The sequence below is a fragment of the Eisenbergiella massiliensis genome (genome assembly GCF_003435485.1).
The window spans coordinates 173,014-230,684 of the sequence record NZ_QVLV01000003.1 but is presented as its reverse complement, the minus strand read 5'-3'; the positions used below and the strand labels follow the sequence as shown (position 1 = coordinate 230,684).

Sequence of the window (57,671 nt, the reverse complement as noted above, 5' to 3'; positions counted from 1 at the left end):
ATGATTTTCGGGTCATATCGGATTATGTCAACCTGAAAATCAGGGAAATCGGCAGCGGCATCCTGAACGGAAACATTGCCCTCAACCCCTATGTCCAGTCTGGCGGCCAGACGGCGAAGGATGCCTGTACCTACTGTCCTTACAGCAAGGTATGCGGCTTTGATAAGAAAATTCCCGGTTACCGGAAGCGGGAGCTGGAAAAGCTGGAAGAACAGGAAGCCCTGGAACGGATGAAAGAGGCTTTGGAGACGGAAGGAGAAGACGATGGCAGTGACATTTACACCGGATCAGCAGGCGACAATTGATGCCAGGGACAGCAGTATTCTGGTGTCTGCTGCGGCCGGCAGCGGAAAGACGGCGGTATTGGTGGAGCGGATCATCCAGATGGTGAGCGACGCAGAGCATCCCGTGGATATCGACAGGCTGCTGGTGGTGACCTTTACCAATGCGGCGGCCGCCCAGATGCGCGAGCGAATCACCCAGGCGCTTTCCGGCAGGGTGGATGCGAATCCGGGGAACGCCCACCTGCTTAAGCAGCTTACGCTGATACACAACGCACAGATTACCACCATTGACAGCTTCTGCCTTTATATTATAAGGAATCATTTTGATGAGATTGACCTGGATCCGGATTTCAGGGTGGCGGACGATGGGGAAATCAAGCTGCTCCAGCAGGACGTTCTGGCGGATATGCTGGAGGAATATTTTGCCGCGGGAGATGAGGAATTCCTCTCCTGTGTGGAATATTTTGCCCCGGCGGGGAAGGAAAAAAGGCTGGAGGAGCAGATTCTCGGCCTGTATGAGTTTGCAATGAGCTATCCCTGGCCGGGAGAGTGGCTCACCGGGCATCAGGATGACTATGCGGTTACGGAGGACAGCCTGGATGAATGCAGATGGATCCTTTTGCTCAAAAGCTATATCCGTTCCATGCTGGAGGAGGCGAAGGAGCTTCTTGCCATGACAAAGCGGCTGTGTGAGGAACCGGGCGGCCCCTATATGTACCTGGATACCCTGGAGGCGGACGGGCTGCTGATAGACAGGCTGCTGGCGGCGGATACGCTGGAGGACATGTATGAGGCGTTTTCAGATCTCACCTTTGGCAGAATCAGTTCCAAGAAGGACGAAAGCGTGTCCCCTGAAAAAAGGGATCAGGCAAAACAGATGCGCAATGGCATCAAGGATCTTTTAAACGGACTTGCAAAAAAATATTTTTCCGCCTCTCCCCGTGTACAGGCGGAACGCATGGCGGAATGCGCGCCCTATGTTTCCAGGCTGCTCGCCCTGACTGAGGACTTCCGTATCCGTCTGGACGGGAAAAAGCGGGAAAAGAACCTGATGGACTTCCACGATATGGAGCATATGGCCCTTCAGATACTGACTGAAAAGACGCCGGAGGGGGTGCAGCCTACCGCCACAGCGCTGGAAATGCGGGAATTTTATGCGGAAATCATGATCGACGAATACCAGGACAGCAACCTGGTGCAGGAATATCTTCTGCGCAGCATTTCCGGGGAAGAGGAAGGAAAATACAACCGTTTTATGGTGGGGGATGTGAAGCAGAGCATCTATAAATTCCGTTTGGCCCGGCCCGAGCTTTTTATGGAAAAATTCGATCGATACGGCAAAACAGAGGGAAAAGAGCGCAGAATCGACCTGAAACAGAATTTCCGCAGCCGCCGCCAGGTGACGGACAGCGTTAATGCCTGCTTTGCCTGCATGATGGGCCGGGATCTGGGCGGTGTGGAATATGACAGGGACGCGGCGCTGTATCCCGGAGCATCCTTCCCGGAGCCTGAAGGGCAGGGGGAAGGGGACGTTTATGAAACCGAGGTCCTGCTGACAGCAGCCGGGGAGGACGGCCTTGATGACCGGGAGAGGGAGGCACTGGCCATTGCAGGTAAAATCCGCCAGCTGACGGGAACGCTTCCTGTCACCGATAAAGAAACAGGGCAGCTGCGCCCCGCGCGCTACTCAGACATCGTAATCCTGCTTCGCACTACGGCGAACTGGGATGAAACCTTTAAGAAGGTGCTGGAGGAATGCGGAATTCCTGTTTATATCACCTCCAAAACCGGGTATTTTGCGGCAACGGAGGTGCAGACGATCCTGAATTTCCTGAAGGTGCTGAACAATCCCCTGCAGGATATCCCGCTGTTTGGCGTCCTGAAATCGGAGGCGGCCGGTTTTTCCGATGAGGACATCGCCCGCATGAAAGCGGAAACCGGGGCGGAGGGCAGGCGGCTTTACACCTGCCTGACGGTTTGTGCCACAGAGGGCACGCAGGAAGAGCTGAAGGAAAAATCGCAGCTTTTTTTACAGCTGCTGGACCGCTTCCGCCGGTATGTGGCCTACATGCCCATACACCAGCTGATTGAAGAATTCCTGAAGGAAACCGGCTATTTGTATACCGTATCCGCCCTTCCCGGCGGCGAACAGCGCCGGGCTAATGTGGAGATGCTTTTAACCCGTGCGGAAAATTTTGAAAAAACAAGCTATTTCGGCCTGTTTCATTTTATCCGCTACATGGAACAGGTGGAGAAATACGATATCGATTACGGCGAAGCCAATGTGCAGGATGAAAATGCGGATACCGTCCGCATCATGAGCATCCATAAGTCCAAGGGCCTGGAGTTCCCGATCTGTTTTGTGGCCGGCCTTTCCAAGAAATTCAACATGCAGGATACGATGAAGCCTGTCATCATGGATATGGATTACGGCATTGCCCTGGATTACGTGGACATTGACTCCCGCGTCAGGGGAAGCACCCTGAAAAAAGCCGTGCTTTCCGGCAAGTTGCGCAGGGACAGCCTGGGGGAAGAGCTGCGTGTCCTCTATGTGGCCATGACCAGGCCGCAGGAAAAACTGATTCTCACCGGCAGCTGCAAGGACGCCGAAAAGGTACAGCGCATTCTGGACGAGGGCGGCGCCGGTTTGGTGACGGCATCAGATGCCCCGTACGGCCCGGGGCGTCTTACCTTTACCCTGCGTTCCGAGGCATCGGGCTATCTGGACTGGCTGCTTCCCGCCTGGGCCGTGTGCGGACAGAAGGTACAGATTCTCACCGCATCGGAGCTTCTCCAGGAACAGATGGGAGAGGAGCAGGGCCGCGAGCAGCTGAAGGCCCGCCTGCTTTCCTTTGAAAAAGAGGCTGCAAGGCGTTCCGCCGGGAAGGAAAATGAGGAAATACGCCTGCTCAGAGAACGCATGGAAAGCGTCTATCCTCACGAAAACCTGAAAAACCTGTATACCAAGACCACAGTTTCCGAACTGAAAAAAGCAGGCATGGAGGAAGCGGCCGAGGAAGCCTATCACCTTTTTGAGGAAAAAGAGCTGGTGCCCTACCTTCCCCGCTTTATCCGGGAGGAAGAAAAGGTCAGCGGGACCGCCCGCGGAAGCGCTTACCATAAAGCGCTGGAGCTGTTTCCTTTTGCCGAATACGCAGGAAGGCTGGGGAGGAAGGCTGCCGGCGGAGCGCCTGACCCGGCAGAGGTAAAAGCAATCCTGGACCGCATGGCGGAGGAGGGAACTCTTCTGAAGGAATTCCGCGAAGCCGTAAATCCCGGGAAGATAGCGCAGTTCCTTGAAAGTTCCCTGGCGGCCAGAATGGCGCAGGCGGCGGCCCGCGGCAGACTGTACAAGGAACAGCCCTTTGTCCTGGGCCTGCCCGCCAAAACGCTGGATGACAGCTTCCCGGAGGAGGAAACCGTGCTCATCCAGGGAATCATCGACGTCTACCTGGAGGAAGAGGACGGCCTGGTGGTGGCCGACTACAAAACCGATTCCGTCACCCGTCCCCAGGAGCTGATAAACCGCTACCAGGTCCAGCTGGATTACTACGCCCGCGCCCTGGAACAGCTCACCGGAAAAAAGGTGAGGGAAAAGATCATATACTCCTTTGCACTGGCCGCAGAAGTGCCTCTTGCATAAAAAGAACCATTGCAAAAGAGGTGGAAATCCGATATAGTTAGGAGGTAAGCGGAAGCGGGTAAAATACTTCCGCAGGTTACAGAAGAACGGCATCTTTACACCGCCATTCATGCAAAAAAGAATACGGTCATACAGATGCCGAAAACACTTTACTCTATGAGGAGGAGATAAAATGAAACTCAAATTTGGTGTAAAAGAAGTTGTTGCTACTGGTATCGGAACCGCTCTTTTTATCGTGCTTACCAACGCACAGATTCCCTTCGGCATCATTCCCAACACCGCCCTGCAGTCCAGAGTCGCTGTCCTGACCTTTTTCTCGGCAGTGTTCGGACCCATCGTAGGCGGCGCAATCGGCTTAATCGGCCATGCGTTAGGTGATGCTATTTTCTACGGAAGCATTTACTGGAGCTGGGTGTTCCCGGATGCCCTGTTCGGTATTCTCATGGGCGTATTCGCTGCCAAGTTCGCCATCAAAGACGGCGGCTTCGACGGCAAAGCCATCGCCCTGTTCAATGTAGTCCAGGTCATTGCCAATGCACTTGCCTGGATCCTGCTTGCACCCGTCCTTGACATCCTGATCTATGCGGAACCTGCCAAAAAAGTATTTACCCAGGGCATTCTTGCATTCATCGGAAACATTATCGTGGCAGCTGTGCTCGGAACCCTGCTCGCCTTTGCCTATTCCAAGATCGGAGCAAAGTCCTCCAGCCTGTCCAAGGAAGACTAATACTTAGTAACAGTTCATGACGATGGCCGTCCTGAACCGTTACCATATTTGATAAAATACCGGATGATGCGGATACTGACATATATAATATGCTTTTATCTGCATCATCCAGCGTTCTCAGAAGGCCTCAGAGCGCTGATTTGACCCTCGCGGCAGCCGCCAAATATCCATGCAGGCATGGCTGTCTGGCCTGTTGCCCGCGGAAATAAAGAGAGGTAAAGGATGAAACCGATTATTGAATTCAAGGATTATACATTTAAGTACCGCTCACAGGTAGACCCCACCCTGTATAATATAAACCTTGCGGTTTATCCCGGGGAAAAGGTTCTGATTGTGGGACCGTCCGGCTCTGGAAAATCAACTCTGGCGCACTGTATCAACGGACTGGTTCCTTTTTCGTTTCCCGGGGAAAGCACGGGAGAACTGCAGGTAGGGGGAGAAGACCCTTCCAGGGCCGGTATTTTCGGAATGTCCAAGCTGGTGGGCACCGTACTGCAGGATACGGACGGACAGTTTATCGGTCTGACGGTGGCGGAGGATATCGCTTTTGCCCTGGAAAATGACTGCGTGCCCCAGGATGAAATTTTTTCAAAGGTTGATGAAGTAGCAGAAATCGTAGATGTGAAGAATCTTCTGAAACATGCGCCGACGGAGCTGTCCGGCGGTCAGAAGCAGAGGGTGTCCATGGCCGGTGTAATGATAGACGACGTGGACGTTCTGTTATTTGATGAACCTTTGGCCAACCTGGACCCGGCTACCGGGAAAAAGGCTATCGATCTGATAGACAAAATCAGCAGGACCACGGGAAAAACCGTACTCATCATCGAACACCGCCTGGAGGATGCCCTGTACCGGGATGTGGATCGGATTGTTGTGGTGGGAGAAGGGCGCATTGTCGCCGATATGACGCCGGATGAACTTCTCTGTACGGATATCCTGCAGAAGGAGGGCATCAGGGAGCCTCTTTATATCACAGCCCTGAAACATGCGGGCTGCCAGATAACCGCGGATACCCATCCCCAGCATATAGAAACCATGGATCTTGCGCCCTACCGGGAAAAAGTGCAGGCGTGGTACAAGGAAGCTCAGCTTCCCCCGCCCCGCCCTGGCAAGCAGTCGGCGCTGGAGGTGCTGGATCTGGATTTTTCCTATATTACGGGGAATCCGGTCCTCAGGAATATTGATTTTAAAATTGAAAAAGGCGAGATGCTCAGCATAGTCGGCAAAAACGGGGCCGGAAAGAGCACCCTGTCCAACCTGATTTGCGGCTTTATCAATCCCGACCGGGGAAACATCCTTTTGAACGGGGCCGATATTGCTGACAAATCCATTAAAGAGCGTGGAGAAGTCATCGGACTTGTGATGCAGAACCCCAACCAGATGATCAGCAAGCCCATGATATTTGACGAGGTTGCGCTGGGCCTTGCGGTGAGAGGCGTGCCGGAGGCCGAGATTAAGGAGAGAGTCCACGAAACGCTGAAAATCTGCGGCCTGTACCCATTCCGTAACTGGCCCATCTCGGCCCTGAGTTTCGGACAGAAGAAAAGAGTGACCATCGCGTCCATCCTTGTGATGAACCCTGAGGTCCTGATTCTGGATGAACCCACTGCTGGACAGGACTTCCGGCATTACACGGAAATTATGGAATTCCTCAAGGAACTGAATGACCGTCTGGGAATTACGATTATCATGATTACCCATGATATGCACCTGATGCTGGAATACACGGACCGCGCCATTGTCATAGCGGACGGTGAAATGATAGCGGATGATATTCCCGCCAGGGTCCTCACCAGCGAGGCCATTGCGGACAAGGCTTATCTGAAGAAAACCTCTTTATACGATTTGGCGGTAAAATGCGGTATTTCCGACCCGTCGGGCTTCGTGGAAAGATTCATATTTTTTGAAAGGGAGGAGCGGGCCAATGGCTAGAGTGCTTACCTATGCGCCGAAGGATACCTGGATTCACCGGCTGAGCGGCGTGACAAAAATGATTTTCTTCCTTCTGTGGTCAATTGCCGGCATGCTGACCTATGACACAAGGGTTCTGGCCGTTATGTTGGCCTTCAGCCTTGTCATTTTCAAAGTGTCCAAAACCGAGTGGAAGCAGGTGGGAACGGTTTTCAAGTTCATCCTGTTTTTCCTGTTCCTGAACCTGCTTACTATTTTCCTGTTTTCCCCCTTCCAGGGGACTGAAATTTACGGGACCAAAACGGTGCTTTTCCACATTGCAGGCCATTACAGCATGACCACGGAGCAGCTTTTTTATGAGTTTAATATCATGCTCAAATACTTTACGGTTGTGCCCGTGGTTCTGATGTTTATGGTGACCACCAATCCCAGCGAGCTTGCGGCCAGCATGAACCACCTTGGGATCAGCTACAATATCGGCTATTCCATTGCCATCGCGCTGCGCTATGTGCCTGACGTACAGGCGGATTTTTCCAAAATCAAGCATGCCCAGGAAGCCAGGGGAATCGAAATGTCCAGTAAGACATCCTTTTTTAAACGGCTGAAGAGAATGGCAAACATCATTTTCCCGTTGATTTTTTCCAGCATGGACAGAATTGACGTAGTGAGCAATGCCATGGAGCTGCGCGGATTTGGAAAGAACAAAAAGAGAACCTGGTATATGGGGAAAAAACTGCAGCGCAATGATTATCTTACGCTTGTTTTTGTTATCTGCTTTGTAATTGCAGCTATGGTTTTTACATTTTATGATGGGAGCAGATTTTACAATCCGTTTCAGTGATGGGCGGATAACTGTGCATCGGCATCGGCGGATGCCGGCGAAAAGAATAAAAACCAGGAAGGGGAAGGATTATGAATTATACGATTGCAAACGACAGACTTACAGTACAGATAAGCAGCAGGGGCGGAGAGCTCCAGTCAATTATCAGAGACGGAAGGGAGTATTTGTGGCAGGCGGATCCGGCATTCTGGGACGAGAAAGCGCCTAATCTTTTTCCATATATCGCCCGTATGACAGAAGGAAAGTATACGCTGGATGGCGTAACCTATCATATGCCAATCCATGGTTTTATCCATGTGACGGAGCTGGCGATGGAGGAACAGAGCGGGGAGCGCATTGTTTTCCGGCTGGATGCCAATGAAGAGACAAGAGCCTGCTATCCTTATGAGTTTACATACCGCGTGATTTATGAGTTGGACGGGGATATGCTCAACATCACCTACCAGGTAGAGAACCATGACGGAAAAACCATGTATTTCGGTATCGGCGGGCACCCCGGATTCCTGGTACCCATGGAGGATGGACTGAATTTTGAAGATTACTATCTGGAATTCGGCGGACAGAAGGAATACGATACCCCTGTTAAAATCGGAATTTCACCCACCTGCTTTGTAGACGGCAAGGATACGCCTTATCCCCTTACTGATGGGAATAAAATTCCTCTGAAGCACAGTCTTTTTGATGATGACGCGATTGTACTGACCCATATGCCCAAAACGGTTTCCATTAAATCCGATAAGGGAGAGCGACGCGTGACGGTGAGCTACCCGGATATGGATTATGTGGGCTTCTGGCATGCCACCCGTTCGGAGGCTCCTTATGTCTGCATTGAACCCTGGTCCTCCCTGCCTTCCAGACAGGATATTGTGGAAGACCTTTCCACACAGCCGGGATTGAAGAGTGTGCAGAGCGGCGGGGTGTACAGGAACAGTTGGAGTGTTGAGATTCTATAGATGGATTTTGATGGATGGAGCAGTGACTGTGCTTGTTTTGCAATAGAACGAAATATATAAGGTGTGAAGTGTGACGGTCCTGTTGGGTTTTGGCAGGGCCGTTTTTTTGTGGTATAAGTATCATGGATAAAGAAAAGCAGCAGGCGGATTTTGCCTGCTGTTTTTCTTTAGTACAGCTGTTCAGTATTCTCAAAGTTACTTTTTACAATACAAAACAAGGCTATATAACGATATAGTTCAGTTGCTGCTGGTAGCCATAACCTTCAGCCTGCCCATCACCTTCTCAACCGGCGGCAGTGCAATCAGAATTACCGTAAGGATTGCTTCCGGAAGGATATAGCTCAGGTTATACAGGGTAGAGGCCCAGATTGCAGCCATATTTCCTCCAAAATCTCCCACGTATGTAGTGTAGAAAATAAATCCGGAAATTTCATGGAACAGGAAACGTCCTGCCACGCCTACAAGATAACCCTTCAGAAGCCCATGCTTGGATTTGCTGAAGAAGCCGGAAAGGCCGAGCGCGCCGAAGGCAAGCGGGAAGTCCAGGAGCACCTGGGCGGGATGAACCACGTAAGGCCCGGTAATAAACTGCAGTACGCCGTAAGCCAGCGCAGCGATAATGCCTACCTTGGGGCCGTACCAATAGCCCACCAGGCATACGATTAACATGGAAAACAAAGTGATGGAACCGCCGTTGGGAAGGCTGGGCAGCTTGATAACGGTGGCGATGACGGTTGCCAGTGCAATGGCAACGCCAGAATAAACGACCTGCTTTACAGTGATAGAACTTTTACTCATAAAAAAACCTCCTTGGTATTAGTACGCAAAGAGGGGAAACAATGAAAGTAGGCGGCGATAATGACCATTACAGTTATATCGCGGACAATTACAATCATATGACGTTCCTTTGTAAAGGCAAATGTAGAAGGTATAAGCAGTTTTTTATTTGCTTTTACAAAGGTGCTTCCTTACGCCGGTATTACCCGGGTCAAGTGGTAAGGGTCAGAAACCATCGGTTTCAGTCTCAGCAATCGGCTCCCCTAGCGTGCATCTGTATTAAATTCTTTTTTACTATAAACTGGCAGTGCAGAAAAGTCAAGAGTGTATTTGGAAAAGTACAGAAACTTAAAAATGGATGAAAAGACATATAATTACAGAAAAAATGGTTGGCATAATAAAATATAAGAAATAAAGTAACCTAATGTTAAAAATTATCACTAGCCAGAACGATGTAAAGTAATTATACTATAGAAAAGTAGTAAATAATGAATGGCAGGGATATAAAAGATGATTGACAGGTTGTTTGCAGAACGATTAATTGATAAATTATCACAGTTTACCGAATATAATATCAATATTATGGACGAGGATGGGATTATCATAGCGAGCAGGTTGAAAGAAAGGGTTGGTACATTTCATGAGGTGGCATTTCAGCTTATGAAAGGGGACGAGGACAGCAGGGTCGTTACAAAAGAAGATTTGGACAAGGGTGTAAAATGCGGCGTTAATATGGTGGTTCATGTAAACAAAAGAAAAGAGGGAGTGGTTGGTCTCTCCGGAGATCCACGTGAGATTATGCCGGTTGCCAAGATTGTAAAAATGTCTGTTGAATTGATGCTTGAGTACGAGTCCTACAAGTTTGAAAGCCTGCGAAAATATAATTTAAAGGAACAGCTGGTACATCTTATCCTGTACAGTGATGATTTTGTTAGAGAGGATTTGACAAAATATATCATTGCATTGAATCTGGAAGAAGAGATGGTACGTGTTCCCATCTTGATAGAATGTAAGGATAGTGCGGTAAGTGGCGAAAAACTGAGGATGCTGTTGGAGGATAACAAATTCTTTTCAAGACAGGATTTTGTAGATATAACAAGAGAAGGTTTTCTGGTAATTTTTAAGTCTATTGACTGCCCAATCGGATATATTATGCAGGATTATAAGTATATGATTGCAGAGTATTTGGCGTCATTCCTGCAATATATAAGAAATGCAGATATTAGGTCCAGCATATATATAGGGCCGCTGCAAAATGATATTATGTATTACCGACAGGCTTATCTGTATTGTCTGTGGATGCAGAAGAATATAAGAAAATCAGGAAGTTTTTATTTTTATGATTATATTGTAAAATATTTGGAGTCAATGGCATCAATGACTGAATTTCATACGATTTTTCTTATGCTGAGACAGAAACTGGGACAGAAGTTTATTGATAACTATTTGGAGACAATAGGCGCTTTGATTGAGAATGAGTATAATTTAAATAAAGCCAGTGACTGGCTGCATGTGCATAAGAATACATTGGTGTACAGGCTGGATAAAATCAGGGAAATCCTGAATATGAATCCCCTTTCAAAAAATTCAGACAGAGAATTTATGGAATGTTTTTATTATTACTTATTAAGAAAATAGTGAAAGATGGAGTAAAGAACGAGTGATTTTCTTTACTCCATTTTTTTGTGTTGCTGACACAAAAAACAAATGAAATCTTTGGTGAAGGGGGACGAGAGAAAAGAAAATGACAAAGCTATAATTAAGACATACAAAAAAGCGGTGAGCAAATCTTTACCTTGCTTAAGTAGGGAAAGCAGAGGTGTTTAAACAGGGAATGGAAACAGCATATCGGGACGCTGAAATAATAATCCGGAAGGCAATTAAAGAGGTATTGCCTGATAAAGCGGTCCGTAGCGTATTAGGCAACAGAAAAAATATGGAGAATGTTTATGTTGTGGCGGTAGGAAAGGCAGCATGGAAAATGGCTCACACATGTCAGGAGATATTTGGGAGTCATATCCGAAAAGGAATTATACTGACGAAATATGGACATTCAAAACAGAATCTGGAGAACTTCGAAATTATTGAAGCAGGCCATCCGATACCGGACAATAATTCAATTTTGGGCACTCAGAAAATTATTGATATGGTAAAAGAATTAACAGAAAAAGATAATATTATTTTTCTTCTTTCCGGCGGCGGCTCTTCCCTGTTTGAAAAACCAGTACAGGGAATTACCTTGGAGGATGTTCAGAACGTTACACAGCAGTGCCTAAGATGCGGGGCCAGTATTACTGAAATTAATACAATAAGAAAAAGGCTGTCGGATGTAAAAGGTGGAAAATTTGCAGCATATTGTGCGCCGGCAAAAATATGTGCCATCGTATTATCTGATATCCTTGGAGATAAACTGGATATGATTGCTTCAGGACCTGCTTATGCGGATACCTCTACCTGTGAAGATGCATTCAGTATTATTGAAAAATATGGACTAAAGCTAGACAGTCATATTTTGTCAGCTTTAAAAAAGGAAACACCAAGATGTGTGGATAATGTGGAGACATATTTGACAGGCAGTGTCAGTGAGTTCTGCAAAGCAGCGGCTAAATATGCGAAGGAACTGGGATATAAGCCATATATTTTATCCAATACTCTGGATTGTGAGGCAAGAGAAGCGGGAAAATTCATTGCGTCTATAGCACACACAGTAATAGAAAAGAAAGATTACAGCCTGAAACCGCCATGTGCAATTATTGTGGGAGGAGAAACTATTGTAAAAGTTTTAGGTAAGGGTAAAGGCGGCAGAAATCAGGAAATTGCATTGAGTGCAGCTGTGGGAATCCGTGGACTGGATAATGTGGTAATTTTTGCAATCAGTTCCGATGGAACAGACGGGCCGACAGATGCTGCCGGAGGAATTGTGGATGGCAGGACAGCAGAAAAACTGGAGGCATTGGGGATAAGCTGTGAAGAAGTATTAAAAAATAATGATTCTTATCATGCACTTGATAAAATCGGAGGCTTAATCAAGACTGGAGCTACAGGAACTAATGTCAATGACATAGCAGTTATTTTGTGTAAATAAAGCGAGGTATTATATATGAAAGATTCAATTCATAAGTATTTTCAGATTGGAACTATCCAGTGGATGAGCCATCCTCCGGCAGAATATGAGCTGTTGGATTCTATTAAAACAATTTGCTGTGATGATTACTTTGATGCACTGGAAGTAACCCAGATAAAGGATGCTTTTGTTCGTGAAAAGGCTAAAGAGATGCTGGAACAGGCTCACATGAAGGTTTGCTATGGTGCACAGCCAAGGCTTTTGGGACCGGGGCTCAATCCTAATGATATTAATGAGGAAGGCAGGGAAAAAGCAGAACGGACTCTCCTGGAAGCAGTGGATGAAGCAGAATATCTGGGAGCGAAGGGAATAGCATTTTTGGCTGGAAAATGGGAAAAAGAAACCAGAGAAAAAGCGTATTTACAGTTAATTAAAACAACTGAAAATGTTTGTGAATATGCAGCTTCAAAAGGTATGTCTGTGGAACTGGAAGTATTTGATTATGATATGGATAAGGAAGCCTTAATAGGACCGGCTCCATATGCTGCAAGGTTTGCTGCGGATATGAGGAGCAGATGCAGCAATTTTGGATTAATTGTTGATTTGTCCCATTTTCCTACCACCTATGAAACCTCAAAGTTTGTAATTCGGACATTAAGACCTTATATTACGCACTTCCATATAGGCAATGCGGTAATAAAAAAGGGTTATGAGGCATATGGGGATCAGCATCCCCGGTTTGGATTCCCGGACAGTGCAAATGATACAGTTCAGCTGTTGGATTTTTTCAGGGTATTGAAGGAAGAAGGTTTTCTTGATGCAGCTAATCCATATGTCCTTTCTTTTGAAGTAAAGCCCTGGAAGGAAGAAGACGGAGATGTGGTACTTACCGGTACTAAAAGGGTAATTAATAGAGCCTGGGCTATTTTGGAAGATTAAATATTTTAGCTGCAAAAGCAATGGAGGGAATGAATATGAAAATAGTAATTTTGGATGGATATACAGAGAATCCCGGTGATTTAAGTTGGGAAGGGTTTGAAAAACTGGGAGAACTGACCGTATATGACAGGACAGCCAAAGAAGATGTTATTTCCCGTATAGGGGATGCAGAAGCTGTGATTGTCAATAAAACACCCTTAGATAGGAAAGTTTTTGAAGCTTGTCCACAGATTAGATATGTTGGAGTACTTGCTACAGGATATAACGTTGTGGATATAAAAGCGGCAAGAGAAAGGGGAATACCAGTATGTAACATTCCAACTTATGGTACGACGGCAGTAGCTCAAATGACTTTTGCATTGCTGCTGGAAATTTGTCATCATGTTACAGAACATTCGGACGCTGTAAAAAGAGGGGAATGGACAGAGAATGAGGATTGGTGTTTCTGGAAATATCCTTTAATCGAACTTGCAGATAAGACAATGGGAATTATAGGATTTGGACGGATCGGACAGGCTGTGGGTAAGTTGGCAAAAGCTTTTGGTATGCAGGTAATAGCATATGATGCCCATCAGAATGATTCAGGCAAGGCAATTGGCAAGTATGTATCACTTGATGAATTACTGAAAGAATCAGATGTAATTTCACTCAATTGTCCGTTGTTCCCGGAAACAGAGGGGATTATTAATGAGAAAAATATCAGCAAAATGAAAGACGGTGTTATTCTCATTAATACCAGCAGAGGAGCTTTAATCAAAGAAGAAGATCTGGCAAAGGCATTGAGAACAAAGAAAGTCTATGCCGCAGCGTGCGATGTTGTGTCCAGTGAACCGATTAGTCCGGATAATCCTCTGCTGGGCTGTTATAACAGTATATTAACGCCTCATATAGCATGGGCACCCAAGGAAAGCAGGCAAAGACTGATGGATGTTGCTGTTGCTGATTTAAAAGCCTTTGTTGAAGGAAAATGGATTAATGTAGTAAATTAACTGTTCTGATGCTGGGAGTCAATATGAAAATAAGGATACCTTATGGAAAAGGTTTTTTGGAAACAACAATCAGTGATAAGCGTATAGCGGGAATCATAACGAGTAATTTGGATCGTTATGAGACAGAGGAATCGGAAAATGAAATCATAAAAAAGGCAATGCAACATCCATATGGATGTTGCAGACTGGAAAAATTAGCAAAAGGTAAGAATAAAATTGTTATAATTGCCAGCGACCATACAAGGCCGGTTCCCAGCCGTTTGATTATTCCACTTATGCTTGAGGAAATAAAGAGAGGAAATCCGGATGCCGAGATTACCATACTTATTGCTACCGGATGCCATAGAGAAACAACTCGTAATGAATTGACAGAAAAATTTGGCAAGGAAATTGTAAACAAGATACCTATTGTGATTCATGATTGTGATGCCAGGGAACAGGTCTATTTGGGGAAGCTGCCGTCCGGCGGAGAATTGTTTATTAATAAAATGGCTGCAGAGGCAGATTTGCTGATTGCGGAAGGTTTTATTGAACCTCATTTTTTTGCAGGGTATTCAGGAGGACGAAAGAGTGTTCTTCCTGGGATTGCATCACGAAAAACTGTATATGCAAACCATTGTGCAGAATTTATTGCTGATCCCAAGGCTCAATATGGCATACTTGAAGGAAATCCCATTCATGAAGATATGATTTTTGCGGCTCGAAAAGCAGGGCTTGCCTATATTGTAAATGTGGTAATCAATTCAAGACACAAGGTAATAGGTGCGTTTGCAGGAGATGCGGAAGATGCACATTTGAAGGGAGTACAATTTCTGGAAGGGTTATGTAAAACCGATAAGATAATATCCCCAATTGTGATTACATCAAATAATGGTTTTCCTATGGATCAGAATATATATCAATCGGTAAAAGGAATGGCAACTGCCGAAAACTGCTGTGAAAAGGGCGGCGTCATAATTATGGCAGCAGAATGCAGGGAAGGATGCGGAGCAGAAGGATTTTACAAAACCTTCAGTCAAGAAAAGGATGCTGGAATAATACTGGAAAAAATTTTATCTACCGGAAGAAATAAGACAGAAGCAGATCAATGGCAATCACAGATATTTGCAAGAATTGTTCATAAATTTACAGTAATTCTGGTAAGCGCAGCGGAACCGGAGCTTGTCAGGCAAATGCATTTGATTCCTGCCGATAATTTAGAACATGCTTTGTCAATAGCAGATACCATACTTGGCAGAGAAAAGAAAATCACGATTATTCCGGAAGGACTTACCAGTATCATCAGAGTCTGAGAGTTCCTGTTACTAATAAACAGGATAGAGCTTTTAAGGGTATCAAAACGTTTCAAGAAAACGATAAGATAATAATTTAGAGAAGAAGGGAGGGCAGAAAAAGTAACTGGGTTTTTATTTATAATTAATTTGGGAGGATTACAAAAATGAACAGATGGAAGAAAAAAATAGCAATTTTGTTAACAGTAGCAATGACAGCAGGAGTGATGGCAGCTTGTGGAAGCAGCAATGAAACACCAGCACAGCCGGCAGCAGAAAGTACGCCGCAGGCAGCAGCAACAACGGCGGGAGAAGAAAATCAGGAAAATAAAGGTTCAGATGGTTTATATGAGCTGGATTTTTACGCGTGGTCCAATCCGGATAATATTAAGCCGCTGATAGAAAATTTCAATTCGGACTATGCCGGAAAATATAACCTGGTTTATCAGAAGCTTGCGGATGCCATGACTCTTACGATTAATACCGCTTTGGCTTCAGGAGAAAAAATTGATGTTATGACGCAGGCCAGCCATACCGATTTAAGACAGAGAGCGGATGATGGAGTTTACATGGGACTGAAACAGTTTTTTGATAAAGAAGGATGGGACTACGCAGATAAACTGGGAACCGCAATTGAAGAAACACAGAATATCAACGGTGATTATTATTCAATTCCTTACTGCAATAATATTAATATGGTGTTCTTTAACAAGAATATGTTTGATGAAGCCGGACTTGAATATCCTCAGTCAGGATGGACCTGGGAAGATTTCAGGGAAACTGCCATTAAATTAACAAGCGGCAGCGGTGCGGATAAGGTATATGGAGCAATGATTGATACAGCAGGCAGCAGCGGCTCCGATAATTACTGGGATTTGATAGCAAGGCAGAAATTAGGTAACAACGCATATTACAACGATGATTTTACAGCTTCAACTTTCGGAAGTGACGAGATGAGGGAAAGTCTGCAGTTCTTTGTGGACATGACGTTTAAGGATCAGTGTATTGTCCCTGTGGAAGAGATTACTGCGTTACAGTATAATAGCGACCCTGTGGGTATGGCAGGACTTTATAATGGAAAATATGCGATGTGGATTGCGCCGGTTTATGGATGTCTTTACCTGAAATCAAGCTATGGTGAGATTCCGGAGGGGACGGATATCGGTATGGTGGATATGCCTACTCCGGACGGTGGACAAACAATCACCACCTGTTATTCTTCAACAGCAAGTATACCGGCTAACGTAGAAAATCCGGAAGCAGCCTGGGAACTTTTAAAGTATATCTGTATTGACAGACCTGACCTGTTTGCCGGTCCCAAAGCGATGCATCCGGCTGTTGAATTTGATAATGAAGAAGATGAACGTGCATTCAATGAAATTATTTTTAAAGAAAAGCCTGGCCTTGATTATGATATGGCAATGGACACAATGATGAAGGATCGTACTCTTGTAAGTAAGGACTGTACTATTAAACAGGGTTATGTGGCAATACAGGAGGGTATGGAAAATATTATGTCTCTTGTGTTCAGTGGTGAAATGGGAGTTGAAGAAGCTCTGAATGAACTTCAGAAGAGCGTGGATGCCGCAATTACAGCTGATTTAGCAAAATAATAACTGATTAATACATAATAATTATGACGATGGCGGGTTATTCCGCATGCTGGTATACTCCTTCTGAAATATTTGATGAACGGAGGAGTATACCGCTTAAAAAAGCCATCTGTCTGATAGGAAGTGATTATGATTTCTGGTTCAAGATTGAAAGGAAAAACAAAATCAGGAACAATGAAACTCCAGACAAAAGAAAATCTGGCAGGCTATTCGTTTCTGGCGCTAAACTTCATAGGATACATTGCATTCAAATTGATACCGCTGGTTCTGGCACTCGGATTAAGCGTAACAAAATGGAATTTTGCATCCGGTTTTAAAAATATGGAATTTGTAGGTCTTGATAATTATGCCAGATTGCTACACGATGATGTGTTTATCCGTTCCCTTATTAACACATTAATTTATGGTGTTGTGCTTGTGCCGGTTGCTATTTTTCTGGCATTGGTATTTGCGGTCATCCTGAATGAATACGTATTTGGCAAAGGGATTTTAAGGTTGGCTTTTTATCTGCCTAACGTATCTTCCATGGTAGCGGTGTCAGTGGTCTGGATGATTTTATTTCTTCCGTCTTACGGCCCGATTAATCAGGTGCTGATGACACTGGGAATTGATAATCCGCCGCGGTGGTTAAACGCTACGAGTACCTCTTTGCTGTCAATTATAATTGTAGGTATCTGGCAGCGTATCGGTTATAATATTATTGTAGTACTTGCCGGACTTCAGGGTATTTCCAAGTCCTTGTATGAGTCGGCGGAAATTGATGGTGCAAACGGTATTCAGAAATTTTTCTATATAACAATTCCTTCCCTGAGCAATACAATGTTCTTTCTGACGATGATATCTTTCATCAGTTCATTCCAGGTGTTTACCCCGGTACAGGTAATGACAAAAGGCGGACCGGGCAATTCATCATCAGTACTGGTATATTATATTTATAAAAATGCATTCCAGTATAATGAAATAGGATATGCAACGGCTATGGCATGGGTATTGTTTTTCCTGGTATTTATTTTTACAATCGGCAGGATGATATTTACAAGAAAAAATGAAGGATAATAAGGGGGGATTAGATTGAGTTACAGTAAGAAAAAACTGATAGTTAAAATTATATTTACCATAATTATGGGTATCATATCGGTTGCGATGCTGCTGCCCTTTGCCTGGATGCTTTCGGCTTCCTTCAAACCTGATAATACCATTTTTGCCTTTCCTATTGACTGGATCCCGGATAATTTTACATGGAGTAACTATAACAGAGTATGGAATTCCGATGTGCCTTTTTCCACCTTTTTTGGTAATTCTGTAAAGGTAACATTATTATCAGTTGCAGGTGAGGTGTTTACAAGTTCTTTGGCAGCATATGCATTTGCCAAGATTAAATTCAAAGGAAGAGACGTAATTTTCCTAATTTATCTGTCCACACTTGCATTTCCGGCACAGATGATGCTGATACCGAGATTTACCCTGTTTCGGACGATTGGTCTTTACAATACACACTGGGCGTTGATTCTTCCCGGCATGTTTACTGCATTCGGAACATTTATGCTCAGACAGTTTTTCATGTCGATACCGGAAGAGTTGAGTGAATCTGCAAAGATTGACGGTGCGAATCATTTTACAATTTTTTCTAAAATTATATTACCGCTTGCAGTGCCTGCATTCAGTGCATTGATTATTTTTCAGTTTGTATCATCCTGGAATGAATATGAGTCAGCGTTGGTATATATCAGAAGTAAAGAACTCGCCACAATTCCTTTGGGATTGAATTTTTTCAAAGATGAAAATGCATCCAGTTATGGAGCAATTATGGCAGCATCTGTTTGTTCGTTGATTCCTATATTCGCCGTTTTCCTCGTATTTCAGAAACAATTTGTTGCAGGGATTGCCACATCTGGAATGAAAGAATAATGGATAAGACGAATATTCAGCTGGAATAGCATAGTTAAATGCCCATCAGAGGGAGGAGAAAAAGCATTATGGGAGAAAGCAGAAAACAAAGTATCTGTTATTTTGATGTTGAGGGATGTGCAGTTTATGGTAAAAACAAACTGGAAACTGCCATAAAGGAAGCAGGATATCAGGTTGAGGTTTTAAATCATTTTACAGAAAAAAAAGATTTGGATGGTTTTGTTCTTGTCGTAGGAAGTGTAGAGGACCAGCGTGTAGAAGTTCTTTTGAAAAGCACAGGAACAAAGCCTGTGAGAGAGCCTCAAAGCACGATTCGGAAATGGTGTAAAACTGTGGATGGAAACATACTTCTGCTTTCCGGTTCGGATCAGGTGGGACTTATGTACACTCTTTTAGAAATGGCGGAGCAGGTACGGACAGAAGGGGTGGATGCGCTTATTAACGCGGAGGATCAGACAGAGATTCCGGAGAATGAAGTCAGGTGTATGGATCGATATCTTCTGGGACATTTGGATAATGAGTGGTTTTTGTCAGAAGAATTTTGGCGTTATTATCTTGAAAGACTGGCCCAGGCAAGATTTAACCGTTTCTGTTTGATTCTGGGATTTGACACAGCTTATATGTCTCCTCCCTATCCCTTTTTTACAGAAGTAGAGGAATTTCCTCAAATAAGGATGAAGGAATTCGGTTCGGAACAAAGAGAGCAGAATTTGAATATGCTCCGTAAAATTATTTCTCTATGTCATGAGTATGGAATCCAGTTTGTTTTGGCAACCTGGCAGCAGAGACCCTGGACGACAGAACAGGATGAACTGGTATCAGGTCTGCCGGAAGATGAGAATATGCTCAGTGAATATTGCTATTGCGGTATGAAGGCTTTGTTAAAAGCAGTTCCGGATATTGATATTGTACAGTTCAGAGTGAATCATGAGTCAGGGGTGGGAACACAGGTATCTGCGGAAGCCTTCTGGAATCACTGTGCGGATGCGGTTGCCGATGCAGGAAATGAGCTTGGAAAGACATTTACACTTGATTTGCGGGCAAAAGGGCTGACGGAAACGATGGTCAGGCATGCATTTGCAAGAGGACTGAAGGTAGAAGTGCCTACAAAGTACTGGTGTGAACATGCAGCCTTGCCATATCATCTTTCTACAATGCGAAGCGAAGAGCTGGCACAGCTTGATAATTTTAATCATTCACGAAGATATTCTTATGCGGACATGCTGAAAAAGCCCCGGTATTATAATGTGATTTTCAGATTATGGAACTATGGGTCAACCAATCTGTTTTTATGGGGAGATGCAGATTATGCAAGACGTTTTTCCAAGAGCTGCAGTCTGTCCCAGGCTGCCGGATTTCAAGTAAATGCACCTTTATCTCTGAAGTATGGACATGAATTATCACATAAGGAAGCATGGAATACTTTTGCAGATGAGTCATTACGTTCCGGTAAATGGGAAGATGAAAGGTTCTGGATGTGGTATACGATGTTTGGACGGCTGGGCTACCGAACAGATACACATGAAAAGGTATGGCTGAGGGAATTTGATTCCCATTTTGGAAAAGGGAGAGGAAAGATTCTGGAGCAGGCGCTTGCAGAGGCCAGCAAGATTATTCCGATGATTACAACAGTACATATGCCGGTTCATCCGTCACTGCGTTATTGGACTGAGATGAGCACAGGCTTTGCATTGTTCGATGAAAATAATTTATATTCTCCGCAGAAGTATGATTTTCAGAGCGGGATCACTTACGGTTCTACAGAACCCAGTGATCATGGAATGTTTTACGGTATAGAAGAGTATGTAAAGGATTGTGTGAATGGAACAATGGCTGGTAAATATACACCTGTGCAGTATGCGGGATGGCTTCAGACATTAGCTGACGGTGTAGAGGAAAAAATCAGCCAGGCGCAGGCTGTACCGGAAAAAGGAGATAATGCGGAATATAAGGCCTTGCTGGTTGATCTCCGTATGCTTTGTGATATGGCAAGATATCACGCATATAAAATCAGAGCAGCGTTAGAACTGGCCTGGTGGAAACATAATAAAGATACAGCACATTTAAAAGCATGTGAAACTCTATTCAGGAGAGCTCTGAGATATTGGGAACTTCTTTCAGAAAAAGGGGATAAGGCTTACTATCATGATTTGGATTTCAGTTCCGCGGGTTCCAAAACACGACGTGGTACCTGGAGGGATTTGAAAAAAGAACTTGAGGCGGATTTGAATACAATAGAAAAATTATTGGACGGGGCCTCTGTAACTGATACCTTGTATAAAAAGGAAAAAGAAGAAAAAGAATTATGTTTGTCTTCAGAGTTTCCGGCAGAGGTAAAAGCCGGCAGTGATATCAGAATCAGAGTCAGCAAAACTGGTGTTGGAATATGGCCGGATACCCCGGTCCTTCATTACAGACATGTTAATCAGACAGAAGGATTGTTTCATACTTTGGTAATGACAGAAACAGGGGAAGGATATGAAGCAGTAATTCCGGGTGAATATGTGACAGCAGACTGGGATCTGATGGTATACATCACTGTTCAGAAGAGAAATGGTATTTGCAGTATGTATCCTGGAATCTACAATCCGGTATATCCTTATCCTTATCATGTAATTACAGTAGATGATTGATGTATATGATATGAGAATTAAATTATAAACGCAGCAGAACATAAAGGTAGGATTTGTAATGGAAAAAAGATATATAAAGGAAGAAAAACAGACTCCTGTAAATTACTTATGCGATACGATTGTAGCGGGAGGAGGTACAGCAGGCATCGTGGCAGCAATTGCTGCCGCGAGAAACGGAGCCAAAACGATATTAATAGATAGATATGGCTTTGTGGGCGGAACCATGATCAATGGCGCGGGCCCGCTGCATAGTTTTTTTAACCTGTATAAAGCGTTTCCCGGTGTGGAAAAGGTACAGGTGGTCAGAGGAATTCCTGATGAAATAATAGAACGAATGAAACAAAAAGGAGGATCGCCCGGACATCTGGAACAGGAAAAGGGCGGCAGCTATGATTCGGTAATTACTTTAATTGATTGGGAAATATTCAAGGAAGTAGCATTTGAGATGTTGGAGGAATGCGGTGTCACGGTGCTTCTTCATACGATGGTTGCAGATGTAATTAAGGATGAGGATCGGATTACCGGTGTTATTATCGAAGGAAAATCCGGAAGAGAAGCCATATTGGCAGAAAATGTGATTGATACAACCGGTGATGGGGATATTGCAGCAATGGCGGGTGCTCCATTTGTAAAGAGACATGATACAACATCTGTCGGTATGCCTTTTGGAATGATGAATGTAGATATGCCGAAACTTCTGCATTTCCTGGAAGAAAATGATATGGTCAACCAGTTAATCCGGGCGGACAAGGGCAGTGAAACGGATGATGTAATACGTCTTGGCTTCGAATTGAAAAAGATACCCATTTTCAAGGAATACATGGAAAAAAGCGGTATGTGGGGGCCTCTGGGATTTTCATTATATGAAGGAAACTATGGTTATATTAATGCCGCTAACCTGAGAGCTGTGGATGCAACAAATACTGAGGAATTAAGTAATGCGGAAATTAAGCTGCGTCGCCAGATTATGACGTTATCCAGGATGCTTCGGGAACATGTACCGGGATTTGAAAAGGCCTATGTGAGCTGGACGCCGGTGGGGGTTGGTGTAAGGCTGACAAGGGTTATAGAGTGTGAGCATGATATGTCACTTGATGAGATTGTGAACGGAAAGAGATTTCCGGATGAAGTAATGCTGTATGGATTCCATGACTGCGCGCCGCGTATCATGATTAAGGACGGCAAATATTATGGAATCCCTTATCGGGCACTTCTGCCTAAAAAAGTGGAAGGTCTGCTTGTGGCTGGCCGTATGATTACCAGTGAATGGGATGCACATATGTCAACAAGAAATACGGTATCCTGTATGGCTCAGGGACAGGCTGTAGGGACTGCGGCAGCACTTTGCGCAAAACAGGGATGTCTGCCAAGACAGCTTGATGTCGATAAGCTGCGGGAAGTTTTGAAGGAGCAGAATGTCTTTTTAGATTAGGAAAAGGGGAGCAGGACTATGGAATATGTACTTCAATCGGAAAGAAAATTTCCTGCGGGCAAGTACGATGTTATCATCTGCGGGGGTGGAACGAGCGGCGTATTTGCGGCAATAGCGGCAGCCCGAAAAGGGGTAAAAACAGCACTTGTTGAAAGTAAAGGGTATGTGGGCGGAATTGCAGCAGAGGGAGGCTGCGGACTTCATAGCTTCTATAATTTATGGAAGGCGTTTCCTGGAACTGAAAAGAGAAAAGTCGTAAGAGGGCTGCCGGAAGAAATGATTAATAGACTGACGGCGCTGCATGGAGCATCCGGACATAATGAAACTTTAATGAATTACGGTTATGATTCAGATACACTTTGTGTGGATGTGGAAGTGTACAAATATGTAGCAATGCAGATGCTCCATGAAGAAGGTGTTGATATCTATGTCAATACTATGGTGGCGGAGGTATTGACGGAAGGCAGCAGAATTACCGGGGTGGTTATTGTTAATCATCAGGGCAGCCAGGTATTGCTTACCAAAATGGTTATTGATTCTACCGGATATGGAGATGTGTGTGCCAGAGCAGGTGCGGACTATACAGAACCCAATGATTATGCAGTCGCAAACAGCATGGGTATTGGGGGCATAGATATTGATAAGTATTATCAGTTCCTGAAGAAGAATGATGCTTTAAAAGAATATGCACTTGGACCACGAAGCGGCCGGGATGGGCAGATTATACGTGTTGACGGTAACTGGAATAAGCTTGATTCTAATTTTGGGAAAAAAGCAGCCGAGCTTGGAATGCATACTGTGACAACAACTTTACATGATAATTATTTTATGTTTATTAAGCTAAACTATCATATGCCGGTAAGCCCGACAGATGTAAAAGAGCTATCCGCAGCCGAGTTTGAATTGCGAAGAAGGCAGTTTGAAGCGTTAAAACTTCTGAAAGAGGTCATTCCGGGGAGCGAGAATGCATTTATTGCGAGAACAAGTCCGGCAGTCACTATCAGAAGAGCAAGATGTATATCATGCGATTATGATATCTCCAACGAGGAAGTGATTAACGGCGTACATTTCAGTGATGACGTATTTTCTTATGGTTTTCATGATGAAGCGCCGCATTTCCAGGTGAAAAATGGTGAAACCTACGGTTTCCCGTACCGTGCAATGCTGGTTAAGAATATGGAAAATCTGTTTGCTGTTGGTATGATGGTTACTTCTGATCACCATGCACATATGTCAACAAGAAATACAGTCTCCTGTATGGCTCAGGGGCAGGCCGCCGGAACGGCTGCGGCACTGTGTGTTAAGCTGAAAAAGGATAACGTCAGAGATTTACCTTATAAGGAACTGTATGCAACTCTTAAAGCTGATAATGTGTGGTTTGATCAGGATCGGCAATAAGAACTTATTCAATTAAATAATAAATTAAATGTGCTGTTTAGCATGTGGATAGGAGTAATTATGAGAGTAAAAGCAGCAGAAGCAATCGTTCAGATTATGGTAAAAGAAGGAATTACAGATGCTTTTGGAATACCGGGAGCAGGTATTAATCCGGTGTATAAATATTTAGAAAACGCACCTATTGCTCATTATGGGATGAGACATGAGGAGGCTTGTACTCATGCAGCAGATGCATATTTCAGAGCCAGCCACAAAATTGCACTTGCGATCTGTACTGCAGGCCCCGGAGCCACCAACTTTGTTACAGGTTTATATACAGCCAATATTGATTCCATTCCGCTTCTGGCAATTGTAGGACAGGCCAATACATGGCAGTTGAGTCAGGATCCGTTCCAGTGTGTTGATATGGTAAGCATTGCTGATACTGTTACAAAGAAGGTGTTCCGTCCTATGAAAGCCGAAGAAATACCGGAAATGATGAGAGAAGCTTTTTATCTGATGAGAGAAGGAAAGCCCGGCCCGGTACTGATAGACTTCCCGCTGGATGTGCAGATGGGGGAATTGGAATTTGATATAGAGTCCTACGAACCTAAAGAAATTAATAAAGTAATGCCGGATCCTGAAAAAATTGAAAAAGCGATAGAGATGCTTTCGGAGGCTGAAAATCCGCTTATCATCATGGGCGGTGGTGTACGTCTTGCAGAAGCAGAAGAAGCATTGATTCGTTTTGCGGAAGAATATCAGATTCCTGTGATCACAACCTATATGGCTAAAGGCGGAATTCCTGAAAATCATCCGCTAAATGCCGGTCATGCGGGAATTCAGGTCGGACAGCCAATCGGTAATAAATATCTGCTTGATTCAGATATTGTATTGGGTATCGGATGCCGTTTTTCCGACAGGCATACAGGTGATCTGAAGGTATACCGCGGAGACAGAAAATTTATACATATTGATATCTGTGAATCCCAGATAGGAAAGGTATTCGAACCGGATCTTGGTATTGTATCAGATGCCGCTGAAGCGATTAAGCTGATGGAAGAGACTGCGAAGGCAAAGAAGCTTAAGAACTTTTCCAATGAACGTGTGGCTGTTCTTCCGGTATTACGCGAGGAGATGGCAAGAAAGACGGATTATGACAATGTTCCAATTATGCCGCACAGAGTATTCCATGAAGTAAACAGAGCCTTTGATGAAAATACCATGTTTACCACAGGATGCGGAATTGTCCAGATTTGGTCGGGGCAGCTGCAGAAAATAGATAAACCTGGTAAATATTTACCCTCTGGAGGCGCCGGCACACTTGGTTTTGAAATTCCTGCCGCGTTCGGGGCGAAGGTAGCCCATCCGGAAAACTATGCAGTTACAGTTCTTGGTGATTTTGGATTTACCTTTATGGGAGAGGAAATTGCAGTAACAACGGTTTTTGATAAACCTATTATTGTTGTTATTGTAAATAACGCTAATCTGGGGCTAATCCGTCAGAATCAGAAGGGAGCTTATGGTTTTGAGTATGCGGTTGGTATGCCCTATAACCAGGATGGTACGATCGATTATATCAAGGTGGCGGAAGGCTTTGGATGTATGGGCGAGCGTGTTTTTACCCCTGAAGAATTACAGGAAGCCCTTGAAAGAGCAAAAGCTGCGGGTAAAACTTATGTGATTGATGCAATTTGTGTAAAAGAACAGCTGTGTGATATGGGAAATTCCATTGCAGCAATTAAATCCTGGGCATAATTGCAGGAATAGACGGTAAATAGTCAGAGGCAGACGGTATAATATCCGTCTGCCTCAAATTTGTATTTTATAACCAAATTGTTTGACCTGTTTTGTTTTTCAAAAACTAATCGTTATAATTAGAAAATGTTATCATACATAAATAACAATAGGGAAAAACAGCGGAAGAATTTGGAGAATACAATGATAGATGCATTACTGGCCAAAAAATTTATTGAAAGAATCACCCAGTACACGGAGTACAATGTCAATATTATGGACGAAAAGGGGATTATTATCGCCAGTAAAAACACTTCCAGAATCGGCACGTTCCACGAGGTGGCGCTGCAGATCATCCAGGGGGATAAGGACACTATCATAGTGGATAATGAGAATACCCAGTTCGGTGTAAAAAAGGGCGTCAACATGGCCATTTATTATAAGAAGCGGAAGGAAGGAGTCATCGGAATCACCGGGGATCCGGACGAGGTCATGCCGATTGCATTGGTTATCAAGATGTCGGTGGAGGTCATGCTGGAGCATGAGCTGTTTAAATATGAGAAAATGCAGCGTCGGAATCTGAAGGAGCAGCTTTTAAATATCATTCTTTATAATGAGGATTTGCAGAGGGAGGACTGGGAGCGTTTTATGGAGCCTCTGCAGCTGAAGGAGGATATCATCAGGATGCCGGTGCTGATAAGCATACAGGGCGGCAGGGATCTGAGGGAAAATGTTCTGAGCGCTTTCCGAAACGGCAGGGAGCATTCCTCCCAGGATTTGATCTGCCTGACCAGGGACGGGGACATCCTTTTATATAAAGCCCTGAATCACCCGCTGCCGGAGCTGATGAAAAATTATAAATATGTGGTAGGGGAAGCCATTGGCGACGGATTGCGGTATATGAGGAGCGCGGGATGCTCCTTTACCGTTTATGTAGGCTCCTTCCAAAGTGATTTTATGAATTACCGTATGGGCTATGGGCATTGCAGATGGCTGAAAAAGAATATGGGAAAGGGCGGCAGCTTCTATTTTTATGATCACTGCAATATGTACTTCATGTCGGTTCTTCCGCTGACGGAGCTGCAGGTGGCCTACTATGCCATTGAAAAAAATTTCGGGGACAAGTTTGTGGACAGCTTTAAGGAAATTATGGAAGCGCTGCGCATGGCCAATTTTAATCTCAACGATGCAAGCAAGCTTCTGCATGTACATAAAAACACCCTGATTTACCGGCTGGATAAGATACGGGAGACCCTGAATGTGGATCCGCTGGGCAATAACAACGACAGGGAATTTGTAAACGGTTTTTATTACTATTTAAAAAGAAAAGAACAGATATACCAGGTCTGAAGCATAGCCGTTCAAGCTTTGGGTATGCGGCGGCCGGGTCCCAAAAGATGCCTTTGATTTTTGTATTTCAAAAACAAAAATCAAAGGCATCTTTGTTTGCGTAAACATGGGAAAAGCTCCCTTCCCTTTCTATAATGTAGATACAATCTCAGCAAGAGATAAAAAACAAACGGGAGGGAATTCAATGAAAAATTACAAAAAGATTCTTGCGATGATTCTTGGCACGGTGATGACGGTATCCATGCTGGCAGGCTGCGGCGGCAGCGATAGCAGCCAGACACAGGCGCCTGCGGAAACAGTAAAGGAAACCGCAGCGGATGCGGCGGAAAGCACCGCGCAGACAGCAGAGGCGGAGGCCGGAACACAGAGCGCCGAGGCAAATACCGAATTCAGCGGCACGCTGAAATTGTATGGCCCCGGACTTTTCACAACAGTTGGGGAGGAAGGAAGCACGGATATCGTTACCGGTATTTCCAAGCCCGGCTATAATGTGGTGATTGACAGATGGAAGGAGCTGTATCCTAATGTGGAGCTGCAGATAGAAACCATTCCCTGGGACAACTGGAAGGCTGCCTGCCAGACGGCGGCCCTGTCGGGAGATGTTGATATCATTCTGCACGGAGCATCCATTGTACCGATTTGTGAACCTCTGACCGCGTATCTGGAAAAGGATCCGCAGGTAAAGGATGCGGTGGGCATGATGGCCATGAGGAAAAATTCCGAGATCGCGCCTCTTTCCGAATATGTGCCTTACGGCCTTACCGTGAATGTCAATCCGGTTATGGTAGTGATTGATAAGGAAATCCTGGAGCATTACGGACAGGCAATCCCGGATTATGAAAACTGGACCATGCAGGACATCATGGACATTGCCAAGGCTACCACAGGGACCGATCCGGTAACCGGGAAACAGACCTACGGCATGAGCATGATCGCTGCGGCAAGCGCGAATAAGAATTATATCTGGGCGTCCAGGGCTGTGAACAATGATATTTATGAGTGGGGCGACAGCCTGAAAAATACAAAGGTTAACTTTGTGAATGACAAGACAAAGGAAGTGTTCAATTATCTGACAGAGCTTTCCTCTTATGCAAGCCCGGACTACATTGAAGGGCTGGATATGGCCAACGCCTATACACAGGACAACAACCTGGCTATGTTCATTATCGAGGATGTTTACAGCGCTTACAACACAATTAAGGCAGCCGGACTGGAGGATAAATATATGCTGGCAGCCCTGCCCAAGATTGAAGACGGCGATTTTAAGGGAATCACCTCCAGCCATATGGGCGACTGGAACATGGCAATCTGCAATACCAGCACGCAGAAGGACCTGGCCTGGGAATTCATGAAATTCATGGTAATGGACGATGTGGTACAGCAGTGGATTCTGGATACCTATTGTATCCCTGCCAATAAAGAGGCAAGCGGCAAGCTGGGCGAGTATATGCCTGCGGATTATGCGGATCCCATTTCCTATGTTGTAAGCACCAGCCCGCTGGAATTCAGCGCTTCTGCAAACAACTGCTATGACAGCAGCAACTTCGGCACCTTTGCCAATGACCTGACAACCGTGCTGAATGAAATGTTCCAGGGCAACATGGATGCGGACGCTGCCATGGAATACGTAAAGAAAAATCTTGACGATTATATGAGCACATTAAATTAAACCAAGTTAAGGCTATCTGGTCAGGAACCGGAAAAGCATCTGCTTTTCTGGTTCCGCTTATCATAAAAGGAGTTTGTTCAATGAAAGACAGACAGGCGTTGAAATTAAAGATAAAAAAGCAGCTTGTGTGGTATTCCTTTATATTCGTCAGCATCATTACCCTGATCGTGCTGACCTACATACCGATGCTGACTGCCATCAAGTACAGCTTTCATGACATCCAGGTCCTTGGCTTCGGCGAGGATAAATTCATAGGCTTCCAGAATTACGAGAAGATCATGCATAACTCTTCCTTTGTAAAATCCATAGGGAATACCTTCCTGCTCGCCCTTATGAGCCTGGTTTCCATCCCTGTCGGATTCATCCTGGCCACGCTCATTAACAATGTGGGGAAATGCAAATGGCAGAGCTTTTTCAGGGTGGGGTATTATTTCCCCAATATCATTACGGGCGTCAGCGTAGTGCTGATTTTCCAGGTGGTGCTGAAGGCAAACGGCGGGCTTTTAAACAACGCGCTTTCCATTGTGACGGGGCATGAGGTGGCCATCGGCTGGCTCTCGGATTCCCATTATTCCAGGTTCGGCGCAACAATCCTGAGTGTATGGGGAAACATCGGTTATTCCATGCTGATTAATCTGGCAAGCCTGCAGTCCATTCCCAGTGAAATCTATGAAGCGGCGGAGGTGGACGGCGCAAATGCCTTGAAACAGTGGTGGTACATTACCATCCCTCAGATGACCTCCTGCTTCGCCTTCCTTTTTATCACCTCCATTATCAACGGACTGGCCAGGTTCTCGGATCTGTTCATCATCGGCGGCAATACCTCGGCAGGACGTCCCGGCGGCACGCTTCAGACGATTCTGATGTATATTTACCAGTTCAGCTTTGAAAGCCCTCAGTACGGCATCGCCTCTGCGGGAGCCATGATACTGTTTGTCCTGACGTTTGTAATCACGTTAATCAATCTGAAAATGACAGGATTCTTTAAAAAGAAAGAAGCCTGAAAGGAGCATCTATGAAGCGTAAGAAAATTAGGAGAGTTATATTAATCACTGTACTGCTGCTTTTGCTGGTGGTGATTCTGATTCCGCTTGTATGGTGTATCGTTCTTTCTTTTGACAGAAAAGCATTGTCCACCCTGCCGGAATTTTCGCTGCTGCCTCATGAGTTTTCTCTGTTTAACTATGAGGTGGCCTTCAATACCATACCGCTTGTAAGATATTATATAAATACGATTTTTGTTACCGTGGTACATACCTTCCTTGCCGTATTTTTTGCCCTGATGTGCGGTTATGCGTTTGCCAAGGGAAAATTTGTGGGAAAGCAGTTCTGGTTCATTTTCATGCTGGCGGTTATGATGATTCCCTTTGAATCCAGGATGGTGCCTCTGTATCTGCAGTACAAGAGCTGGGGGCTTCTGGATACTTATGCGCCGCTGCTTATGGGAGCCTGCGCTTATGTATACGGCATCTTTTTTGCAAGACAGAATATTGAGGCAATCCCGGATTCCCTGAGAGAATCCGCATATATTGACGGGGCCAGCGAGTGGAGGATTTTCCTTCAGATCATTATTCCGCTTTCCAAGCCGCTCATTGCAACCCTTTCCATCCTGCAGATACTGAGCAACTGGAACAGCTATCTGTGGCCTCTGGTCGTGATCAGAAGCTCCGAAAAGCAGCTGATATCCGTAGGCGTTTCCGTTTTCAACGCCCAGCAGGACTCCATTTATTACGGCCCCAGAATGGCGGTTGCCGTAATCAGCGCCATTCCGCTGAGCATCATGTTCCTCTTCCTGCAGAAGTATATTGTGCAGAGCGTGGCGGTAAGCGGTATTAAACAGTAAAGGAAAACAGCAATGGAAAAGCAATGGTGGCAGGATGCCTTAAGAGTGATTCAGTACAATCTGCAAATACAGGACACGGATAGAATGGTTCCTGAGGAAATCGCGGCGAAGGCCTGCGAGGCGGGGGCCAATGCCGTGGTAATAAATGCCGGGGGAATCTACGCCTGGTACCGCAGCAGGATCCCCTTTCATCATATCAATGAATATCTTCCTGCCAAAGGAAATCTTCTGGAGGATCTGATCCACTGCTGCCATGCGCTGGGGATTAAGGTTATCGGCAGGTTTGACTTCAGTAAAACCGATGATGTGGTTTATCTGCAGCATCCGGAATGGTTTGTGAAGGACAGTGAGGGAAAACCCGTATGCTACGGAAGCGGCCGTATGGGCAGCTGGTCGCTGCTGATGTCAACCTGCATTAACGGCGGATACAGAAATGAAGCGTTTGCCGTGAAGGTGATGGAGGAGGCCTTGGATTGCCTGGAGATAGACGGTATTTTCTATAACGCGCCCCATATGGAGGAGTGTTACTGCGAGAACTGCCGGAGAAAGTACCGCAGCCTGTATGCAAAGGAGCTTCCTGAAAATAAGAAGGATTGGGAGCCGGACTGGCAGACGCAGTGCCTTAAGGACAATATGAAACTGCTGTACCGCATCGTAAAGGAACGCAGAAAAGAGGTTCCGGTCATTCTTTACTATGGCACCTACCGCGAGGATGGTACGGGGCTGCCGGAGAATCTGGATCTGCGGTATGAAACGGCGGATATGGTATGCACGGAGGCGCAGGACATTCTTTCCGCGGGAAAGAAGAGGCTTCCTTTTTCCTGGAAGCCTACGCTGAACATGAAGCTGGGACAATATGCGGGGGAGGCGCCCAGGCCCTTTGGGATCATCCATTCCTGCCCCGGTATGGACTGGAGGCATACGGGGCTTCCGGCGGCGGAATATGAATTCTGGCTGAGCCAGATTCCAGCGGCCAACGGACAGCTGTGGCATTCGCTCACCGGCTTTGATGCGGTGATTACCGACAAAAGGCTGCTTCGGGTGATGAAAAAAGTGACCCGCAGGGCGGCGCTTTCCGACAGCCTGATGCAGGAGGCGGTATCTGCGGCCCGGACCCTTCTTCTATGGAATGCGGGCGTCAGTGAGCTGGGCTTTACCCAGGGGCTGATGGACTGCCATATTCCTTTTGATATCATGGATATCTGGCATATGGATTTGGACCGGATGAAGACCTATAAAACAGTCATACTTCCCGGAGGCTTTCCCACGGACAGCGCTGTGACGGATATTCTGGGAAAATACGTGGAAGCGGGCGGAAGCCTTTATGCGGAAAAGACAGATGCCGCAATTACGCAGGCGCTTGCCGGGCTTTTGGGAATCCGGCCGGAAGCATGCACGGGGCATGACATATCGGCTGCCTACGGCGTTTTGGAACCGGAGGGTGAAGCGTTGAATCAGGCGCTTATGGAAACGAAGTATATTCCTGTGAAAGGGGAGCTTCTTTATGTGTCGGCAGAAAAAGAAGCGGTGAAGCTGATGACATTCATCCCACCCTTTGCACCGCCGGACGGCGTGGGGGCGCCGCCGGAACGCGCCGGCCTGCCGGTAACCCATACCGGGATCCCGCTGCTGCTGGAAAACAGAGTGGGAAAAGGCAGGGTACTTACCGGATTTTTTGAACTGTCCCGTCTGATGCTGGAGATTGGGTTAGAGGATCAGAAACAGCTTTTTGGGAACTGCATTTCCTATCTGAACGGTGAGGAGACGGAATTTGACGGGGCTTTGCTGCCGGAAGGGATTTTTGCCTATCCTTACCGGGCAGGGGAGAAATTCCTTGTGCATCTGGTAAACGGCGTGGGCAGCCGTCCGCTGAAGAATACTGTGGAATGCCATCATCTGGAGTTTGCAGTCAGGGGCTGGAAGGAGGAGAAGGTATCCCGTGTTTTTTCCGCACTGGAGGGCGCGCCTGTTTCCTGGGAGGAAAGTGGCGGCTGGATCCGGATACGATTGGAAAGCCTTCTTGTTTGGGATATAATTGTAATGGAGTAAAGGAACCATAACAGTTCCTTATCGGGACTGTTACAGCGGCTCCGTCAGTGCTGCGCATTTGCGGGGCTGACCACAGGAAAAACGGGGAGTGCAGCGGATTTATTTATAGGACAGGAAAAAACGAGGGGGACAGGAGCAGATGAGCTGGTGGACAGAAAAAAGATTCAGGATGATACAAAACAATCTCCGGGATATTGATGCGGGGATGGATGTGGAAGCGTATGTGGAAACGCTGAAGGAGTTTGGGGCCAATGTCTGCATGGTGGGATGCGGAGGCATTACCGCATTTCATCCCACAAGGCTGGAATGTCAGAAAACCAGCCCCTATCTGAAAGACGATTTCTTTGGAAACCTTCTGCGCCGGTGCCATGAAAACGGCATCCGGGTGATAGCCAGGTTTGATTTCAGCAAAACGCATATCCAGTTTCTTACAACCCATCCGGAATGGTTCAGCAAGTCCATACAGGGTGAGCCGGTGCTTTACAATGATACGGCGGCGGCCTGTGTCAACGGGCCCTATCAGCAGGAGTGCTCCCTGCAGATTCTGGAAGAGGTGATCAGCAATTATCCGGTGGACGGGGTATTTTTCAATATGTTCGGTTACCAGACGAGGGACTACAGCGGCCGGTACGTAGGCATCTGCCAGTGTGAGAGCTGCCGGAAGCGTTTTGCGCTCTACAGCGGCGGCATGGAGCTGCCCACGCAGGAGAACGAGGAAGATCCTGTATATCGGAAATACCAGGAATTCAGGAAGTTTACCACGCAGGATCTGCTGGAGAAAATCTACAGGAAAGTAAAGGAGCTGAATCCGGAAACCGCCGTATGCACCTACAGCAGCAGGTATGTGGATCTGGTGAGGAGCGAGTCCAATTCTGCCGTGGATCGGCCGCTTCCCTTCTGGGCAATGGAAAGCGAAAGCAACGTTTCTTTTGTGCAGGAAACCTTTAACAACAGATTTTCAAGCAACTGCGTGATCAATGCCGTGGATATTTTTTACCGCTTCATGGGAGTCTCACCGTATCTGAATGAGCTTCGGCTTTACGGGGACATGGCGGCCGGGGGAAACCTGGACTGGTGCATCATCGGGGGTTTTGAAACCTATCCTGATAAAATGAATTTTGAGGGAACCAAAAGGGTATTCCGTTTCCATAAAAAATATGAGGACATTTTCAGCCGCCTGCAGCCCTGCGGGGAAATTCTTCTGGTAAATCCTGCGGGGGACGGGGAGGATGCCAGGAAGGAATATCTGGGCATCTATAAAATGCTGAAGGAAGCGCACCTTCCCTTTGAAGTAATGGACGGCAGGGAAACGGAGCTTCTGGCGGAAAAAGCGGATGCTTACCGCGTGATCATCCTGCCAGGAATAAAGGAGCTGCCGATAAAGGCTGCGCAGGCGCTGGAAAAAAGCGGCACTGTCATCATTGGGACCGGGCTTGCGCTGGAAAAGGACGGGACGCTTCTTACGAAGCTGTTTTCCGTAACGCTGAAAGAAAAGCTGGAGCCGGTGCGGGGCAGCTACATGCTCACCGAACCGAAAAGCGTTTTCCGGCATTTCGGAGAACGGGACTGGGTATATCTGGATAAGGAATACCGCTATATGGAACCGGAAGAAGGAAACCGAAATTATATGCCGTTGATTTCAGCCAGCATGTATGGGCCGCCGGAGCGCTGCTTCGGCCATGAGGTGACGGAGCAGAGCTGTGTTTCCATAAGGGAAGGCAAGTCCGTTTATTTTCCATGGATGCCGGGACAGCTCTATTATTCCCAGGGATATGAGGATTTTAAAAATTTGTTCCTGGATGTGCTCTGGAAGGACGGCCTGCAAAGGGAACCGGGGCAGGGAGGACTGATAAGCGTGGAGGCGCCGTCCTGTGCGGAGGTGCTTTTCCACCGCTGCGGGGAGGATAAATACCTGCTGCAGATTTTAAATTACTCCGGATTTAACGGCACTACCTTTTCTGAACCCCTGCCTTTGGAGGCGAGTTTTACCTTCCCCGGGCTGGAGGTGAAGAAGGCTCAGTGCCTGGAGGCGGACGGCAAAAGAAAAATTGCCTGTGACGGTAAACTGAAGGTTCCTGTAAAGGGATTGTATAAGGCGGTACTGATTACTGCAAAGGAGAGGTGAGAATGGAACCCTGGTATCAGAGGACTTTTTTATGGGGACAGGTAAATCTGACCGAGGATGATCCGGTCAGATGCGATCTGTCTTTCTGGCAGGATTACTGGAAAAAGACCGGTGTGGAAGGCGTTATTATTAACTGCGGGGGAATTGTCAGCTATTACCGCAGCCGTTTTTCCTATCAGTATAAGGCGCAAGGGCTTGGGGAGCAGGACTATTTCGGACTGTGGAACCAGGCGGCCAGGGAAGCGGGACTTACCGTGATTGCCAGAATGGATATCAATTGTACCACGAAGGAAATGTATGACAGATATCCGGAGTGGTACTGCCGGGACAGGGAAGGGCGGCCCATCCTGAGTCAGGGAAGGTATATGGCCTGTGTGAACGGAGGCTATTACCAGGAGTTTATTCCGGAAGTGTTCCGTGAAATCATAGAAAAATATCATCCGGACGGCTTTGCGGACAACAGCTGGGCCGGGCCGGGAATTAAAACCATATGCTATTGTGAGAATTGCAGGAAGCTTTTCTTAGAGGAATGCGGCTGCAGCCTGCCGGAAAAAGCTGACTGGGAGGATCCGGTATACCGGAAATGGGTCAGCTGGAGCTATGCTACCAGAGTGAGAAACTGGAAATATTTTAATCAGGTGACCTCGGACTGTGGCGGGGAGGACTGTAAATGGTTCGGAATGCTGAATGCGGACCCGTTTTCCACCGGGGGAAGGTTTTATGATATCAAAAAACTTGTGCAGGATGCGCCGTTTATTTTCTGTGATCATCAGTCCAGGGACCGCAGCAGCGGCTTTGCGCAGAATTCCCTGAACGGGGCGCTGCTGCGGCTGGCTGCCGATGAGAATATAATTGTGGCGGAGAGCATGGCGCACTATTACAAAGGAGAGCGTACCTTCCGGCTTTCTGCGGGGCAGCGGCAGGAGGTACGCAAGTGGATGCTCACGGGGCTGGGCGGCGGGATCGCACCCTGGTTCCATTTTGTGGGAGGCGGTACGCAGGATAAGCGGAAGTTTTCCATTTCCCGGGATCTGTACCGTTTTGTGGGAGAAAATAAGAAGTGGTTCAGGAACCGTACAAATACGGCCAATGTGGGCGTGGTATGGAACCAGGAAAGCGCCATTTATTATGGAAGGGACAGGGCGGAGGAACGCAGTGCTGCCAGCTTTAAGGGAATGACGGAAAGCCTGTCCAGGGCGGGAATCCCTTTTCTGCCGATACATGCCGATGATATTGGAAAATATGGGGAGCGCCTGCAGCTTTTGATCCTGCCAAACCTTGCCATTTTAAGCGAAAGCCAGGAGGCGGCAGTGAGGGAGTGGCTTAAGCAGGGCAAGGATCTGCTGCTCACCTCGGATACTGGGCTGTATGACGCGCAGGGGGAATGGAAGGGCGCGGGCGCGCTGTATGAGGATATGGGGCTCAGGGTATGTGGAAAAGAGGAAGGGATTACCGGATCGGGTGAGGATAACTGGATGGTGCATGACAGCCATACCTATCTGGAAATAACACAGCCCGGCCATCCGGTATTTAAGTATACGCCGGACACACAGCTTTTGCCCTTCGGAGGCAGGCTGCGGGTAACAGAAAACGCAGGGGCCTTGCAGCCTCTTGGCAGTTACATCCCTGCCTTCCCCATTTATCCGCCGGAATTTTCCTGGATCAGGGAAAAAAGCGGGGAAGCGGCTGTTTATGCCGGAGAATTGGAAAGCGGTTCCCGGGTGGTATATTTTCCGGCGGATATTGACCGCTGCTATGCCAGATACCATATACCGGATCACCGCAGGCTGTTGGAGGGCGCGGTGAGATGGGCGGGGCGGGAGAGCTTTCCGGTTTCCGTGGAAGCGCCGGCCCATGTGAATTGCAATGCCTACCGTCATTTCTGCAGGGAGGACGGAGGGCAGGAGGAAAGTAAGGATGGAAGCAGGAGCAGCGGGCAGGGCCGGGATCGGGAAGGCGGAAAAACGGACTGTCTCCTGATTCATCTGGTAAACCTGGCCGGCTGTGACGTCCCTCTGGGAGCGCTGGAAGCCAATCTTCCCATCGGACCCGTGCGGATAACTTTGCGTGTACCGGAAGCAGGGGAGGAAGCCGTCAGCCTTATTTCAGGAGAGCATATCAGGATAACGGAAGAAAACGGAGAACGGGTAATCCTGCTTTCAAGGCTGGAGGAGCAGGAACTTTTAACCGTCAGCCTGAATTAAAAAACAATCAAATACCCCGCTGCAAGCAACGGGGTATTTGACCCTCGCGGCAGTCGCCAAATATCCATGCAAGCATGGCTACTTGGCTCGTTGCTCGCGGGAATAAAAGCACGTGACCGTGCGGAATGGAGAGAATGAAGATGAATATCGTATTATTGGAATCCCTTGGAATTCCGGAAGCGGAATTAAAGAAATATGCACAGGAGCTGGAAAAGGAAGGACATACCTTCCGCGCTTACGAAAAGAACACGGATCCGGCTGTCCAGATAGAAAGGGCGAAGGATGCGGATGTGATTATGCTGGCCAATATGCCGCTGTCGGGTGAAGTCATAAGAAGCTGTCCCTCCCTTCGGTTCATTGATGTGGCCTTTACCGGCGTGGATCATGTGGATTTGGAAGCTGCAAAGGAGAAGAAAATTGCGGTAAGCAATGCTTCCGGCTATTCCAATGAATCGGTGGCGGAGCTGGTGCTGGGAATGGCAATCGATCTGTTCCGTAAGGTTCCCCAGGTGGAGAAGCGGTGCAGGGAAGAGGGCACAAAGGACGGCCTGGTAGGCCGGGAGCTGAAAGGGCATACGGTGGGGATCATCGGTTACGGCGCCATAGGCTCGCGCGCGGCGGAGCTGTTCCATGCCATGGGCTGCAGGATTCTGGCTTTTTCCAGACACAGAAAAGAAAATGTGCCGGATTATGTTACCTATGTGACGCTGGAGGAGTTGCTTGGACAGTCGGATATCGTTTCCCTGCACTGTCCGCTGACGCCTGAAACAAGAGGGCTGATCAATGCGGAGAGGATTGCGCTGATGAAGAAAACAGCTGTGCTCATCAATGCGGCGAGAGGACCGGTGGCAGACTCCCGTGCGCTGGCGGATGCGCTGAATGAAGACCGGATCGCAGGCGCCGGGGTGGATGTCTTTGAAATGGAACCGCCGGTGCCGGCAGACCATCCGCTTCTGCATGCGAAAAACTGTCTGGTAACGCCCCACGTTGCTTTTGCATCGGAGGAATCCATGAAGCTGAGGGCGGATATTGTATTTGACAGCCTGCAGGAGTGGCTGAAGGGCGGACAGGTCAATACGGTGCTTCCGAGGGCGTGAACAATACAGGAGCTTTGCATATGAATAAATATTGGTATCAGGAGCAAGTAAGAATTTTGCAGACCGTGCTCCGGGAAAAGGACGCCGCGCAGTATGATGCGGCCGCGGTAGTCCGGTACATGAAGGAAACAGACAGCAACTGCCTGGTAGTCAACGCGGGCGGCGTGATGGATTTTTTCCCGAATAAAACGGAATTGGGCAGGCCGGGCAGATTCCTGGGCAGCCAGGATATCCTGAAAAGTCTGGTAAAGGAATGCCATGAAAATCAGCTCCGTATAATTGTGAGAGTGGATTTCAGGGGCGTGGAGAAGGAACGGTACGAGCAAAAGCCCCACTGGTTCGGACAGAATGAGGACGGCTCCCCGCTGATGGGATGGAATGACCGGATTTACAGGCCCTGCTATACCAGTTTTTACGGAAGCGGCCATGCGGAGGAATTTATCCGGAAGCTGTTACAGGAATATGATGTGGACGGCGTGTGGGAAAACTGTGTGATCTTCGGTTACGGCCCCTGCTATTGTCCCGGCTGCAGAGAAAGCTTCCGGGCCTACAGCGGCAGGGAGATTCCCTTCGGCGCCGATTATGCTTCCGGGGAATTCCGGGAATACAGGGAATGGAAATCCATCCGCGCCAGGCAGCATATGGACAGGATGCGGCGCACGGTAAAAAGCTTCGGGGAGGATAAGGCATATGTCTCCGAAATCTTCGGCATGTACCATGTCTCCACATCCCTTACCTCAGGAATCGATCTGTATGACGCCAAGGATAAATTTGATTTTCTGGTCAGTCCGCTGTTCCTGGACGGCAGCGCGCAGCCGGAGAAAAAATATGAGGATTACAGCCACGCGGCTTCCGGCATCCGTTTTTTAAAGGCCATTGCGCCGGAAAAGCAGAGCGTCGCCCTTTCGGGAGGGAACGGAACAAAATGGCGGTACGTAACAGCGCCCCGCCTGGAAAACCGGATATGGCTGTGGGAAGCGGTCAGCGCGGGAGGAAACCTGTGGAACAACTACTTTAACGGACAGTATCCGGGAAACGCCGTGGACAGAAGAAATGCGGGCGGGGAAAAGGAAATTTACCATTACCTGAAGGAAAACGCGCCGTTTCTGAACGGGCAGATACCGGAAGGGGAAACCGGTATCTTTTATTCCAGGGCCACCCGGGATGTGTGGGGAAAGGACAGCATGGCGGAGGATGAATACGGGACCTTCCTCCGGGGCGTGGAGCGGGTTTTGTTTGACTGCCATATCCCTTACCGTTTTGTGCCGGATCTGGATTTCTCCGATGAAAAATTAAAGGGACTGAAGGTGCTGCTGCTGCCCAATGCAGCCTGCCTTAGCGAAGAGCATATGGAGGTTATCCGCCGTTTTGTGGAAAACGGCGGCGGGCTTGTGGCTTCCTTCAGGACCTCCCTTTATGATGAAAAAGGACGCAGACGGCCGGATTTTGGCCTGAAGGATGTGTTCGGCTGTTCTTTTACAGGAATTGTCAAAGACACCAGATGGGACAGCTACCAGAAGGTGAGGATGGCGCACCCGGTTTTTGCAGGCATGGATATTGAGCGGACGGAAATGATAATGAATGAGGAGGAGACTCTTCTTTGCACAAAACAGAAGGCGGATTATGATATGGCGGCCTCCTATGTGCCCCCGATTTACAACCAGCCGCCGGAATATGCCTGGATACCGGAGGAAGAGACAGAATATCCCACCATACTGACAGGGCAGTATGGAAAAGGCAGGGTGGTCTATTTTTCCAATCAGACGGATAAAGCCTGCTTTACAAACGGCCATGAGGATTTTATCAATACCTACCGGAACGCGGTGGAATGGGCGGCAGGCGGGAACTTCTCTTTCACCGCCCGGGCGCCGGAGAGCGTGCACATTTCCCTGACCTGTGATCGTAAGAAGGGCGGCAGGAAGGTAATTTCCTTTGTGAACACCACCTCAGGGCCTTTCCGGCCAATACGCAGCCTTCAGCCGGTATATGATCTGGAGGTAAGGCTTCGGGGCGTTTCCCTGAAAAAAGCGGAAATCCTGCGGGAAGAAAGCCGGATAGAAGTGGAAGAAGAGATGGTGCAGAAAGACAGGGAAATCGTGATCCGGATTCCCTGCCTGCAGGAATTTTCAGCCGTATTTCTGGATACGGAGGAAGGAAGAGAAGGCTGAAGGTCCCTTTTAAACGACTGATTGATGCAGTATCGCAGGCGTTCCTGCGATATACAGGAGGTATATGATGAAAGAAAATATAGAAGCTTATTTTCAGGTGGGAACCATTTTGTGGATGAGTTATCCGCCCGCCATGTACGGACAGTCCTTCGGAAGCTATGAGGACTCGCTGCTTAAGGTTCTCAGGGATGATTTTTTCAGCTGTATTGAGCTGACGCAGATCAAGGACGATAAGCTCAGGGAACGGGTGAAGCACCTGCTTTCCCAGTCCCATATGAAGGTTTGCTACGGCGCGCAGCCCAGGCTGCTTTCCACCGGCTTAAACCCCAATGATATCGACGAAGAAGGACGAAAAAGGGCGGAGGAAACGCTGCTTGAAGGAATCGATGAGGCCGCTTATCTGGGGGCTGAAGGGATAGCCTTCCTGGCAGGAAAATGGCAGGAGGAAACAAAAGAGCAGGCCTATGGACAGCTTTTGAAAACCACGGTTCATCTGTGTGAGTATGCCAAAAGCAAAGGAATGTATGTGAACCTTGAAGTCTTTGATTATGACTGTGATAAAGCAGCGCTGATAGGCCCTGCGCCGCTGGCGGCAAGGTTTGCCGCAGATGTGAGGACAAAATGCCCGAATTTCGGACTGCTTGTGGATTTGTCCCATTTTCCCACCACCTATGAAACGAGCCGGTTTGTGATACAGACCCTGCGCCCCTATATCACCCATCTTCATATAGGAAACGCGGTGATGCAGCCCGGCTGTGATGCCTATGGGGATAAACACCCCCGTTTCGGCTATCCTAACAGCGCCAATGACACGATGGAGCTACTTGACTTTTTCCGGGTTTTAAGGCAGGAGGGCTTTTTCAGGAAGGAAGAGCCGATGGCGCTGTCCATGGAGGTTTCCCCAAGGCCGGAGGAGGATGCGGATATCGTGCTGGCAAATACAAAAAGGGTGCTGAGGAGAGCCTGGGCACTGCTGGAGGATGAAAAGGACTGAGAGCAAATATGAAAATAGTTATATTAGACGGATTTACGGAAAATCCCGGCGATTTAAGCTGGGATGGGCTGAGGGACTGCGGGGATCTTACGGTTTACGACAGGACGCCGGCCGATTTGACAGCGCAGCGTATGCAGGGCGCAGAAGCCGTGTTTACCAACAAGACCATAATTTCCGCGGAAATCATGGAGAAATGTCCGGCGCTGAAATTCATCGGAGTTCTGGCAACCGGAGTGAATATTGTGGATATAAAGGCCGCCTCCGACAGGGGAATTGTGGTATCCAACGTACCGGCCTACGGTACGGCTTCCGTGGCTCAGTTTACCATGGCGCTTCTGCTGGAGCTGTGCCATCATGTAGGCGCCCATTCCCAGGCGGTAAAAAACGGGGAATGGGGCAGCTGCCCTGATTTCTGCTTCTGGAAGTATCCGCTGACAGAGCTTGCCGGAAAAACAATGGGCATTATCGGCTTTGGCAATGTGGGACGGACCGTTGCCCGTATGGCGCTTGCCTTTGGGATGAAGGTGCTGGCGTACAGCCACCATGAAATTCCGGGAGAGCTCTTAACGGATGGAATCAGAAGCGTGGATTTGGAGGAGCTGTACCGGCAGGCGGATGTCATATCCCTGCACTGTCCGCTGTCTGAGAAAAATACCGGAATGATCAACAAACAGTCCATTGCCAGGATGAAGGACGGCGTTTTCCTGATCAATACGGCCAGGGGACCGCTGATTAATGAGGCGGATTTGAAGGAAGCCCTGGAAAGCGGCAAGGTGGGAGGCGCTGCGGTGGACGTGATTTCCCGGGAACCGGCTGCTGCGGATAATCCGCTGCTGAAGGCCCCAAATATGATAATAACGCCTCATATCGCCTGGGCTCCCAGGGAAGCCAGGCAGAGATTGATGGATATCACCGTGGAAAACATGAGGGCCTATCTTGACGGCAGGCCGATACATGTGGTGAATATGTGAGAAAAACGAATCGGCAGTTTTGCATATTTACTGTGCTGGCTGTCGCAAAATGATTCAGACTTAAAGAAGAGGAACCGGAGAATGAAAATAGGATTTATAGGGTTGGGAATCATGGGAAAACCCATGTGCAAAAATTTATTAAAGGCAGGACATGAGTGTACGATATATGATATTGTAGAAGAAGCGGCCAGGGAAGCTGTGGGAGCCGGCGCGGTAAAATGTGAAAGCGCGGCGCAGGCTGCTTCCGGCAGAGAGCTGGTAATCACCATGCTGCCCAATTCCCCGCAGGTAAAGCAGGTGGTTCTTGGAGAAAACGGTATCGCGGACGCTATGGACGAGGGCTGTATTTTCGTGGACATGAGCTCTATCGCCCCCCTGGCATCAAAAGAAATCGGCGCGGCCCTGGCCGGCAGAAATATCGAGATGCTGGATGCCCCTGTTTCCGGCGGGGAGCCAAAGGCTGTCGACGGGACGCTTTCCATCATGGTGGGCGGAAAGAAAGAGGTTTATGACAAAGTGAAGGAGGTGCTTCTGTGCATGGGCAGCAGCGCCGTATACTGCGGAGAGCTGGGCGCGGGAAATACAACGAAGCTGGCCAATCAGATTGTAGTGGCCCTTAATATTGCAGCCTGTGCGGAAGCCTTTACTTTATCCAAGAAGGCCGGCGTGGATCCGGAGCTTGTTTTTGACGCCATCCGGGGCGGGCTGGCCGGTTCTACCGTTATGGACGCCAAGGTACCTATGATGCTTGACGGCAATGATAAACCGGGCTTTAAAATCGATTTACATATCAAGGACTTGAAGAACGCATTGGAAACCGGACACGGCGTGGGAATGGGACTGCCTCTCACCGCGCAGGTGATGGAGATGATGCAGCAGCTTGTGGCGGATGGATTTGGAGGAAAGGATCATAGTGCACTTGTAAAATACTACGAGAAAATGACCGGAGAATCCATCAGGCGCTGATTGTCCGGTCAGACCCATAAAAATTTTGCTGCGAGGAAAATAGTATGCGTGAGGATGCTTTTCAAATTATACAAAAAACAATAGCCGATTGCCTGCCCGACAAGGCGGTCCGGGATTCTCTCCAAAAACTGGACTTTACCGGGAAGGTTTACGTGGTTGCCATCGGGAAGGCCGCATGGGTTATGGCCAAAACGGCTTCTGTTTTTCTGGCTGACCGGCTGGAAAAGGGAATTATTATAACAAAATATGAACATTCCAGAGGTGCGCTGGACAAATTTGAAATCATAGAAGCGGGGCATCCCACGCCGGATGAAAATTCCGTTTTGGGCGCCGGGAAGGCTGTGGAGCTGGTAAAGGAGGCGACGCAGGAGGACACGGTGCTTCTCCTTCTTTCAGGAGGCGGTTCCTCCCTTGTAGAGCTTCCCATGCCGGGGCTCACCCTTGCCGACATTCAGGAGGTAACCAGGCAGCTGCTTTTCTGCGGCGCAGGGATTACGGAAATCAACGTGCTGCGCAAAAAGCTGTCCGCCATGAAGGGCGGTAAATTTGCCAGATACCTGAAAAGGGCAAAGGCATATTCTATCATCCTTTCCGATATCATCGGGGATAATGATGATATGATAGCCTCAGGCCTGACTTATCCTGACGATTCCACAGCGGAGGAGGTAAAGCAGATTATAGAAAAATATCATCTGCAGCTGGAAAAGAAGGTGGAAGATATTCTGCTGAACAGCCAGCCCTGCCGGGACATCCAAATCGAAAACCATGTGGTGGGAAGTGTAAAGGATCTTTGCCGGGCGGCAGCAGAGCATGCAAAAGAGCTTGGCTACCACCCCTACATACTGACAGCCTCCATGCAGTGCGAAGCCAAAGCCGCCGGAAAGTGGATTGCTTCCTATGCCTCCTCGGATTATGAAAAGCCCTTTGCCGTCATTGCGGGAGGCGAGACTGTTGTGAAGGTGACCGGAAAAGGCCTGGGCGGCAGGAACCAGGAGCTTGCCCTGAGCGCAGCCAGGCAGCTGAGCGGCAGGGAGGATGCCCTTTTGTTCTCCTTAGGCTCAGACGGAACCGACGGCCCCACCGACGCGGCCGGGGGAATTGTGGACGGAAGCACGGTAGGCCAACTGGAACAGCTGGGGGTGGATGTGGATCAGGTGCTGAAGAACAACGACTCCTATCATGCGCTTAAGCTGGTGGACGGACTGATAATGACCGGGGCTACCGGGACGAATGTGAATGATGTTGCTGTTTTGCTGTGCAGATAATAGGAAGTGACCAGAACTTAATTCTTCTGCATCCATTACCGGAGAAACACTTCAAACTGGGTTACCCGGGTTTGAAGCACAAAGTTCACGATGAATGCGCCCTTGAACTTGATGAACAGGCAGTTACCTTCGCCAAAGGCTGTAGGTTCCGGCTTCACCAGATGGCGGAGGAGACCCATATTTGTCAGATAGATTTTACAGGGAAAAATATGCAACTCAACCAGAGAACACAACATGCAATCACTTTTTTATAATGTTTTATGTGTGTCTCATCACACTTTTATCTTTTATAAATAATTATGGAACAAAACATGCAAAGAGAAGGACAGGACTACACTATTCCGTGGAGTTCGGTCCTTCTTGTCATAGTAGCTAATATGAGATTGCACATGTGCTTATGGCAGAAACGGAAGCAAAAAATTAATCTATTCAGCCGGCCCCGATTTACGACCCCGTAGACTTATAATGTCTCACCCCCACCCGCCAAAGCAGATAACACGGCAGCAGAAACACCACCCCCGCCCCCGGCAGCAGCCCATACCACCATTTTCCCCGCCCCAACACGAAAAGCAGCGGATAATACTGCACACAGGCATAAGGAACCACAAAGGTTGCGAACAACAGGATCTTCTTTCCATAAATATCAAAAGGATATTTCCCATATTCTCTTGCCCCGTCCGTGAGCACATTCATAAATTCCAGCCCTTCCAGCGTGAAAAAGCAAATAGCCGCATATATCAGGAAAATTCCCGCAAACAAAGCGGTTCCTCCAAGGAGCATAAAAATAAGGACCACGATTCTGGAAAAGCTCCAGTCAACCGTACCCACAGAAAGACTGTAAGCAAAAATAATCACAGCCTGTACCATACGCCCCAGCCGCGTAAACTCAATGCGCTGTCCCAGCACCTGAAGCACCGAACTGCGGGGACGCACCATAATCCGGTCGAAGGTTCCATTCCCAATAATGGAGGAAAACTGGTCAAACCCTCTTGCAAATGTCTCCGCCAGGGAAAATTCCATCAGAAGGATACCGCAGCACAGCAGCACTTCGCCATAGCCGTAGCCCCTTACGTTCCGGAATCTTTGGAACATAAAATACATGCCCAGAAACACATTAAAGGATGCCAGAAACTGCCCCAGGGCAGTCAGGAAAAAGGAGGTTTTATACTGCATGGTGCTTTTGAGCTGTATCATAAAATACTGCTTATACAATTGCAGATTGCCGACCAGTCTTTTAATCAGCCCTTCAAACAGTTTTCCGTCAGGCCCATTCTGATTTTTATGAATTGCCATATTCATACGCTCACCCTCCCTGCACCACGATCTTTTTCATTGCCCTGTATTCCAGTGCCTTACCGCATGCCAACATGGCGAAAAACCAGAAAATCTGCAGAATAACAGCCCTTTGCAAGGCCGCCCCTGCCAAATCCCCGCTGTATACCCGCAGAGCCACATTCTGCATGGCGGCAAAGGGCAGCAGTTCCATCACCTTCCTCACCGCATCGGGAAAGAAAGGAAGCGGAATGATTGCCCCCTGGAAAAACTCCACCATAGACAGCGAAACAAGCCGTATGCCATCCGGCGAAATGGTAAAAAACGAGAGCATATAAATGATCATGCAAAAGGCCACCACATTCAAAAGCCCCAGCGCCAGTGTCAGGAGGAACACAAGGAAGCAGGCCGGACTTGCCGGCGCGCCAAGCCCGTAGGGAGCCGGGATGAAAACCGCTACAAGAAGAATGGGAAAACAGCGCAGTACGGCGCGTGAGAGCCTTGTCGCCAGGCTTCTGGAAAACCACATATTATAGATTCCAAAGGGCCTGCATAATTCATAGGAAATATTCCCGTTTTTAATGGATTCGAAAATTTCCCCTTCCATGAGCCAGGCCATAAAAAGCGCCAGAAATGCCTGCTGCATCCAGATATAGGAGCTTGTGGCCTGAAGGGTCATGGGAAAGGAAGAGGGATCCGAATCATAAAAAGCACGGAAGGTAAGGATTTCCATAACTCCCCAGAAAAACTGTGTGACGATCCCGGCCAACGCCGCTGCCCGGTACTGCAGTCCCGTATTAAAACGCAGGCGGAAAAAAGAAAGATATTTTTTCATGGCCGCCCTCCTAAATATCATACTGCTGATACAGGGAGGCCACGGTTTCGTCAATGCTTTCACCGCCCCGGCGGATATCGTCCAGCGTGCCGTCCATAAGGATCCTGCCTTTCCCGATAAGCAGAATCCTGCTTGCCAGCGCTTCGATGTCCTGCATATCGTGGGTGGTGAGAATCACCGTGGTGTGATGCTCTGCGTTAAGACGCCTGATAAAATCCCTGACAGCCAGCTTGGAAACGGCATCCAGCCCGATTGTCGGCTCGTCCAGGAAAAGAAGCCTTGGAGAATGCAGGAGAGAGGCCGCGATTTCACAGCGCATCCGCTGGCCCAGGGAAAGCTGCCTGGTAGGCGTGCGCAGAAGCTCGGACAGATTTAACAGCTCCGTCAGCTCCTCCCTGTTTTTCCGGTAAACGGCATCATCAATGCGGTAAATATCTTTTAAAAGCTCAAAGGAATCGGCAACAGGGACGTCCCACCACAGCTGGGAGCGCTGTCCGAAAACCACGCCGATATCCGCCACATGCCGGATGCGGTTTTCCCAGGGAATCCGGCCGTTTATGACGCAGGTCCCGCTATCCGGAGTCAGAATTCCGCTGAGGATTTTGATTGTAGAGCTTTTCCCAGCGCCGTTGGGCCCTATGTAGCCAACCATTTCTCCGTCCTGAATCGTAAAAGAAACATCGTCCAGCGCCCTGATTTCCTCGTACTCACGGTGGAACAGGCTGTGGAAGGCGTTGATAAAGCCCGCGTCGCGCTTGGCAACACGGTAGGTCTTGGTGATATGCGACACTTCGATCATGTAAAAAGTCACCCCTTTCCGGTGGTATACATTGCAGTGTTTCCGAAGGTATTAGTCCAATATGGCCGTAAAATGGGCAAAAATGTGGCAGGCCATCACCGGCAGTTCGGCGGCATCGGGAGAATACCACAATAGTGTGCTAAGTCAGAACACATAATAATGTATACGAATTAAAAACATAACAGGAACAAAAAAGAAATTTTACCGGTATTTCCTTCTCCAGAAGGTACCGATTAAGAAACGGGGATAGCTCCCTGTATAAAGAACAATGAGAGGCTGCTTGGAGCACAGCATCACTGTCTGAATTTATCAGAACCGTCATTTTTTATTTATGGACGGACTTATAGAATAGCATTTCACCGTACAGGAGTCAAGAAAATAGCGTACAAAAATAAAGGATAAAAATTGTGCAATTATCCCAAATATTGTATTTTTATTGCAGCTGAACAGTTCCTGCTTCTTTTAAAAAGGTTCAATAAAGATTTTTGACTTCCGTACAGAACTTTGCTATAGTGGGAAAAAGATATGGAGGAAAATCCTCTGCTCGCATAGAGCTCGCATTTTGCTCCGCAAAACAAGGAGGAAAATCCTCTGCTCGCATAGAACTCGCATTTTGCTCCGCAAAACAAGGAGGATTGGCATTGTTTTCTTATATTTTATTTGATCTGGACGGAACTGTCAGCGATCCGAAGGCGGGAATCACCGGCAGCGTGCAGTATGCGCTGCATGCGCTTGGTATTGAAGAGCCTGATTTGGACAGGCTGGAGCCGTTTATCGGGCCTCCGCTGCGAGACAGCTTTCAGGAATATTACAATCTGAATGAAGAGCAGACGGAGTTTGCGGTAAAAAAGTACAGAGAACGTTTTTGTGCAAAGGGGATTTATGAAAATATTTTGTATCCGGGGATGAAGGAGCTGCTGAACCGGCTGAAGGAGTCGGGCTGTCATCTGGCTGTGGCCTCCAGCAAGCTGGAGGTTTCGGTGACAGAGATCCTCCGGTATTTTGCTATCGGGGATTGTTTTGAAGTTACCGTGGGAAGCGAGCCGGATGGAAGGCGGAGCAAAAAAGAGGAAGTGGTGGAGGAAGCACTGCATCGTTTTTTCACGGACGGTAAGATCCCATTCGATGATATTGTTATGGTAGGCGATAGGAAATTTGACATTGTTGGCGGAAAAGAATACGGGCTTCATCAAATCGGCGTTACTTATGGATATGCGCCGGAAGGGGAGCTGGAAGAAGCCGGGGCGGAATATCTGGCGCACAGCGTGGAAGAGCTGGGACGGATACTGCTTGGATAAGGCGCAGTCAGGAGGAGTAAGAAATGAACGGAGAAAAAAGCAGGTACACGCATATTTTGTTTGATTTGGATGGAACGCTGAGCGATCCGAAGGAGGGAATTACCGGCAGCGTACAGTATGCGCTGAAGGCTCTCGGGATAGACGAGCCGGATGCGGATAAGCTGGAGCCTTTTATCGGTCCGCCGCTGAAGGACAGCTTTCAGGAATTTTACGGTTTGAATGAGGAACAGGCGGATTTTGCAGTGCAAAAATACAGGGAACGCTTTAAGGAGCAGGGGATTTTTGAAAATACTCTTTATCCGGGCATGAAGGAGCTGTTAAAACGACTGAATGAAGCCGGCTGTGTGCTGGCTGTGGCCTCCAGCAAGCCGGAGGTTTTTGTCAACCGGATTCTGAATTTTTTTGGTATCGGCGATTGCTTTAAGGTAGTGGTGGGAAGTGAGCTGGACGGCACGCGCAGTCGGAAGGAAGAAGTGGTTTCGGAGGCGTTGGGACGTCTGTTTCCGGATGAAAATGTTCCATATGAAAGCATCGCCATGGTGGGGGATCGGAAATTCGACATTTCAGGAGCTCTGGAGTTCGGCCTCCATCCGATAGGAGCCGCCTATGGTTATGCCGGGGAAGGCGAGCTTGAGGCGGCCGGGGCGGAGTATATTGCGGAGAATGTAGAGGATTTGGGCTTATTTTTATTAGCAGGAAAAATGTGAGCTGACAGGAGCGGATATGAGAATCGGCGGAAAGAAAGAGACGGAAAAGAATATAAAAGGCCGTGCAGATAAAAATACGGTGTATAGAGCGCTTTTTTCCGTATTGGGGGCTCTGCTTGTGTATGAAGCGGGGAAAATGGCAGGCCTGCTGTTGGCAGGAGCGCTTATCGGCGGCGGGGAAAATGCGGAAGAAATACTGAATTCAGGTCTGACCGGGGGGCTTGAAAACCTGATTATGATTCTCACCGGAGGGCTGGCCTGTTTTGCGCTATGGAAGCCGTTTCTTCATTTTCGGCCCGCAAAACGGACGGATCGGAAAGAAATACTGCCGTTTTTTATCATGGCGGCGGCGCTGGCGCTGGGGTTGAATATCCTTATGGCATTTCTGCAGCTGGATCGGTTTTCCGAAACGTTCCGGGAGGTGTCCAGGGCTCAGGCCGATGTGCCGCTTTGGCTGGGGATAGTGCTTTACGGCCTGGCAGCGCCTTTTTCCGAGGAGCTGGTTTTCCGGGGCATCATTTATGGAAAAGCAAGAGATATCTTCGGGGTTCCGGCGGCCATGGTTTTTTCCGGCCTGATATTTGGAATTTATCACGGGAATCTGGTGCAGGGTATCTATGCAGCGTTTCTGGGAACCGTGCTTGCATGGACGATGGAACATACGGGAACCCTGCTGGCGCCCATGATATTCCATGGGATAGGGAACATAACCGTGTTCCTTCTTATCGACGCGGCAGGCCTGGGCGGGGCGCTGGCAAGGCCGTGGATTTGTGCGGCACTTCTTTTTATCAGTGTGGTATGCTTCCTGCAGCTGCTAAAGGGCGGTAAAGCAGGAAAATCTCAAAGCTCCATCCTGTAAAGCAGCTCATGCTGCCTCTTCACCCGTTCCTTCACCTGCGCCAGAAAGGATTCCGGCCCCAGTACCTTTACCACGGGCCCGAAAGAAAGCACATCAATCAAAAGCTCGGTTTCATCCGCCGAATCATAATAGATCGAACAGAGCCAGCAGCCGTTTTCCTCATCATATTCCGTATGCTTTTCATAGCTGGCGAAATGGAGCATGCACCGTTCCAGAGAGTTACGTTCGCCGCTGATTTGCAGCAGCACAGGCTCTTCGGCCCGGCTTACCGGCTGGAATCTGTATCCGGTGACAGATTCCGGGACATGTTCGGAGGAAAGCCGGCATTCCCTGATTTTTGCAAAATTCAGAAGCGTGTTGATACGAAAGGCGCCGCGGCTGTACTTCAGGCAACAGAGGCGGAACTTATCATCCTTGGAAGAATACTGTATCTGATAAGGCGCCGCTTCGAAGCTGCGCGTCTGCCCCTCCTTTCCTTCATAGGTGATCAGAAGGATTCTCCCCTCCCGCAGCGCACAAAGCGCTGTCTGAAAATGTGCCCGGTACACCTCCGATTCCACAGGATCCCCGTCCGTGTACCGATCATAATAATGAAAATCCCCATCATTGTACAGCGGCTGTACCTGGGAAAGCTCCCGGGTCAGCCTGGCGATATCCTCATCCGTAAGAAACAGCCGGATTCGCCGATCCCGGAGAAGCGCCTTCAGCCACGACTTCTGCAGGCTGCTTAACGGCGTCCGGGGAGCCTGGGAAAGCCTGGAACGATACTCCTTTTCCCCAGCTTCCTCAAGCAACGGCCAGGCGCCTGAGGTCAGCTTCGGCAGAATGGCAAGAGCCGTCTCCTGAAAGCCATGCGACAAAGCGATTTCTTCCATCCTTTTTACGGAAACAGGCGTATCCTGCGCCTCCGCCAGAATCCGCCGCACCACATCAAAATAACAGCTGTATATTTCATGAAATAATTCCATTGCAATTCCCTTCCACATTCCGCAGCGCCTTACATTTCAAACTGCGGCAAACCTGTAAACGCAGCGCGTTCCCACACTATGGCTTTCCGGTACGCCCGCGTCCTCTCAGCAGTCTTCGTCCTTTTCTTCCTCCTCAGAAGGCCCCAGGCCATCCCCGCTGCAGTACATCCGGTACATCCGTTCCCAGTCAACCGTAATTTTATCTATGGATGCCTGACTGCTGCCCTGTATATCCAGAATTCTTCCGGTAAATGTTTTCACCCACGAAAGCATTTCATTGGTATCAAAAAAAGCGCCGCTGTAAAGATATTCATTTTCCCGTATCCTCAGAACCTCACCGCCCCGGCCCTCTCTGGTCAGCCGGTTTATAATGTAAGGCTCCTTTTTTTCATCAATCCATAGCTTGATTACGACCTCCTCCAGCCGGGAATTGCTGCCGCCGAAGGAAACACCCCAGCAATGCGCCAGATTCCGCGCCAGCTTTTCAGTCAGCTCCTCATAGTACGGACATGCCTCCAACAGGCGCAGCTTCACAATACAATCCAGGCGCACATTGTTAAAACGCCGCCCCATCTCCTGATAAACGCATAAATACCGCCTTCCGGTCCGCGTGCTGACAAAAATCTTCAGCGGCACGCCCTCCAGGGAAGACATCCGTCCGCTGCGGCTGCCCTTAACCTCCATGCAAATCCGCCGCCGCTCCCGGATTCCGGACAGCGCCTCCGCCAGAACCCCGTCCTCCAGCGTATGTACAATAAAGTGATGCTTCCACTGGAAATAACAATTCTCCTCCCCGGCCTGATCTAACAGCGTGCTTCCCACAAAACCAAAGGGCGCGGCCTCCTGAAAAAATTTCACCGCGTCCAGCAGGCGTTCCCGGATACCGGAATCCTCCGGCCCTTCCAGAAAACCGTCTGCCGTGGAGTAGACCAGCGCCTTCCCCTTTTTCTCAGAAACGAGCAGCCCCAGCTTCTCATATTCCCGAAGCTTCAGCCGCACCGTCTGGCTGTCGAACACACAACCATAAACCTCTGAAATTTCATCACAGACCTCCCCCGCCGACAGCCCCTCTCTGTGCTCCATGAAAAGATCCAGGATAAAAAAATGCAGCAGCAGATCATTATCCGTAAAGCTTTTGGATTTCCACGCGGCAAACAGAGGGTTCCCGGCCACCGATTTCCCATCCACGCTGATATATACATGCTTTCCCTTCCCCGTATACCCGGCCTTCGTATACTCCCCCAGCCAGCTTTCCACACGCCGCCTTTCATTATCATAGGTTCTGGCGCTCTTCGCATCAAAGTCACTGCGCACCTTAAACCCATAAACATAGAACTGGCGCATATAATCCCTTATTTTATCAAAATTCTTAATTAATTCCTGAAATTCGCTCATGGCAAAGCTCCTGTGTCGGGTATATTTTTCAAAATGCCGAATCTATGCACTGCTGTCCGGTTCCTGTGTCCTGGCGGCATCCTCCCGGCAGACACCACCCCCGGGAGGACGCCCCCAGGATACCGACTATATTCAAATTATACGATCCTCGCAACTTTTTTTAAATGATAAAAATTTCCAAAACCCATAAAATGAGCATGTAACCGAGATACCTATACAAACACAAAAAGAATTGGAAAGGGGATGAAGATATGTTTGTTATGTATGAACCTGATAACATGAAGGTTCCGGTAAAGGTTTGGCTGAAAGAGGAAAGCAATTTGGAAAAGGGGTGCATGGAGCAGGCGTATCATCTCTCAAGACTTCCGTTTTTACATAAGTGGGTGAGCCTGATGCCGGATACGCATACCGGGATGGGGATGCCAATCGGCGGTGTGATTGCGGCGGAGGATGTGGTGATTCCCAATGCGGTGGGCGTTGATATCGGCTGTGGCATGGCTTATACGGAAACGAACATTAAGGTGGAGGATATTCGCGGGGTAATGACCGGAAACGGGAGCCTGCTGCAGGCGATTATCGGAGATATTATGCGCAATATCCCAGTGGGTTTTGGCCATCATAAGACTGTAATGCCGTGCTATACCCTGGATATGGCCTTTGAGGAGATGGAAAAATATGAGGAGGACGCCGAGCTTCTGGGACAGCTGGAGGCGGGATATTTCCAGATAGGGACGCTGGGAGGCGGAAATCATTTTATTGAGCTTCAGGAGGATGATAATGGCTATTTGGCCGTGATGCTTCATTCGGGAAGCCGTCATTTCGGAAAATCCGTGTGCGATTACTTCCATACAAAGGCTCGGGAACTGAACCGGAGATGGTACAGCGAGGTGCCCGATGAGTACCGGCTGGCTTTTCTGCCAGTGGATACGAAGGAAGGGAAGCAGTATCTGCACTGGATGCAGCTGTCCATGGATTTTGCCAGGGAAAACCGGGAGAAAATGCTTCTGGCCGTGAAGGCGATTCTGGAAAAATGGATTGGGAAATATACCGATCTGCAGCTGGAATTTTCCGGTGATATTAACTGCCACCATAATTATGCGGCGCTGGAAAACCATTTTGGAAAAAATGTGTGGGTGCACCGCAAGGGCGCCGTGCGGGCCGGAAACGGTGAGCTGGCGGTGATTCCCGGGGCCATGGGGAGCTACAGCTATGTGGTGATGGGGAAAGGCAATCCCGACAGCTTCTGTTCTTCCTCCCATGGAGCAGGCCGTCAGTATTCCAGAAAGGGCGCCATGCAGGCCTTTACCTGCGAGGAGGTAATTCTGGATCTGCAGAAAACAGGCGTGATTCTTGGAAAAAAGAACAAGAGCGACGTGGCCGAGGAAAGCCGCTTTGCCTATAAAAATATTGAAGAGGTCATGGATAACCAGACCGATCTGGTGGTGCCGGTAAAACGGCTGAAAACCATAGGAGTAGTGAAAGGCTGAAACTGCCTGAGGTTCGCCTGCCGCAGCGTATCCGGGAAAACCGGACGCTGCAGCGCGCCTCAACGGTGCCGTTTGTCTCTGACAGGATGGCATGCCGGGCAGTGGGCATAGATGATATCCGCAAAAAACGGATACGCTAAAAGACATGATGTGTCGTGGGTTCGAATCCCACCGTGCTTCGTCACGTAGCTAAGCTGGTATAGCAATCATTCAGAAACATCTTATCAATGTTTCAACCAACCAGAAAAGAGAACTGTCCCGTTCCGGCCCGGGAAAAAAGGAAGGAAATGCCAGCAAAACGGCAGGTACCGGCCGGATTTTCCGAAAAAGGCAGTCCCTTTTGAGCCAGCGTCCCTTTGGATACCGTTTCCCTGGGAGCAGCGCCGGGAATCAGCACCTTTGATTTCCTGCCTCTGTCTGAGGCGATATACGGGCCGGCGCCGCCGGACTTACGATCGCCTTGTTCCGGAGAAACTGAAGGAAGGACCCGCACAAAAGGGATGGGACGGGGCAGATATCTTTTTTCAAAAAAGAAAAAATCATGTGGCCTGCAGCAAAAATCCAATATCAGTCCAAGTATCTGATTTGTTGTGAAATCGCTGCCTGGCAGCAAATAAATATGGAAAGGAAGTGCTGCTATGACACACTATATTATCAAAGAACAGGAAGCCGGCTATCTTTGCCGAAACGGAAAGTTTCTGCGCCTTCTGGCTGCCGGTAAATATACATATCCCAAAGCCCTTGGCTATGACGTACAGATTGTACCAATGAGCGGGGAGGTAAAAACCTGCGGCATTCCGGAGAATATCCTCATGCAGGATAAGGAGTTTTCTGCACGTGTGGTAAAAGCCGCTGTGCCGGACGAATGCATTGCCATCCGTTTTGTCAACGGGGCATACAAGGAAGTGCTTACAAAGGCGGAAACCCTGTTCTGGAACGTTTATGAAAAAAACGAATTCAAACTGGTGGATATTACCCAGCCCTGCATGGAAGATACCCTTCCCCGCATCTATATGGACCTGATGCCCGTAAAATTCTATAAAAAAATCACCATCAAGGATGGGGAAACAGGTCTGTTGTATTTTGATATGCACTACGAAAGAAGGCTGGCCACGGGCACCTATTATTTCTGGAATTACGGACGGGAAGTAACCTGCAAGATTTTCAACATGAAAATCCAGAAGCTGGATATTTCAGGACAGGAAATCCTTACCGCCGACAAGGTGGGCATCCGCCTGAACCTGGTGGTAAACTACCGGATCACCAATCCGGAAAAACTGGTGGAAAAGGTGGATGGCGTATCCGGCCTCCTCTACACCAGGGCCCAGCTGCTGCTCAGGGAACAGGTAGGCCGTTTCCGTCTGGATGAACTGCTCAATCAGAAAGAAGAGCTGTCTGCTGTTATTCTGGAAAAAATGAAGGAGGGACAAGAGGAATACTGCGTGGAAATCGTAAATGCAGGCATCAAGGACATCATCCTCCCGGGAGAAATCCGCGAAATCATGAACACCGTCCTGGTAGCGGAGAAAAAGGCCCAGGCCAACGTCATCATGCGCCGGGAGGAGGTGGCATCCACAAGGAGCCTTCTGAACATGGCGAAGCTGATGGAAGAGAACAGGACGCTGATGCGCCTGAAGGAAATGGAGTATCTGGAAAAAATCTGCGATAAGGTGGGCAGCATTACGTTGAACGGCGGAAAAAGCGTTCTGGATCAGCTGTCGGAGCTGGCAGCAGGAAGGGAATTTTCTATGGAAGCGGCGGGAAAGACCAGAAGCCAGGGGTAAATTGTGGGAATGCGGGTAGACATCCGGTTGCCGGGAGTTCCTGTTTATAAATGAAAAAAATAGCATGATAGCAATCATCAAGCCACAAAGAGGCAGACAAAGGTCTCTTTGTGGTTTTTTTGTATTCACTCTCCGGTCGAATGCGGCATACATGTTTTTCTATAGTATTTGTCCTGTGGAATAAAAGTACTCTGGGCAGGCATTGCGGCGTCCAAACACGGATGATTTATTTTCACGTCTGAAAAATCTTTCCCTCAATTCTGTTAATTTGAATACCTGTCATAGCTGTTTATAAAAATTGGGAGGCGATTTATTACTATATTTATGTTGACTAATATGTTATCTAATGCTAAAATGATAAAAAACAAAAATAAAAAATAAAATATAATAATAAAAGAAAGAAAAGGAGAATGTGATGAGAAAGGTAAAAATCAGCGATGTAAAAGTATTCTGTCTGGCACCTTCGGACGGGTTAAATCTGGTGATTGTAAAAGTAGAAACAGATAGACCGGAAATATATGGGCTCGGATGTGCAACATTTTCCTATCGGTATAAGGCGGTAGCTTGTGTTGTAGAAGAATACCTGAGACCGTTACTGATAGGAAGAGAAGCAGTCCGTACAGAGGAATTATGGCAGCTGATGAATCAAAATGCTTATTGGAGAAATGGAGGAATTGGCAATAACGCTATTTCAGGTGTGGATATGGCTCTTTGGGATATTAAGGGCAAATTGGCAGGTATGCCTGTATATGATCTTCTTGGAGGAAAATGCCGGGAAGCAGTTCCTGTATACTGTCATGCAGAAGGCAATACAATTGAAGAAGTGATAGAAGATGTGCGAAGGCTGAAAACAGACGGGGTACGATATATTAGAATTCAGTTAGGGGGATATGGCGGCAGGCCAGCTGCAGAATATAAGCCTGACGGTGCTTTAGATGGTATTTATTTTGATCCGGCCTCCTATTGTCGGGAAACTCTTAAGATGTTTGACGCCATAAGGGAAGAATTTGGGGACAGCATTGAATTACTTCATGATGTTCATGAAAGGCTTCGGCCGGCAGATGCCCTGCGTTTTTCTAAAGAATTGGAGAAATATTCCTTGTATTTTCTTGAGGATGCTTTCAGTCCGGAACAGGCGGATTGGTATGATGTAATTCGGAAACAGAGTGCAGTTCCGATTGCGGTAGGGGAATTGTTTAATAATCCAAGGGAATGGAAGGAACTTCTTATCAGGAAGCAGATAGATTTTGTGAGATGTCATATCAGTCAAATCGGCGGAATTACGCCGGCTAAAAAACTGGCAGTATTTGCGGAACAATTTGATGTCAGAACGGCATGGCATGGTCCGGGGGATGTATCACCGGTTGGACATGCAGCCAATATACATCTGGATTTATCCAGTCTGAATATGGGAATTCAGGAATGGGCCGGTATTAATGAGATATTGCATGAAATTTTCCCTGGCTC

Annotated in this window: 44 protein-coding genes and 1 riboswitch (2 of these 45 only partly in view); of the genes, 37 read left to right on the top strand and 7 right to left on the bottom strand. The window is 47.8% G+C overall.

From position 1 onward, the window contains the following. The 6 genes from addB to DXC51_RS06150 form a co-directional block, all read left to right on the top strand. A protein-coding gene (addB, locus tag DXC51_RS06175) for a helicase-exonuclease AddAB subunit AddB (RefSeq protein ID WP_117530784.1) crosses the window boundary here: on the top strand, positions 1-305 show its 3' portion. It extends 3,178 nt beyond the left edge of the window; the window shows 305 of its 3,483 coding nt (coding positions 3,179-3,483); the start codon falls outside the window, past its left edge; the stop codon is at positions 303-305. Further along, a complete protein-coding gene (addA, locus tag DXC51_RS06170; protein ID WP_117544114.1) occupies positions 265-3,927 on the top strand; it encodes a helicase-exonuclease AddAB subunit AddA in 3,663 nt (1,220 codons plus the stop codon). Before addB ends, addA begins: the two co-directional genes overlap by 41 nt. A gap of 172 nt (positions 3,928-4,099) precedes the next feature. Next, positions 4,100-4,654 (top strand): ECF-type riboflavin transporter substrate-binding protein, encoded by a 555-nt coding sequence (locus DXC51_RS06165; RefSeq protein ID WP_021638275.1) that lies wholly within the window; start codon positions 4,100-4,102, stop codon positions 4,652-4,654. A gap of 222 nt (positions 4,655-4,876) precedes the next feature. Continuing rightward, complete coding sequence (locus tag DXC51_RS06160) at positions 4,877-6,586, top strand: ABC transporter ATP-binding protein (protein WP_117544113.1); 1,710 nt, start codon at positions 4,877-4,879, stop codon at positions 6,584-6,586. After that, the gene (locus tag DXC51_RS06155; protein ID WP_117530788.1) at positions 6,579-7,406 is read left to right on the top strand and encodes an energy-coupling factor transporter transmembrane component T family protein; all 828 of its coding nucleotides are present in this window, start codon (positions 6,579-6,581) and stop codon (positions 7,404-7,406) included. The genes DXC51_RS06160 and DXC51_RS06155 overlap by 8 nt, the downstream gene beginning before the upstream one ends. Positions 7,407-7,477: 71 nt before the next feature. Then, positions 7,478-8,359 carry an aldose 1-epimerase family protein gene (locus tag DXC51_RS06150; protein WP_117530790.1) on the top strand — a complete coding sequence of 294 codons (882 nt, stop codon included), beginning with the start codon at positions 7,478-7,480 and terminating at the stop codon, positions 8,357-8,359. 237 nt (positions 8,360-8,596) lie between these two features. Here the strand turns inward: DXC51_RS06150 and DXC51_RS06145 are convergent, their stop codons facing one another. Then, entirely contained in the window at positions 8,597-9,157 is a 561-nt protein-coding gene (locus tag DXC51_RS06145; RefSeq protein WP_021638280.1) for an energy-coupled thiamine transporter ThiT, read from the bottom strand. A 150-nt stretch (positions 9,158-9,307) separates the two neighbouring features. Continuing rightward, a riboswitch (TPP riboswitch) is annotated at positions 9,308-9,411 on the bottom strand. Positions 9,412-9,646: 235 nt separating this feature from the next. Between DXC51_RS06145 and DXC51_RS06140 the strand changes: the two genes are divergently transcribed. From DXC51_RS06140 to DXC51_RS06110, 7 genes are all read left to right on the top strand, one after another. Next, positions 9,647-10,774: a CdaR family transcriptional regulator gene (locus tag DXC51_RS06140; RefSeq protein ID WP_021638281.1), complete on the top strand. Its 1,128-nt coding sequence runs from the start codon at positions 9,647-9,649 to the stop codon at positions 10,772-10,774. 196 nt (positions 10,775-10,970) lie between these two features. After that, a complete protein-coding gene (locus tag DXC51_RS06135; RefSeq protein ID WP_021638282.1) occupies positions 10,971-12,221 on the top strand; it encodes a glycerate kinase type-2 family protein in 1,251 nt (416 codons plus the stop codon). A 15-nt stretch (positions 12,222-12,236) separates the two neighbouring features. Continuing rightward, entirely contained in the window at positions 12,237-13,139 is a 903-nt protein-coding gene (locus tag DXC51_RS06130; protein ID WP_021638283.1) for a sugar phosphate isomerase/epimerase family protein, read from the top strand. A gap of 35 nt (positions 13,140-13,174) precedes the next feature. After that, positions 13,175-14,128: a D-2-hydroxyacid dehydrogenase gene (locus DXC51_RS06125; protein WP_035323007.1), complete on the top strand. Its 954-nt coding sequence runs from the start codon at positions 13,175-13,177 to the stop codon at positions 14,126-14,128. A gap of 23 nt (positions 14,129-14,151) precedes the next feature. Next, the gene (larA, locus tag DXC51_RS06120; RefSeq protein ID WP_035323089.1) at positions 14,152-15,420 is read left to right on the top strand and encodes a nickel-dependent lactate racemase; all 1,269 of its coding nucleotides are present in this window, start codon (positions 14,152-14,154) and stop codon (positions 15,418-15,420) included. Positions 15,421-15,566: 146 nt separating this feature from the next. Then, a complete protein-coding gene (locus DXC51_RS06115; RefSeq protein WP_117544112.1) occupies positions 15,567-17,012 on the top strand; it encodes an ABC transporter substrate-binding protein in 1,446 nt (481 codons plus the stop codon). A 129-nt stretch (positions 17,013-17,141) separates the two neighbouring features. Further along, a complete protein-coding gene (locus DXC51_RS06110) occupies positions 17,142-18,068 on the top strand; it encodes a carbohydrate ABC transporter permease (RefSeq protein WP_035323008.1) in 927 nt (308 codons plus the stop codon). Between the two features lie 20 nt (positions 18,069-18,088). Here the strand turns inward: DXC51_RS06110 and DXC51_RS30250 are convergent, their stop codons facing one another. Beyond that, positions 18,089-18,211 carry a hypothetical protein gene (locus DXC51_RS30250; RefSeq protein WP_278336968.1) on the bottom strand — a complete coding sequence of 41 codons (123 nt, stop codon included), beginning with the start codon at positions 18,209-18,211 and terminating at the stop codon, positions 18,089-18,091. A gap of 151 nt (positions 18,212-18,362) precedes the next feature. Here DXC51_RS30250 and DXC51_RS06105 point away from each other — a divergent pair, with 151 nt between their 5' ends. From DXC51_RS06105 to DXC51_RS06020, 18 genes are all read left to right on the top strand, one after another. Next, positions 18,363-18,920 (top strand): carbohydrate ABC transporter permease, encoded by a 558-nt coding sequence (locus DXC51_RS06105; protein ID WP_243003139.1) that lies wholly within the window; start codon positions 18,363-18,365, stop codon positions 18,918-18,920. Positions 18,921-18,988: 68 nt separating this feature from the next. Then, positions 18,989-21,553, top strand: coding sequence for a hypothetical protein (locus tag DXC51_RS06100; protein ID WP_035323009.1), 2,565 nt, complete (start codon positions 18,989-18,991; stop codon positions 21,551-21,553). Positions 21,554-21,611: 58 nt separating this feature from the next. Beyond that, positions 21,612-22,985 (top strand): FAD-dependent oxidoreductase, encoded by a 1,374-nt coding sequence (locus tag DXC51_RS06095; protein WP_021638290.1) that lies wholly within the window; start codon positions 21,612-21,614, stop codon positions 22,983-22,985. An 18-nt stretch (positions 22,986-23,003) separates the two neighbouring features. Next, a complete protein-coding gene (locus DXC51_RS06090; RefSeq protein ID WP_117544111.1) occupies positions 23,004-24,383 on the top strand; it encodes an FAD-dependent oxidoreductase in 1,380 nt (459 codons plus the stop codon). Between the two features lie 60 nt (positions 24,384-24,443). After that, on the top strand, positions 24,444-26,120 hold the full coding sequence (locus DXC51_RS06085; protein WP_117544110.1) for a thiamine pyrophosphate-dependent enzyme: 1,677 nt from the start codon (positions 24,444-24,446) through the stop codon (positions 26,118-26,120). A gap of 183 nt (positions 26,121-26,303) precedes the next feature. Further along, entirely contained in the window at positions 26,304-27,449 is a 1,146-nt protein-coding gene (locus tag DXC51_RS06080; protein ID WP_025488851.1) for a CdaR family transcriptional regulator, read from the top strand. 184 nt (positions 27,450-27,633) lie between these two features. Then, positions 27,634-29,118, top strand: a complete 1,485-nt coding sequence (locus DXC51_RS06075; RefSeq protein WP_117544109.1) for an ABC transporter substrate-binding protein — start codon at positions 27,634-27,636, stop codon at positions 29,116-29,118. 80 nt (positions 29,119-29,198) lie between these two features. After that, on the top strand, positions 29,199-30,122 hold the full coding sequence (locus DXC51_RS06070) for a carbohydrate ABC transporter permease (RefSeq protein ID WP_102287853.1): 924 nt from the start codon (positions 29,199-29,201) through the stop codon (positions 30,120-30,122). A gap of 11 nt (positions 30,123-30,133) precedes the next feature. Beyond that, entirely contained in the window at positions 30,134-30,961 is an 828-nt protein-coding gene (locus DXC51_RS06065) for a carbohydrate ABC transporter permease (protein ID WP_117544108.1), read from the top strand. Positions 30,962-30,973: 12 nt separating this feature from the next. Then, a complete protein-coding gene (locus DXC51_RS06060) occupies positions 30,974-33,010 on the top strand; it encodes an alpha-amylase family protein (RefSeq protein WP_117544107.1) in 2,037 nt (678 codons plus the stop codon). A 139-nt stretch (positions 33,011-33,149) separates the two neighbouring features. Next, positions 33,150-35,135 (top strand): family 10 glycosylhydrolase, encoded by a 1,986-nt coding sequence (locus DXC51_RS06055; RefSeq protein WP_117544106.1) that lies wholly within the window; start codon positions 33,150-33,152, stop codon positions 35,133-35,135. Positions 35,136-35,137: 2 nt separating this feature from the next. After that, positions 35,138-37,339 (top strand): alpha-amylase family protein, encoded by a 2,202-nt coding sequence (locus DXC51_RS06050; RefSeq protein WP_117544105.1) that lies wholly within the window; start codon positions 35,138-35,140, stop codon positions 37,337-37,339. 140 nt (positions 37,340-37,479) lie between these two features. Continuing rightward, complete coding sequence (locus DXC51_RS06045) at positions 37,480-38,436, top strand: 2-hydroxyacid dehydrogenase (protein WP_102287857.1); 957 nt, start codon at positions 37,480-37,482, stop codon at positions 38,434-38,436. A gap of 20 nt (positions 38,437-38,456) precedes the next feature. After that, a complete protein-coding gene (locus tag DXC51_RS06040) occupies positions 38,457-40,604 on the top strand; it encodes an alpha-amylase family protein (protein ID WP_117544104.1) in 2,148 nt (715 codons plus the stop codon). Positions 40,605-40,671: 67 nt separating this feature from the next. After that, positions 40,672-41,598 carry a sugar phosphate isomerase/epimerase family protein gene (locus DXC51_RS06035; RefSeq protein WP_117544103.1) on the top strand — a complete coding sequence of 309 codons (927 nt, stop codon included), beginning with the start codon at positions 40,672-40,674 and terminating at the stop codon, positions 41,596-41,598. 8 nt (positions 41,599-41,606) lie between these two features. Then, on the top strand, positions 41,607-42,569 hold the full coding sequence (locus tag DXC51_RS06030) for a D-2-hydroxyacid dehydrogenase (protein ID WP_117544102.1): 963 nt from the start codon (positions 41,607-41,609) through the stop codon (positions 42,567-42,569). Positions 42,570-42,650: 81 nt separating this feature from the next. Beyond that, on the top strand, positions 42,651-43,535 hold the full coding sequence (gene garR, locus DXC51_RS06025; protein WP_117544101.1) for a 2-hydroxy-3-oxopropionate reductase: 885 nt from the start codon (positions 42,651-42,653) through the stop codon (positions 43,533-43,535). Positions 43,536-43,579: 44 nt separating this feature from the next. Beyond that, a complete protein-coding gene (locus tag DXC51_RS06020; protein ID WP_117544100.1) occupies positions 43,580-44,800 on the top strand; it encodes a glycerate kinase type-2 family protein in 1,221 nt (406 codons plus the stop codon). 444 nt (positions 44,801-45,244) lie between these two features. On the opposite strand, the gene DXC51_RS06010 is transcribed toward DXC51_RS06020, so the two are convergent. The 3 genes from DXC51_RS06010 to DXC51_RS06000 are packed head-to-tail and all read right to left on the bottom strand — an operon-like array spanning position 45,245 to position 47,706. Next, entirely contained in the window at positions 45,245-46,099 is an 855-nt protein-coding gene (locus tag DXC51_RS06010) for an ABC transporter permease (protein ID WP_330413806.1), read from the bottom strand. A gap of 4 nt (positions 46,100-46,103) precedes the next feature. Then, on the bottom strand, positions 46,104-46,907 hold the full coding sequence (locus DXC51_RS06005) for an ABC transporter permease (protein WP_117544099.1): 804 nt from the start codon (positions 46,905-46,907) through the stop codon (positions 46,104-46,106). 10 nt (positions 46,908-46,917) lie between these two features. Next, positions 46,918-47,706 (bottom strand): ABC transporter ATP-binding protein, encoded by a 789-nt coding sequence (locus DXC51_RS06000; protein ID WP_021638311.1) that lies wholly within the window; start codon positions 47,704-47,706, stop codon positions 46,918-46,920. Positions 47,707-48,347: 641 nt separating this feature from the next. On the opposite strand from DXC51_RS06000, the gene DXC51_RS05995 reads away from it, so the two are divergent. Genes DXC51_RS05995 through DXC51_RS05985 form a run of 3 tightly spaced genes read left to right on the top strand, consistent with a single transcriptional unit; the run spans position 48,348 to position 50,570 of the window. Beyond that, positions 48,348-49,004: an HAD hydrolase-like protein gene (locus DXC51_RS05995; RefSeq protein WP_102287874.1), complete on the top strand. Its 657-nt coding sequence runs from the start codon at positions 48,348-48,350 to the stop codon at positions 49,002-49,004. Between the two features lie 23 nt (positions 49,005-49,027). After that, a complete protein-coding gene (locus tag DXC51_RS05990; protein WP_117544098.1) occupies positions 49,028-49,711 on the top strand; it encodes an HAD hydrolase-like protein in 684 nt (227 codons plus the stop codon). Positions 49,712-49,727: 16 nt separating this feature from the next. Further along, on the top strand, positions 49,728-50,570 hold the full coding sequence (locus tag DXC51_RS05985; protein WP_117544097.1) for a CPBP family intramembrane glutamic endopeptidase: 843 nt from the start codon (positions 49,728-49,730) through the stop codon (positions 50,568-50,570). On the opposite strand, the gene DXC51_RS05980 is transcribed toward DXC51_RS05985, so the two are convergent. Both DXC51_RS05980 and DXC51_RS05975 read right to left on the bottom strand, forming a co-directional pair. Further along, on the bottom strand, positions 50,552-51,538 hold the full coding sequence (locus tag DXC51_RS05980; RefSeq protein ID WP_117544150.1) for a WYL domain-containing protein: 987 nt from the start codon (positions 51,536-51,538) through the stop codon (positions 50,552-50,554). The genes DXC51_RS05985 and DXC51_RS05980 overlap by 19 nt on opposite strands. Positions 51,539-51,643: 105 nt before the next feature. Next, a complete protein-coding gene (locus DXC51_RS05975; RefSeq protein WP_117544096.1) occupies positions 51,644-52,933 on the bottom strand; it encodes a WYL domain-containing protein in 1,290 nt (429 codons plus the stop codon). A 251-nt stretch (positions 52,934-53,184) separates the two neighbouring features. On the opposite strand from DXC51_RS05975, the gene DXC51_RS05970 reads away from it, so the two are divergent. From DXC51_RS05970 to DXC51_RS05955, 3 genes are all read left to right on the top strand, one after another. Next, positions 53,185-54,420 carry an RtcB family protein gene (locus DXC51_RS05970; protein WP_117544095.1) on the top strand — a complete coding sequence of 412 codons (1,236 nt, stop codon included), beginning with the start codon at positions 53,185-53,187 and terminating at the stop codon, positions 54,418-54,420. A gap of 638 nt (positions 54,421-55,058) precedes the next feature. Then, a complete protein-coding gene (locus tag DXC51_RS05960) occupies positions 55,059-56,204 on the top strand; it encodes a slipin family protein (RefSeq protein ID WP_117544093.1) in 1,146 nt (381 codons plus the stop codon). 415 nt (positions 56,205-56,619) lie between these two features. After that, a protein-coding gene (locus DXC51_RS05955) for an enolase C-terminal domain-like protein (protein WP_117544092.1) crosses the window boundary here: on the top strand, positions 56,620-57,671 show its 5' portion. The gene runs 154 nt beyond the window's last position; only the first 1,052 of its 1,206 coding nucleotides appear in the window; its start codon is at positions 56,620-56,622; its stop codon lies beyond the right edge, outside the window.

Coding starts and splice junctions, on each gene's coding strand:
- DXC51_RS30250 (WP_278336968.1), bottom strand. CDS start 18,211: ATGGTATTATCAGGTTTGAAGGAAGCCGAAAGCATCCAGGCAAAGGGC.
- DXC51_RS06075 (WP_117544109.1), top strand. CDS start 27,634: ATGAAAAATTACAAAAAGATTCTTGCGATGATTCTTGGCACGGTGATG.
- DXC51_RS06095 (WP_021638290.1), top strand. CDS start 21,612: ATGGAAAAAAGATATATAAAGGAAGAAAAACAGACTCCTGTAAATTAC.
- DXC51_RS06140 (WP_021638281.1), top strand. CDS start 9,647: ATGATTGACAGGTTGTTTGCAGAACGATTAATTGATAAATTATCACAG.
- DXC51_RS06155 (WP_117530788.1), top strand. CDS start 6,579: ATGGCTAGAGTGCTTACCTATGCGCCGAAGGATACCTGGATTCACCGG.
- DXC51_RS06115 (WP_117544112.1), top strand. CDS start 15,567: ATGAACAGATGGAAGAAAAAAATAGCAATTTTGTTAACAGTAGCAATG.
- garR (WP_117544101.1), top strand. CDS start 42,651: ATGAAAATAGGATTTATAGGGTTGGGAATCATGGGAAAACCCATGTGC.
- DXC51_RS06055 (WP_117544106.1), top strand. CDS start 33,150: ATGAGCTGGTGGACAGAAAAAAGATTCAGGATGATACAAAACAATCTC.
- DXC51_RS05960 (WP_117544093.1), top strand. CDS start 55,059: ATGACACACTATATTATCAAAGAACAGGAAGCCGGCTATCTTTGCCGA.
- DXC51_RS06050 (WP_117544105.1), top strand. CDS start 35,138: ATGGAACCCTGGTATCAGAGGACTTTTTTATGGGGACAGGTAAATCTG.
- DXC51_RS06005 (WP_117544099.1), bottom strand. CDS start 46,907: ATGAAAAAATATCTTTCTTTTTTCCGCCTGCGTTTTAATACGGGACTG.
- DXC51_RS06010 (WP_330413806.1), bottom strand. CDS start 46,099: ATGAATATGGCAATTCATAAAAATCAGAATGGGCCTGACGGAAAACTG.
- DXC51_RS06130 (WP_021638283.1), top strand. CDS start 12,237: ATGAAAGATTCAATTCATAAGTATTTTCAGATTGGAACTATCCAGTGG.
- DXC51_RS06150 (WP_117530790.1), top strand. CDS start 7,478: ATGAATTATACGATTGCAAACGACAGACTTACAGTACAGATAAGCAGC.
- larA (WP_035323089.1), top strand. CDS start 14,152: ATGAAAATAAGGATACCTTATGGAAAAGGTTTTTTGGAAACAACAATC.
- DXC51_RS06145 (WP_021638280.1), bottom strand. CDS start 9,157: ATGAGTAAAAGTTCTATCACTGTAAAGCAGGTCGTTTATTCTGGCGTT.
- DXC51_RS06085 (WP_117544110.1), top strand. CDS start 24,444: ATGAGAGTAAAAGCAGCAGAAGCAATCGTTCAGATTATGGTAAAAGAA.
- DXC51_RS06160 (WP_117544113.1), top strand. CDS start 4,877: ATGAAACCGATTATTGAATTCAAGGATTATACATTTAAGTACCGCTCA.
- DXC51_RS06080 (WP_025488851.1), top strand. CDS start 26,304: ATGATAGATGCATTACTGGCCAAAAAATTTATTGAAAGAATCACCCAG.
- DXC51_RS05970 (WP_117544095.1), top strand. CDS start 53,185: ATGTTTGTTATGTATGAACCTGATAACATGAAGGTTCCGGTAAAGGTT.
- DXC51_RS06065 (WP_117544108.1), top strand. CDS start 30,134: ATGAAGCGTAAGAAAATTAGGAGAGTTATATTAATCACTGTACTGCTG.
- DXC51_RS05985 (WP_117544097.1), top strand. CDS start 49,728: ATGAGAATCGGCGGAAAGAAAGAGACGGAAAAGAATATAAAAGGCCGT.
- DXC51_RS06020 (WP_117544100.1), top strand. CDS start 43,580: ATGCGTGAGGATGCTTTTCAAATTATACAAAAAACAATAGCCGATTGC.
- DXC51_RS06070 (WP_102287853.1), top strand. CDS start 29,199: ATGAAAGACAGACAGGCGTTGAAATTAAAGATAAAAAAGCAGCTTGTG.
- DXC51_RS06045 (WP_102287857.1), top strand. CDS start 37,480: ATGAATATCGTATTATTGGAATCCCTTGGAATTCCGGAAGCGGAATTA.
- DXC51_RS06110 (WP_035323008.1), top strand. CDS start 17,142: ATGATTTCTGGTTCAAGATTGAAAGGAAAAACAAAATCAGGAACAATG.
- DXC51_RS06035 (WP_117544103.1), top strand. CDS start 40,672: ATGAAAGAAAATATAGAAGCTTATTTTCAGGTGGGAACCATTTTGTGG.
- DXC51_RS05975 (WP_117544096.1), bottom strand. CDS start 52,933: ATGAGCGAATTTCAGGAATTAATTAAGAATTTTGATAAAATAAGGGAT.
- addA (WP_117544114.1), top strand. CDS start 265: ATGGCAGTGACATTTACACCGGATCAGCAGGCGACAATTGATGCCAGG.
- DXC51_RS06000 (WP_021638311.1), bottom strand. CDS start 47,706: ATGATCGAAGTGTCGCATATCACCAAGACCTACCGTGTTGCCAAGCGC.
- DXC51_RS06135 (WP_021638282.1), top strand. CDS start 10,971: ATGGAAACAGCATATCGGGACGCTGAAATAATAATCCGGAAGGCAATT.
- DXC51_RS06165 (WP_021638275.1), top strand. CDS start 4,100: ATGAAACTCAAATTTGGTGTAAAAGAAGTTGTTGCTACTGGTATCGGA.
- DXC51_RS06060 (WP_117544107.1), top strand. CDS start 30,974: ATGGAAAAGCAATGGTGGCAGGATGCCTTAAGAGTGATTCAGTACAAT.
- DXC51_RS05980 (WP_117544150.1), bottom strand. CDS start 51,538: ATGGAATTATTTCATGAAATATACAGCTGTTATTTTGATGTGGTGCGG.
- DXC51_RS06125 (WP_035323007.1), top strand. CDS start 13,175: ATGAAAATAGTAATTTTGGATGGATATACAGAGAATCCCGGTGATTTA.
- DXC51_RS06040 (WP_117544104.1), top strand. CDS start 38,457: ATGAATAAATATTGGTATCAGGAGCAAGTAAGAATTTTGCAGACCGTG.
- DXC51_RS05990 (WP_117544098.1), top strand. CDS start 49,028: ATGAACGGAGAAAAAAGCAGGTACACGCATATTTTGTTTGATTTGGAT.
- DXC51_RS06100 (WP_035323009.1), top strand. CDS start 18,989: ATGGGAGAAAGCAGAAAACAAAGTATCTGTTATTTTGATGTTGAGGGA.
- DXC51_RS06030 (WP_117544102.1), top strand. CDS start 41,607: ATGAAAATAGTTATATTAGACGGATTTACGGAAAATCCCGGCGATTTA.
- DXC51_RS06090 (WP_117544111.1), top strand. CDS start 23,004: ATGGAATATGTACTTCAATCGGAAAGAAAATTTCCTGCGGGCAAGTAC.